The organism is Halovulum sp. GXIMD14794, assembly GCF_054457455.1.
On the sequence record NZ_JBTLNF010000007.1, the window covers coordinates 1 to 54,993 of the forward strand.

Genomic DNA, 54,993 nt, shown 5'->3' on the forward strand with positions numbered 1-54,993 from the left:
GTTCCCGACCCGCCTCAGCGCCCTTCCGAGCACCTCGTCGCCGCCGGTGAGGGGTTATCTACGGATACCCACTCCGACTCGCAAGACCAAAATTCGCATTTCCGTCATTTTTTTTGGCAAGCCAGCTTAGCTTGCCGTCCGGAGCCTTGTTTTATTGGGGTTTCGGGCCTTCCGGAGCCTTCGAAAAGGTCGATAAAGGACGAGCAAGACCGCTGCGGAGAGGTAAAGTACCGGTTCCGCGGGCCAGGATTTTACCGCCCAAAGGTAATGCACCCCCGCCAGGATGGCCGCCGGGTAGACCAGCATGTGGATACGGTGCCAGCTCTGTGCCTTGAGACGTCGAACCATCGCATTGTTAGAGGTCACGGCCACTGGAATCAGCAGCAGAACCGCCAGCGCGCCCACCACCATATAGGGGCGCTTCACCAGCTCGGCGCCGATCTTGCCCCAGGCGAACTGCAGATCCAGCGTCACCCAGACCGTCACGTGCAGCAGCATGTACCAGAACGCCATCAGCCCGATCATTCGGCGAAACCGGATCAGGCTGACGCGGGTCTGGTGCAGCAGCGGGGTGATCAGCAGGCTCGCCAGGAACAGCTGCAGGGCGAACTTGCCCAGCTCGTGCTCCAGCGCGCGAACCGGCTCGGCGCCCAGCCCGCCGGTCAGACCCAGGTACAGCCACCAGGCGGCCGGGATGAATCCCAACACGTAGCCGGGCCACACCGGAACCTTGCGGAGCCACTGGTTGATCCGCATCGCCGTCGTCATCAGAAGAACCGCCGCAGGTCCATGCCGTCATAAAGGTGTCCGACCTCGTCGGCGTAACCGTTCAGCATGTCCGTATCGCGCCGCTTCGCCAGAAGCCCGCCGCCGACGATCCGCTCTTCGGCCTGGCTCCAGCGCGGGTGGTCCACCTGAGGGTTCACGTTGGCATAGAAACCGTACTCGTTCGGCGCCTGCACGTTCCAGCTGGTCGGAGGCTCGTCCTCGGTCAGCGTGATCCGCACGATCGACTTGATCGACTTGAAACCGTACTTCCACGGCACGACCAGCCGCAGCGGCGCACCGTTCTGGTTCGGAAGCTCCTCGCCATAAAGCCCGGTCGCCAGAATCGTCAGCGGATGCATCGCCTCGTCCAGACGCAGCCCCTCGACATAGGGCCAGTCCAGAAGCTGGAAGAACCCGCGCTGGCCGCGCATCTCGTCGGGGCGCACGACAGTTTCGAAAGCGACGTATTTCGCGGACCCCAGCGGCTCGGCCTTCTTCAGCAGATCGCCCAGCGGGAACCCGACCCAGGGGATCACCATCGACCAGGCCTCGACGCAGCGCAGTCGGTAGATGCGTTCTTCCTGCGTGGCGGGCACGATATCCTCGAGCGCGTGCTGCCCGGGGTTCGCCACCAGCCCGTCGATGGTCACCGACCAGGGCGCCGTCTTCAGCACGTGCGCATATTTCTTGGGGTCGGTCTTATCGAGGCCGAACTCGTAGAAATTGTTGTAGCTGGTCACCAGCTCCTTCGGCGTCAGCTCTCCGGGCGCCTCGCCCTGGAACTTGGTGTAGTCCAGCGCCCGCGCCTGTGGTGCGATCCCGGCAAGGGCCAGTGCACCCGCGCCGGCCATCAGCTGACGGCGGTTCAGGTAGACGTCCTTCGGCGTGATCTCCGAGGACCGGATCTTGGGGGCGTGTCTGATCAGCATGTTTCGTCCGCTCGTTGTTGGGGGTCCGGCAATCCTTCACCCTAGAATACGGAGATGAAACGTCATGTGGCTCACGTTTGCTCCATCGTCCCGTGCGCGGGGCGTTACCGGGCAGGCGCAACTCCCTGTACGCACCACACAATATCCCGAGTGCTTGGCGGGTAAACTGTTTGTGAGCAACCGGCCAATATTCCCGACCCATTAGCGCGATGCACCCGCCGGTCAAGGGCAACTTTTCCCGCAAATTACATGATCCGGACAATCCGACGCGACGTAGGTCTCCCCGTTATCAGCGCGCATCGAGCGCTTGATACCGAACGGACAACGTAAGGGAGACTTTGATGATCCGTCGCATGATCCTTTCCACCGGCGCAGCCCTGGGTTTTGCCGCGATGAGCCTGGCACCGGCCCACGCCGACGGCCACATGGCCGATATCGTCGACACCGCCGTCGAGGCCGGGAGCTTCGAGACCCTCGTCGCCGCCGTTCAGGCCGCCGGCCTGGTCGACACGCTGAAGGGCGAAGGCCCGTTCACCGTGTTCGCGCCCACCGATGACGCGTTCGCCGCGCTGCCCGAGGGCACCGTGGACGATCTGCTGAAGCCCGAGAACAAGGACCAGCTGGTTGCCGTGCTCACCTACCACGTGGTGCCCGGCAAGGTGATGTCGGGCGACATCGCCGGCCAGACCACCGAGGCCGAGACCGTGCAGGGCTCGACCGTGAGCATCGACGCCACCGACGGCGTCAAGGTCGACGGCGCGAACGTCGTCCAGGCCGACATCGAGACTACCAACGGCGTGATCCACGTCATCGACGCGGTGATCCTGCCCGAGTGATCGGGCGTACCGCACCTTGCGACAAGGCGGGGCGGCACAACCGCCCCGTTTCATAACATAAGGAACACGATCCATGCACCGCAGAACCATGATCAAGACCGCGATCTTCGGCGCCGCCGCCTTCACCCTGGCCGCATGCGGCTCCGGCCGGACCGAGGGGCCCGGCACGATCGTCGAGGTCGCCCAGGGCGCCGGCACGTTCAACACGCTGGTCGCCGCCGTCGGCGCTGCCGACCTGGCCGACACGCTTTCGGGCCCCGGCCCGTTCACCGTCTTCGCGCCGACTGACGCGGCCTTCGCCGCGCTGCCCGCTGGCACGGTGGACAACCTGCTCAAGCCCGAGAACAAGAACCAGCTGGTTTCGGTGCTGACCTATCACGTGGTCGCCGGCCAGATCGACGCCGCGGACCTGCCCGCCAACACCCGTTCGCGCGTGGCCACGGTGCAGGGCGAGTACATTCACATCGACACCCGCAACGGGGTGAAGGTGAACAACGCCAACGTCATCACCCCCGACGTCGCCGCCTCCAACGGGGTAATCCACGTCATCGACACGGTGCTTCTGCCGTAACGGCGCTTTTTGGGCGAGGCCTTCGGGGCCTCGCCCTTTCTGTTTTAGGGAGAAAGAACAAATGCCCAGCATCCTTGACGCCGCCCTGGCCAGCCCGGATCTCGAGATCCTCGTCTCGGCAGTCACCTATCTCGACACTGAACTGGACGCCGGCCTCGCCGCCGCGCTCGACGACCCGGACGCCGACCTGACGGTCTTCGCCCCGACCGACGCCGCCTTCGCCCAGCTTGCGGTGGATTCGGGCTTCGAGGGCGACACGTCCGACGAAGCAGCCGTGACCGGCTTCCTGGTCGCGACCTACGACGCCACCACGCTGGCCTCGGTCGTCACCTATCACGTTTCGGCCGGTGCCAAGACGCTCGAGGATGTGGTCGCAGCCGGTGCGATCGACACGCTCAACGGCGCCGACATCATCGTCAACGCGCCGACGCTCGTCGACAAGGAACCCGACCTGCTCGACCCGTCGGTGGCGACCGCCGACGTGATCGCCGACAACGGCGTCGTGCACATCATCGACCGTGTGCTGCTGCCGCTCGACCTGCCGGGCAACGACGCACCGACGCTTGCGGGCCTGCTGACCGAGGCCAGCGGCGACGGGTTCGACGATGACGGCGAGAACTTCGACACCCTGCTCGCGGCGCTCGACGCGACCGGCCTGACCGATGCACTGGACGATCCGGCGGCGGACCTGACGGCCTTCGCGCCCGATGACAACGCCTTCGCCGCGACCGCTGCCGCGCTCGGCTTCGAGGGCGGCACCGAGGCCGAGACCTTCGGCTTCCTCGCCAAGGCGCTGACCCTGCTGGGCGGCGGAGACCTCGGCGGCATCCTGACCAACGTGCTGCTGCATCACGTCACGCCCGAGTCGCTGCAGTCGAGCCAGGTCCTCGCCTCCGACGAGATCGAGACGCTGCTCTCCTCTTCGACCCCGGGCGTTCCGCCGCTGGGCGTGAACGGCGCGGCGCTGGTCGACGCCGATCCGGACCTGCCCGACGCGAACATCATCGCTGTGGACTTCCAGGCCTCGAACGGCGTGGGCCACGTGATCGACGGCGTGCTGCTGCCGGTCGACATCCTGGCCTCGGACGGCTCGAACGATGTCGACTTCCTGCTGCTCGGCGACGATGACGACACGGTCGGCCTGCGTCTCGACAACGACTATGTCGACGGCGCCGGCGGCAACGACCTGCTGCGCCTGGGCCGTGGCGACGACGTGGCGCTCGGCGGCCGCGGGGCCGACACGATCCACGCCGGCCGCAACGCCGACCTGGTGCTCGGCCAGGGCGGCAACGACACGCTCGACGGCTTCGGCGGGCGCGACACGCTGATCGGCGGCACGGGCAACGACATGCTGATGGGCGGCCGCGGTGCCGACATGTTCGTCTTCGCTGCCGGTGACGGCACCGACATGGTGATGGACTACCAGGACACCCGCGACATGATCGACGTCTCGGGCCACGGCGTCACCGATTTCGACGACCTGATGATCAGCCAGCCCGGCGCCAACACGCGGATCGACTTCGACAGCGGCGACCGCGTGATCCTCGTCGGTGTCGACAGCGCCGACCTCGACGCCGGCGACTTCCTGTTCGCCAGCGCCTGATCGGCGTACGGCGTTCGGGCGGGCCGCCGCCACCTCCCCCGGAGGCGGCCCGCTCGGCACCGTTTGGCAGCAAACCCTGCTTGCGCTAGGATCGCTCCGCGGCCCAGTTGGCCGGACGTGAGTAGGGGGAGTTCGCCATGCACCGCAGAACCGTCTTGCGCGGAGCCGCCGCAGCGGCGGCTCTGACCCTCGCAGGCTGCGCCAACCGCCGCCGGAACAGACAGGGGCCCGGCACCATCGTCGACGTGGCCCGCGCAGATGGCCGTTTCGCCACCCTGCTGTCCGTGATGGACACTGCCGGCCTGACCGCGACACTGACCGCACCCGGCCCCTTCACCCTGTTCGCCCCTACCGACACCGCCTTCGCGCAGGCCCCGCCCAATGCCGTCGACAGGCTCATGCAGCAGCAGAACCGCGCGCAGCTGGGCACGCTGCTGGCCTATCACGTGATCGCCGGGCGGATCGGGACGGCGGACCTGCCGCAAGGCCGGTCACGCATCGTCACGCTCCAGGGCAGCCCGCTGTCGCTCGACTGGAACGGCGTCCTTTTGCGCGTGAACGGCGCGCTGGCCCCCTCGACCAATATCGAGGCGTCTAACGGCCTGATCCACGCCGTCGACCAGGTGCTGCTGCCGTAATCCCACGAGAAAGGCCGGCCCGAACCCGGACCGGCCTTCACTACTTATATGTGGGCGCTGTTCGCGATCAGTGCACCGTCGCTTCGCGCGGCGCCTCGCTCGAGGCCGAGTGATCCCCGACCACAAGCTCGCCAGCCACCGCCGTCACCGGCACCGTATCGCCGTCCAGCACCTCGCCGCCCAGCAGCATCTCGGCCAGCGGATCCTGCACGGCCTTCTGGATCACCCGCTTCAACGGACGCGCGCCATAGACCGGATCGTAGCCCTTGTCGGCCAGCCAGGTCTGCGCGGCCTCGTCCACCTCGAGGCTGATCTTCCGCCCCGCCAGACGCTTCTCCAGGATACCCAGCTGGATATCCACGATCCCGTCCATGTCGCCCCGGCTGAGCCGGTCGAACAGCACGATCTCGTCCAGGCGGTTCAGGAACTCGGGGCGGAAATGCGCCCGCACCGCGTTCATCACCTGCTCCCGCGCCGAGACGCTGGCCGCCCCTTCGGGCAATTCGCTCAACGCCTGGCTGCCGAGGTTCGAGGTCATGATGATCAGCGTGTTCTTGAAGTCCACCACATGGCCCTGCCCGTCGGTCAGCCGACCGTCGTCCAGAACCTGCAGCAACACGTTGAACACGTCCGAGTGCGCCTTCTCGACCTCGTCGAACAGGATCACCTGATACGGACGCCGCCGCACGGCCTCGGTCAGCACGCCGCCCTCGTCATAGCCGACATAGCCCGGAGGCGCGCCGATCAGGCGGGCGACCGCGTGCTTCTCCATGAACTCCGACATGTCGACACGGGTCATCGCGGTGTCGTCGTCGAACAGGAACTCGGCCAGGGCCTTGGTCAGCTCGGTCTTGCCGACGCCGGTCGGGCCCAGGAACAGGAAACTGCCCATCGGCCGGTTCGGATCGTTCAGCCCGGCGCGCGCCCGGCGGACGGCGTTCGACACGGCGGTCACGGCTTCCTTCTGGCCGATCACCCGCTTGCCGATCTCGTCCTCCATGCGCAGCAACTTGTCGCGCTCGCCTTCCAGCATCTTGTCGACCGGGATCCCGGTCCAGCGCTCGACCACGGCGGCGACATGCTCCGGCAGCACGGCCTCTTCGACCATGACATCCGACTCCTCCGCCGCCTCGGCCTCGGCCAGGCGCTTTTCCAAGCCCGGGATGATGCCGAACTGCAGCTCACCGGCCTTGGCGAGGTTGCCTTCGCGCTTGGCCTGGTCCAGCTCGGCGCGGCTGCGGTCCAGTTGCTCCTTGATGTCGCGCGCACCGGCCAGCTTGTCACGCTCGGCCTGCCACTGCGCGGTCATCTCGGCGGACTGCTCCTGCAGCGTCGCCAGTTCCTTCTCCAGCGTGGCCAGACGGTCCTTCGACGCCTCGTCGGTTTCCTTCTTCAGCGCCTCGGCCTCGATCTGCTTCTGCATGATGTCGCGGTCGAGCGCGTCCAGCTCCTCGGGTTTGCTGTCCACCTCCATCCGCAGGCGGCTGGCGGCCTCGTCCATCAGGTCGATGGCCTTGTCCGGCAGGAAGCGGTCGGTGATATAGCGATTTGACAGCGTCGCGGCAGACACCAGCGCCCGGTCACTGATCCGGATGCCGTGGTGCAGCTCGTACTTCTCCTTGATACCGCGCAGGATCGAGATCGTGTCCTCGACCGTCGGCTCCGAGACCAGCAACGGCTGGAACCGCCGCGCCAGCGCCGCGTCCTTCTCGACATGCTTGCGGTACTCGTCCAGCGTCGTCGCACCGATACAGTGCAACTCACCCCGCGCCAGCGCGGGCTTGAGCAGGTTCGAGGCATCCATCGCCCCGTCCGCCTTGCCGGCACCGACCAGCGTGTGCATCTCGTCGATGAACAGGATGATCTCCCCAGCGGCGTTGGTGACCTCGTTCAGAACCGCCTTCAGACGCTCCTCGAACTCGCCCCGGTACTTCGCACCGGCGATCAGCGCCCCCATGTCGAGCGCCATCAGCTTCTTGTTCTCAAGGCTCTCCGGCACGTCGCGGTTCACGATCCGCAGGGCCAGCCCCTCGGCGATCGCGGTCTTGCCGACGCCCGGCTCACCGATCAGCACCGGGTTGTTCTTGGTCCGGCGCGACAGGATCTGCATCGCGCGGCGGATTTCCTCGTCGCGGCCGATGATCGGGTCGATCTTGCCGTTCGCCGCGGCCTCGGTCAGGTCGCGCGCGTATTTCTTCAGCGCCTCGAACGTATCCTCGGCACTGGCGCTGTCTGCCGTGCGGCCCTTGCGCAGATCGTTGATCGCCTCGTTCAGGGACTGGGCAGAAACGCCGCCCTCGGTCAGCGCATCCTTCGCGCCCCCCTTCACGACCGCCAGCGAGGTCAGCAGACGCTCGACGGTGACATAGCTGTCGCCCGCCTTCTCGGCCAGTTTCTCGGCCTCGGCCAGCACCTTGCCGGTCTGCTGGTCCATGTAGATCTGCCCGCCTTCGACCTTGGGCTGCTTTTCAACAGCCTCGTCGACGGCGCCCTTCACCCGCGCCGGATCGCCGCCCGCGCGCTTGATGAGGTTCGCGGCCAAACCCTGATCGTCATCCATCAGGGCCTTCAGAAGATGTTCGGGAACGAAGCGCTGGTGGCTTTCGCGCATCGCAATGGTCTGGGCGGCCTGCACGAAACCACGCGACCGCTCGGTGAACTTCTCAAAGTTCATGTCACTCTCCGTTTCAGCGCCCCGGTTCCTGCGCCTTCAATGAAGCACGCGCTGCCGGGACCTCGGGTTGGTTCTGCTGAAGATATGGGCAGTGACAAACCCGTGAACAAGTCGCTGAGCGCCGGATTTCCCCGCTTTCAAGGATTTCCGTCCAGCCCTATCCTGACCGGACCGAGACCGGGGGAACATCATGACGAGGCTTGTGGAAATCCATAATCGCAGTACCTGGGGCGACATGCTCGAAGGTCAGCCGCAGCACCTATTGATGGCGCTTCTGATGGGCTACGGGGCCTGGTCGCTGCTGGTCTGGATGCCCGAAGAGCCCAAACGCCTCGGCCTCGACACGACCGGCTGGGCGCAGCTTTCCATCCTGCTGGCCCTGCTGCACCAGATCATGGTCGCCGCGGTGTTTCGGCTGCAATTGCACCGCAACGTAATGACGCGCCTCTTCGGCGCGCGGGACATGAAGATCTGGGGCCTGATGTTCTTCCCGCTGCTGATCGCCCGGCCGCTGACCGTCATCATGACCGGCTGGGCCGACACGGTTCCCATCGGCCTGCCGCGCCCGGTCGAACTGACGCTCGGACTTATCCTCGTCGCGGTCTCGCTCTGGGTGATGTACAGCGTCGCCGCCTACTTCACCTTCCCCCGCGCCCTGGGCGGAGACCACTTCCGCCAACGCTACGCCGAGATGCCACTGGTCGACCGCGGAGCCTTCCGCGTCACCGGCAACGCCATGTACGGCCTAGGCTTCCTCGGGTTCTGGGGGATCGCGCTGCTCTTCGGCTCGTGGAACGCGCTCGTCGTGGCGCTGTTCCAGCACGCCTACATCTGGGTGCACATGTACTGCACCGAACAGCCCGACATGGACTGGATCTACGGCAACCGCTGAGAAAAGGGGCGGCCCGAAGCCGCCCCGATCCATGTCACTGGGTCGCCGCCGGAGCGGTCTCTTCCGGCACGCCCTCGGTCGCCGGGGCGCCCGCTTCGGGAGCCTCCGCCGGGTTCGACGGCACCTCGGTCGGCGCGACGGCATCGCCCTCGAGCGGCGCTGCGTCCGGCTGCACGACCGGCGCGCCGTCCAGCGCCGGCTCGTTCACCGGGGCAACCATCTCGTCATCGCCTCCGGCAAATACCAGAAGCAGCGCGAGGATCACCACCACGGCGGCGATCGCGGCGATCATCACGCCGGACTTGCTGGACTTGGCGCCATAGGGCGCGGCGGGACGCCCGTCGGTGGTTTCGTACCCCGGGCGCGGATTGGTGTGCTGACGCACGATTTCGCGTTGGTCGACCATGTCGTCCTCCTCTCACATGCCCGAAAAACGCCGCCCCGGCACAGCCTGTTCCCGCACCCTTGCGCAGCCGCCTCCCTTGCGCGAAAACCCGCCCAAACCGCAGGAGAAGCCGCATGCCCAACGCCGATGATCGCCTGATCGTGGCCCTCGACCGCCCCGACGCCCTGTCGAACCTCGATCTTGTGCAGCAGCTCGGCGGCTCGGTCGGCTTCTACAAGATCGGCCTCGGCCTGCTGACCGGAGGCGGGCTGGCCCTTGCTGACGAACTCAAACAGGGTGGCAAGCGGATCTTCCTGGACCTCAAGCTCTTCGACATCCCGGCGACCATCGCCGCGGCGGTCCGGGGCGTGGCGCAATATGACCTCGACCTGCTGACCGTCCACGGAGACCCGTCCGTCGTCGCCGCCGCCGCCGAGGGGCGCGGCAGCCGCCCGACCCGGATCATGGCGGTCACCTTCCTGACCTCCGCCGACCGCGAAGACCTCGACGACATGCTGATCCAGGCCGGAGACATCGCCGAGCTGACCACCGAACGCGCCGCCCGCGCGCTCGACGCCGGGGCCGACGGCGTGATCGCCTCCCCGGCCGAGGCGGCGGCGATCCGCGCCCTGCCTCAGGCGAAGGGCAAGCTGATCGTCACCCCCGGCGTGCGGCCCACAGGCAGCGCGCAGGGTGACCAGAAACGCATCGCCACGCCCGCCGACGCGATCAACGCAGGCGCCGACCACATCGTCGTCGGCCGCCCGATCCACGCCGCGCCCGATCCCCGCGCGGCAGCCGAAGCGATCCTCACCGACCTGCCCAAACGCGGTTGACGCAACACCACGCGCCGTTAACCAAACTCTGCCCATGCTGCCGGTCCCGCCACCAAGGACCGGACCCATGACGCACGAGATCACCCTCCTCCCGCTCGCCCATATCGACGACCACATCCTGGTCCGCGACCGCCTCGCCCTCGACGAGGAAGAGATGCGCGAGCTCAAGCACTCCATCTTCACCGGCAGCCTGCGCCAGCCGATCGAGGTGTTCGAACTGACCGAACCGGGCCGCTACGGGCTGCTCTCGGGCTACCGCCGGATCACCGCCTTCCGCGAATTGCTGGCCGAGGGCTGGACCGAGGTCGACGCGATCCCCGCCTTCATCCGCAAACCCCGCGAGGTCGCGCAATTCTACCGCGAGATGGTCGAGGAGAACGAGATCCGCGCCCAGCTCACGCCCTGGGAACGCGCGATGATCGCCGTACAGGCGGTGGACCGGGGGCTCTTCGGCTCCATCGACGAGGCGGTGGACGCGCTCTACAAGGTCGCCAACCCCACCAAGCGCAGCCGGATCCGCGCGGTGGCGCAGGTGATCGAACACCTGGGCGAGCACATGCTGCACGGCCGCGAGCTGACGCTGACCCAGTGCCTGCGCCTCTCCACCGCGATCCGCCAGGGCTTCGCCGAGGTGATCGACGCCGCGCTCGAGACTCTGGCGCACCGCAACGCCGGCCGCGAATGGGAGGTGATGCGCCCCTACGTCGAAGAGGCCGAGGCGATGCTGCGCGAGCGCCCCGACGTCCCCGAAACCCGCCCCGGCCGCCCGCGCCGCGTGGTGCACCTGAAACACAACCTCGTGCTGCGGCGAGAGCGCTGCGCGGACGGCTTCATCCTGAAGTTCACCGGGCGCGGAGCGGACGCGCACCTCGTCGAACTGGCGATGGACCACATCGAGGGGCTGTTCGGGACGGGGTGAGTCGACTGCTCTCCTAAGCCCGCAAAAGCACACGCAGAGCACGAGTAGTGAAACCATCCACCCACCGACTCGGCAAACTGCCGATCCAACTTGAGATTGCACATGCGCAGCCCCATACTCCTAGGGCGTCAAGTTGCATTCACGTTTTGTTTAATGGGTTGACTTAAAAATCAATGCACACCATTTTGGATCAACGGGTCACTGAGGGTGAGCTTATCTTGTGGGAACCCACCTTGGAGGGAGACCCCCATGAGCGAACGCTTCTGATAACGGCGGAGGTAGACGCAGAGATGTGCCCGGATACATGGGAAGACCAGAGTTACGGCCATCGACTCGCGCAACTGGCGGCTGACTTCGACCGATTTGTAATCGGCGACATGATACCAGTTGGCATGACACCCTATGAAAAGGAGGACAATGCATTCCTCGCGAGAATAGATCCGCCGGAGTACGGGATATGGGCAATTCGGAGTGTGGCTCCAAAACCCAGCATTAGAGTGCTGGGCGCCTTCTGCGATACAGATACCTTCATCGCCCTCGCGATAAGAGACAGGGCATCATTAGGCGGAAGGAAGGATATCCGCTGGGCGAGGGCACGCGAGAACGCCATCGCTATCTGGTCCGCCCTCTTCCCCGGACACAACCCACATGCGGGAGCAGACCTCAATGACTTCATTTCGGAAAAAGCTATCGCCGTCTAAGCCAGTGAAGGGACAAGCAATCCCTCTCACCACCCTCTCATATGTAAAAACCCGAAATAAGAACAAGGCTCACAGCCACGTTTTGTCCCTATTTCAGGAAAGCGGGCTTACCAAGAGAGAGCTCGCAGCGATGCTGAATAAGAAACCCGAGCAGATTACTCGCTGGCTTGGCGGCCCAGGCAACATGACGCTGGATACTCTTAGTGAACTTATTTTCGCTTTGAGCGGAGAATTCATAAGGGTTTCTCAGAGTGACGATCTATCGAAACCAAAGAGCAATAGACAAGGGCCTGAGTGGTTAACCGTTCGCAGTCCTCGTCGCACAAAGATCGCAGAGAAGCAGGCGAATCCCTACACTCACTATGAAGTTCACAGAGAGGCTGATGATGACGAAAAAGTCCAGTTCGAGCTCCGAAGCACCTCAAGAGAAACGAAAGAGCTACTCTCGATCCCATGATTTCAAATACATCCCATCCGATGCTCTAAATGTTGGAATTTCAGATAGCGGCCTAAAGATAATATTTGGCATAGAAGAGGAAGGCGAAGAAGTTACTCAGCTTGTGGGTGTGCAGATGAATCACCAAATGGCGCTACTATTAAGCAATGCGCTGAAAAACGCGATACATCATTACGAAGAAAAGTCAGGAAACAAAATATCCTTACCGGACGCGGAGAATATTACACAAGACTGAAAAAGCATGTAATTGTTTCATTGTGGGGCTTTGCCCCACTTTTTTTGCTTCACCCTTTCCCATTTCGTATGTCTGCAATAAGATGAAGGGACTCGCAACAACAACCGAGGATGGCATGACGCGCCTGCAAAGCGCCATTACGACCCTTTGGGACTTTCTCAACCCTTCCGAACCTTCGACGCTCTACCTGGCCGGGTTCCTGGCCTTCGCCCTGGCGGCCTTTGGTGCCGGGCTTCTTATCGGGCAGATCTGACCCGTTTCCGCCTCGACCGCCCCGCCTGCGCACGCTGACAGGCCGCGCGGTCCCGGCGGCGCCCTTCACGACACAGGCCGCACCTGTCCCTGACGTAACGTCACGCGGTCACGGGGCTTCCGTACGCGTAAACCCTCCCCATCTATTTATCATGATAAATTTCAGGGAAGGGATCGACCGATGACTCGTATCACCGCTGCCACCGCGACCGTGTGGGACAAGCTGAACCCGTCCGAGCCGGACACCGCCTATCTGGTCAGGTTCATGGCCGTGGCCCTGACCGTCTTCGCGATCGGTCTGGGGATCGGTCATTTCTAGGCGATGCGGGCGCGCTCACGGTGCGTCCAGACCCCCGAAAATCGCCGTTTACGAAGTTTTCACCCTCTTTTCACGTTAAATATCATGCGCTTAAGGGGGTTTTCACGATGAAATCCCCGATTTTCACCGGATTTCAGCCCCTCTCGCGTCCGCCCCGCGACGAGCATAGAATGCCGCCATGGAAACGCTCTGCCGCGATTGCTGCACCCTGGTCACGCCTGCTCCCGGCAGCAGGCGCTGCCCCTCGTGCCGCTCTCCCCGGCTGACCTCGCACCCCGAGCTGACGCAGCTTTCCATCGCGCACATGGACTGCGACGCCTTCTACGCCACCGTGGAAAAGCGCGACGACCCCAGCCTGCGCGACAAGCCGGTCATCGTCGGCGGCGGCAAGCGCGGCGTCGTTTCGACCTGCTGCTACATCGCCCGGATCCGCGGCGTCCGCTCGGCCATGCCCATGTTCAAGGCCCTGCAACTCTGCCCCGAGGCTGTCGTCGTGAAACCCCGCGGTGCGGTCTACGTCGAGGTCTCCGGCCAGATCCGCCAGATGATGGAGGCCCTGACCCCGGTGATCGAGCCGCTCTCGCTGGATGAGGCGTTCCTGGACCTCTCCGGCACCGCCCGCCTGCACGGCGCCCCGCCCGCCGTCCTGATGGCAAGGCTGGCCAAGCGGGTCGAGACCGAGCTGGGCATCACCGCCTCGGTCGGGCTCAGCCACAACAAGTTCCTCGCCAAGATCGCCTCGGACCGCGACAAGCCCCGCGGTTTCACCGTGATCGGCAAGGCCGAGACCGAGGCTTTCCTCGCCACCCAGCCCGTCGGCGTGATCTGGGGCGTCGGCGCCGTCACCCGCGAGAAGCTGGCCGGCGACGGGATCCGCACCATCGCCGACCTGCTGACCCGCGACCGCAAGGCCCTTGCAGCCCGCTACGGCCAGATGGGTGACCGCCTCTGGCGCCTTGCACGGGGCCAGGACAGCCGCAGGGTTTCATCGCGCAACACCGTGAAGGGACTGTCGAACGAGACCACCTTTCACGAGGACACCACCGATCCAGACCTGCTGGACGGCCACCTCTGGCGGCTTGCGGACAAAGTTTCCTCGCGCCTGAAGGCCAAGGACCTCGCCGGACGCGTCGTCACGCTGAAACTCAAGCGCCACGACCACCGCCTGCTGACCCGCCGCCACGCCCTCGACCAGCCCACCCAGCTGGCCGGCGTGATCCACGCCACCGCCGCGCCCCTGCTGCGAAAATCCCTGCCCGAAGGCCCGTTCCGCCTGCTCGGCGTCGGCCTCTCGGACCTGACGTCGGGGGACCTCGCCGACCGCGAATCGGACCTGCTCGACCCAAGCGCCCGCAGCCGCACCGAAGCCGAGCGGGCGACGGACCGGATTCGGGCCAGATTCGGCGAGGATTCCATCGTGAAAGGGCGGGCGCTGAGCTGACTCTCAGACGTGAATTGTTCACCCGCTGGGCATCATGACTGTTTTTCGCGCAGCCGTGGCGGATTCGCACCGGGTTGCACGATTATCAGGCGACGCCCGTTGACTTTGCTGCGCTGCGACATAAATCTGAAGTCGTTGATGCGCTGCATCACGCGCCCATTCCCGGGCGTTTCCTCCCTAGACTTGGGCCGTGCTTCTGCACGGCCCTTTTTTCTTTCCCGCCCACCCGGTCGGATCCTTGACCTCGCTCAAATGCCCTTCACCCGCGGAGTGGTACGATTAACCCTGCCGGGCCAGCCGGTTGCGGCGTGGGGGCTGTTTTGGGGGAGGCCAAGATGAGAGTGTTGTTGCCGGGACTTTGTGGTGGGCTTTTGTGGGCGACGACCGCGCTTTCGCAGGGGTATGTCGGTGACCTTGCGATACAGGACGAAGATGTCGCGCTCGGAGAGGCCCAGTACTCGCCTTTCCTCGACCAGTCCTACCCGAGCCGGGTGTTCTGGGGCGACACGCATCTCCATACCTCCTATTCGACCGATGCGGGCATGGTCGGAAACACGCTCGGCCCGGACGAGGCGTTCAAGTTCGCACGCGGCGAGAAGGTACGCGCCTCGATCGGGCAGTACGCCCAGTTGGTCCGCCCTCTGGATTTCCTCGTCGTCGCCGATCATGCGGAGAACCTCGGCCTTGCACCGATGATCGCCGAATCCAATCCCGCGCTGCTTGCCAGCGCGTGGGGACGCAACGTTCATGACCTGGTGAAGTCGGGCAATCCGCTTGCGGCCTATGTCGAGTGGGGCACGGCGATGATGGCCCTTCAGGATCCGATCGACGACGACGACCTGACGCGCACGATCTGGAACCGGATCGTGAACAGCGCAGAGCAGTTCAACGAGGCGGGCGTGTTCACGGCGCTGCACGGCTTCGAGTGGACCTCCAGCTACGAGGCGAACAACCTGCACCGGATCGTCATGTTCCGGGACGATGCCGACAGGGTCGAAGGCCTTGTTCCATTTTCCAACTACGACAGCAGCGATCCGGAGGATCTCTGGGACTGGATGGAAGCCTATGAGGAGAATACCGGCGGACGGGTTATGGCGTTTCCGCATAACGGGAACCTCTCGAACGGCCTGATGTTCGACGACCAGCGCCTTAACGGCGAACCCATAGATGTCGACTATGCCGAACGCCGGATGCGGTGGGAGCCGCTCTACGAAGTCACCCAGATCAAGGGCGATGGCGAGACCCATCCGATGCTCAGCCCGAACGACGAGTTCGCGGACTACTACAATTGGGACCGCGGAAACTTCGGAATGGGCCTGAAGACGCCTGACATGCTACCGCGGGAGTATGCGCGGCAAGCCCTGGCCCGGGGATTGAAATTCGAGGCCGAGATCGGTGCCAATCCCTTCAAGTTCGGCATGATCGGATCGACCGACAGCCACACGTCGCTCGCCACCACGCGGGAGAACAATTATTTCGGCAAGGCCTCTCCGGCAGAGCCCGGGACCGGTGCGGAGCGCTACGAGGAATTCATCATCCAACCGGACTTCCTCGGGGAAGAAGTCGCGATCCGTCATTACGAGACGCTGGCAGCGGGGCTTGCCGCGGCCTGGGCGCGGGAGAACACGCGCGAGTCGATCTGGGACGCGTTCAAGCGGAAGGAAGTCTACGCGACCACCGGCTCGCGGATCACGGTGCGGGTGTTCGCCGGCTGGGATTTCGAACCGGAGGAAGTACACCGCCCGGACTTCGCCGAAACCGGCTATGACCGGGGCGTGCCGATGGGCGCCGACCTGTTCGCCGGTCCCGAGGGCGCCGCGCCCTCGTTCATGGTGCGCGCCCTGCGCGACCCGGACGGGGCGAACCTCGACCGGATCCAGATCGTGAAAGGCTGGGTCGATGCCGACGGAGAGCCTCGGACCAAGGTGTTCGACGTCGCATGGTCCGGCGACCGGGAGCCCGACGCGGACGGAAACCTGCCGCCCGTAGCGAGCACCGTGTCCGGCGCGGACTTCACCAACACGACCGGGGCCGCCGTTCTTGGCGGGCATTGGGTCGACCCGGAGTTCGATCCGGCGCAGCGGGCCTATTACTACGTGCGCGTGCTGGAGATCCCGACACCGTCGTGGCTGGCCTACGACGAGGCGTTCTACGGCCCGCTCGATCTGCCGGACAATGCAGTGATGGTGCAGCAGGACCGAGCGTACACGTCGCCGATCTGGTATTCGCCCGAAGCAGGCTGATCCGGCGCGAGGGCGCGGGTGGCGGTTATTCCGCGGCCAGCGGCGGCGCGGCGTCCTGAAGCCGGGCGAGACCCGCGACCACCGCGTCGATCCGGGCCGCGACATCGGCGTGCCCGGGCAGCAGCGTCATGCGGCGCTCGTCCATGTAGATCGCGCGGTCGATCTCAACCTGGAGCGCATGCACACCGCGGGCGGGGCGGCCGTACTGCTGGGTGATGTACCCGCCCGCGAACGGGGCGTTGCGGGCGACGACGAAGCCCTGCTCCTGGAACAGCGCCGCTGCCGAGTCGATCAGCCAGCGGCCGCAGGCGGCGCCGAAGCGGTCGCCCAGAATCACCTCGGGCCGCTGGCCGCGCACCAGCGGCGCGGCGTTCAGCGCGTCATGCGGCATGGAGTGGCAGTCGATCAGGATCGCGTAGCCGAAAGTCTCGCGCTGCTGGCGCAGGAGCGAATCCAGTTGGCTGTGGTAGGGGTGATATCCGTGTCGGAGCCGCCGGAACGCCTCGCGCAGGGGGATCTTGCCAGAGCGGATCGGCCGCCCCTCGGCCACCACGCGGGGAATCACCCCAAGGCCCGCTGCCACCCGCGGATTGGTGCCGCGCCGCTGCGCGCCGACGATCAGCGCGGGGTCCAGCTCGTCCGCGCCGCGGTTCAGGTCCACGTAGGCACGCGGCAGTGTCGCAGCCAGCAAGGGCGCGCCGTGATCCGGCGCGGTGGCGAACAGGCGGTCGACAAACGCATCCTCGGACGAGCGGATGCTCATTGGATCGAGATCGGTTGTCGCCAGAAATTCAGCCGGATACCGGTCGCCGGAATGGGGAGAGCTGAACACCGCCGGAGACGTCCATTCGACGGGCTCGCGCAGGATGAAGGCTCTCGACAACGGCTGCTCTCCGCTCTGTGTGTTGGCTGAGGAGAGTAGTGCAAACATCCGGATGGCAAAAGGGCTTGAACCCCCCGGCGCATGTTATTATACGAACGGCTCACACCGGGTCGCGAACGTGGCCGGGTCAGAAGTTTCGGGCGTATAGCTCAGCGGGAGAGCACTTCGTTGACATCGAAGGGGTCACTGGTTCAATCCCAGTTACGCCCACCATTATCCAAGACGCCGGTCCCGCGGCGCTGAACGTAACCAAGGCGCAGGCAAGTCCGCGCGCCGCATGACAGGAGAGAGGCCATGAAGGTCAGAAACTCGCTTCGCTCCCTCAAGCAGCGCCATCGCGATTGCCGCGTGGTGCGCCGCAAGGGCCGCGTATACGTGATCAACAAGACCCAGCGCCGGTTCAAAGCCCGCCAGGGCTGAACCCCGCAAGGGACGAGATTCGGAAAGGCCGCCTTCGGGCGGCCTTTTTCGTTTGCGCTAGCGGGCGTAGCGGTCCCGGATGTCCTCGGACAGCTCGTTGGAGCGATGCAGCCTGTAGCCTGCGAAAACCTTGCCGTCATCGACGGTCAGGCGCATCTCCTGACCGCCGACGAGCAGATCCTCGAGAATGCCGAGCGGTGGAATGGCGTCGAGCGGGACGCGGAAGGCGATGGAGCGGGGCGACTCGGAGGGCAGCAGAAATGGGATCGCGAGATCGCCGAACAGGCTCTGCGCCGGGCCTTTGGCGCCGGGAAGTTCGAGCCGGAGGTTGATGTCCTTGCCGCTTTCGAGACTCTCGTAGACTTCGTCGAACGAGTAGTACTCGTCGTACTGGCTGAGCACGATCAGCCCTTCGTCGCGGTCGAAGGTCACGCTGGCATGGCGGCTGTCGTCGATCCACATGTCCGCAAGGCCCTGCACCGGCACCGCAAGCAGCAGTGCCAGGAGAAGCGGAAACGTCGGTCTGTGCATGGTGTCGCGGATCGCTTTCCTGCGGAACGTGGATCGCCAGCGTAGGACCGGCCGCGCAGGCAGGCAACACGTTCTGAAGGCGCGGCGAATCGCCTTAGAACCGCTGGCGCACTCCGAGCACCACGGCGTTGGAACTGCCATCCGCCTCGAACGTGCCATAGGCGTTGGAGCGGTGGTGCAGCCGGAGGAACAGGTCCCGCTTCGGCCCCATCCCATCGAAAGCGGTTTCGAGGTACCAGTAGGCCAGAACCGTCTGTGTCTCGCCCTGGCGCTCGATCTCGAAGCTGGGATCGTCGCTGGCAATCGACACCCCCAGACCGCCCGCGAAACTGCGAATCGGGCCATATTCGCCATCCGGCGTGTAGCGTAGGTTCAGCGGAATGAAGTTCACCGCAAAATGGTTGTTGCTGCCGAAATGGCCGACGATCTGACCCTCGATCCCGTAAGAGACCTTGCGCCAGAGTTGCCAGTCGAGCGCACCCGCGACGCCCGCCAGCGCGGCGTCACCGAAATCGGTCGTCCACGGCTCGATGAGCACTTCATTGTAGTTGTTGTAGATCTGGATCCCGGCGAAGCCCGAAATGCTGGGCACCGGCTCGGCCGTCGCAGTCTGGGCGATGCTCAGAGGAAGGGAGGCGGCCGCAAGCCAAAGTCTAGCCAGTCGATGCATGGAGATCGTTCACCTTCGCAAGTACGCCCCGGCGCATAGGGTCGGGGCGTCAGTCTAATCAAGTTCTTTCCCGTGAGACTGTGGTCAATGGTCACGATAGCGCCGATCCGGCGCACGAGGTCATTCCTCGCGGATCGCGGCCTTCACCTTCTCAACGAGCTCCGGCGTCGCCTCGAGCCCGTGCGCCTCCTTGGCGTGGGCAGCGGCCGCCTGCAGGATCTCGTCCTCGGTTTCGGCCTTTGCCTGGAAGCTGCACCCGGGCATCAGGTCACCGCACTTCAGCACCTTGGTCATCGCGAACCCCTCCGATCGTTACCATGCGGGCGGGAGCATAGCACATCGGGGCCGAATCCGGATCATCCGCCGCCGGCGATGATCAGGCGCTGCACGGTGGCGGTGTTGAAATAGCCGGTCGGTGTCAGCCCCGAGCGGGCCTGGAAGGCAGCAACGGACTGCCGGGTCTGCCGGCTGATCACCCCGTCGGTCGCGCCCGGCGAGAAGCCCATCGCCATGAGGCGCTTCTGGAGTTCGGCCACGCTGGCGGTGGTCAGTTCCAGCCCGACCTCGATCTCGCGGTAACGGGCGACGCGCTCGGCAGTTTCGGCGGCGGTCTCCAGCGTTTCCACTCGGTCGCGGGCGCGCGACGCGAAGCGGCCATCCCCCCAACGGCGCAGAAAGGTGCGGTAGGCCTCGAGCGTGTCGACCTCGCGGGCGGCATCCCAGGCGACGCGCTCTTCATCGGCAGATGCGGCGGGGGTGGCCTGCGGCGCGCTGCCGCCAAGCCGCAGCAGGTCGGTAACGAGGCCGGCGAAGGCGACGCCCTCGTTTCCACCGATCTCGACCGCAGCGAGATTGCCGCCCAGCATCGGGCCGGTCAGCACCCGGTCCACATCCGCCGGCGCACCGCTCATCAGCAAGACACCTTGCGGAATGTCGATCCCGCTGCCGTCGGGCCCGTCGGGCAGGCCCAGCGCCAGCAGGCTGCGCCCGGGCCGCTGCCCCGCGAGCGCGGTGAAAAGCGGCATCGGCACGCCTTGGGTAAGCAGTTCTGCCGCGCTGTCCCCTGCGGCTCCAGCGGGCAGCAGCACCGTCAGCCCCGCCGCAGCCGCGACGCGTCCGGTCAGGTGCAGCACCAGACGGTCAGCCTCGGCGGCGGTCGGCTCGAAGCGAGTCAGCAGGTCGGCCAATTCGGCGCGGTCAGGGTCCAGCGCCTCGGTCACGTCGTATCCGGCGGCGCGGAAGGCCTCGACCACGGCGGTATGGCGGGCGGGTGCCCCGGCGGCGCTGTCGGAAAGGATCAGCGCAAGATCCGCCGCGTGCACGGGGCCGAGCAGGCCAAGCCACAGAGCCGCCGCGCGCCAGATCGTCCGAAACCGTGCCATGCCTGCCCTCGCCCTTGTTCTCATGCCGCACGAAACCCGCCGGGCCGCGGGGCTGTCAAGCTTTTGGGAAGGCTGGCAGATGTTCAATCGAGGTTGCGGGTCAGCAGAGGGACGGCTTCCAGAAGCTCGGGCGCGCGCCATACGATCAGCGCACCGCCGATGAAGATCGCCGGCAGGAACCACAGGCCGAACGCGTTCAGCCCCACCGCCAGGAACAGCGCCAGCGCGCCCCAGATCACCACCGGGTCGTTGCCCGTGCTCCGATCCATTCGCGGAAGCAACGCGCGCAGCAGAGCGTAAGTCAGTAGCGCAAGCGCCAGAACCATGACGGGGGCCAGCAGGAAATAGGCCCAACCCAGCCAGAAGCGCAGGAACAGGATCAGGTAGGCCAGCAGACCCGCCGTCACTATTGTGCGCGGGCTGAGGGTCTCGTCCTCGCGGAACAGCCAGTTGGCGATTTGGTCCATGTCTCAGCTCCGTGCTGCGCGGCGATAGCGCCAGATCCCCAGCCCCAGCGCGCAGAGCGCCGCGGCGATGGACAGGACCGGGCCGTTTCCGAAGTGAACGACGACGTAGTAGGTGTCGTGATAGGCATCGCGTGCGGGCGCGAGGGGACCGATCCCCGCGACCCACATGTGGTAGAGCAACAGCGCAGGCCAGCTGAGCGCCGCCAGGTACAGCGCCCATTGCAGTATGCCCAGGACTCGGTCCAGATTGGCCATGCGGCCGCAAGCTCCCCCATTGCCTGGGCCCGATATTAACCGGATGCGGCGGCCCCCGGGCAAGCCCGTTGGTGGCACCGGCGGGGTCATGCGAAACTTTTTTCGCACGCCCGCCAAGGATCGAGCGGCCGGGCCGCGTCGAAGGAACATGAGGATGGAGCCGAGCGACGCGGCATTGGTGAGAGAGGCGCTGGCCGGGGACGCCGGGGCCTTCGGTGTGCTCGTCGCCCGGCACTATGACCGCATCTACCGCGTCGCTTGGCGGGTGCTGGGCACCCAGGCGGATGCCGAGGACCTTGCGCAGGACGTCTGCGCGGCGCTGCCCGGCAAGCTGGAAGGTTTTCGGGCCGAGGCGCGGTTCACCACATGGCTGCACCGGGTCGTCGTGAACGCCGCGCGGGACCGGCTGCGTCGACACGCCTCGCACTCCCGCGCCGCCGAGGGATGGGGCGATGTCGAGGCGCTGCGCCGGGACGAAGCCCGGCAGGCCGCCGATCAGCAAGAGTGGCTGATCGAGGCGATGACCGCCCTGCCCCCCGAACTGCGCGAGACCGTCACGCTGGTGCTGGGCGAGGATATGACACATGCCGAGACCGCCGACGTTCTGGGCGTCTCGGAAGGAACCGTCAGCTGGCGCATGAGCGAGGTTCGCAAACGCCTGCGCAAGCTGGCCGAGGAGGAACGGGCATGACCGATCCGCTGGACGATCTGAAGAAGGCGCTGAAAGCACAGCAGCCGGCCCCGCGCGAGGAGGCCCGCGCCGCCGCCCTGCGCGCGGCCGCCGAGGCCTTTGCAGAAAAAAATGCATCCGCCGTCCAAGGAACGGCGGGCGTGGTGCGTCCCACTCAGGACCGACCCGAAAGGCGGGCCGGATTCTGGACGGGAGTTCGAACCATGTTTGCCAACCTGACGCAGCCGCGCATCCTGATGGGCACCAGCGCCCTTGCCACCGTCGCCATTGCCGTGGCGATTACTCAGAACCTGCCGCTGGGCGGATCGTCGATCTCGCCCGCGGACCTGACCGACGAGGTAAGCGAGGCTGCCCCGCGCCCGGTCGCCACCGAGCGGGCCGATGCGGATGGTGCGCGCCGCGCAACGGAGCAGCCTGCCCAAGTCGCCCGTGAAGAAGCCGTCGAGGAGCAGTTGGCGCCTTTGGCCGAGGCCGAGGCCGATTTCGCCGATGATGCGGCCGTTGCCGGGGCCGTCGCCGGTCTGGCCGAGAGCCGCTCGCGCGATATGGCTGTTGCACCTCTGCAGATGCCCGCCCCCGCCGCGCCTCCTGCCACCGCAGAGCGCCAGCTTGGCAAGATGCAGTCCGGCCCAGTCTTCAGCTTCGTGCCGATGGACGAACCCGCCCCGGTGATGGAGCGCGACACCGAGCGTTACCCCGAAGCCAGCCCGAACCCGCTGAAGCTGGTGGCGGACGAGCCGGTCTCGACCTTCTCGATCGACGTGGACACGGCCAGCTACGCGGTCGTGCGGTCCTCGCTGAACGCGGGGCAGATGCCGCCGCGCGATGCCGTGCGGGTCGAGGAGATGATCAACTATTTCGACTATGCCTACCCCGCGCCGGAAAGCCGCGAGGTGCCGTTTCAGACCTCGGTCTCGGTCGCGCCGACGCCGTGGAACGACGGCACGCAGCTGCTGCACATCGGCATTCAGGGCTATGACATCGCACCTGCCGAGCGGCCGCCGCTGAACCTGGTGTTTTTGATCGACACATCGGGGTCGATGGAAGATCCGCGCAAGCTGCCGCTGCTGGTGAAGTCCTTCGGGCTGCTGCTGGACACGCTGGACGAGCGGGACACGGTCGCCATCGTGACCTATGCCGGGTCCGCCGGGCTGGTGCTGGAGCCGACCGCCGCGTCGGACAAGGTGACGATCCTGAACAGCCTGGACAAGCTCGCCGCGGGCGGCTCGACCGCCGGGCAGGCCGGGTTGCAGCAGGCCTATCAGGTGGCCGAGCGGATGACGCAGGATGGCGAGGTCAGCCGGGTGATCCTGGCGACGGACGGCGATTTCAACGTCGGCCTGTCGGACCCCGAGGCGCTGAAGGACTTCGTGGCCGAAAGGCGCGACGACGGCACCTACCTGTCGGTGCTGGGCTTCGGGCGCGGCAACTATGACGACGCGATCATGCAGGCGCTGGCGCAGAACGGGAACGGCACGGCGGCCTATATCGACACGCTGGCCGAGGCGCAGAAGGTCCTGGTCGAGGACGTGACCGGCAGCCTGTTCCCCATCGCCGACGACGTGAAGATTCAGATCGAGTTCAATCCCGCCCAGATCAGCGAATACCGCCTGATCGGCTATGAAACCCGCGCGCTGAAGCGCGAGGACTTCAACGACGACACCGTCGACGCGGGCGAGATCGGCGCGGGCCACACGGTCACGGCGCTCTACGAGATCACGCCGGTCGGGTCCTCGGCCGAGCGGATCGGCGGGCTGCGCTACCAGTCCGAGCCGCAGCCGGTGGTGGACGAAAGTGCGGAGTATGCCTTCCTGAAGCTCCGGTACAAGCTGCCGGGCGAGGATACCTCGGCGTTGATCGAGACGCCGGTGCTGCCGGACCGGCAGGATATCGCGCCCGAAGAGACCCGCTTTGCCGCCGCCGTCGCGGGTTTCGGGCAGATGTTGCGGGGCGAGACACTGCCCGGCTGGACCTGGGACGACGCGCGGGAACTGGCGGCGGAGAACCGGGGCGAGGATGCTTATGGCTATCGTTCAGAATTGCTGAGCCTGATCCGCATAGCGGATGCGCTGAAGTAAGCCACCCGACCTGCCCGCCCGAACTGTGGCGGGCAGGTCACTTCTCACACTTCCGGCAAAGAATCATTTCCCGATTCGCGGATTCGCCTGTAAGCGGACCGCATCGCAACACCCGAAGAAGGAGGGGGCACATGACAACCATGCTTTTCCGCCCCCTTGGGTCGGATCTCACGGGCCGACACCGGCACACCTGCTGAATTGCCGGTGTGCCAGGCCAAGCGCCCGGCACCGAATTCCCGACATTCCGCTTTTTCGAGGACCGCACGCCTGAGCCGCGGCGGATGATTGCGATGAACAACTCCATTTCCCGGCCGCTGGCCGGTTCCGACCTGATCGATGCCGCCATCGCGCAAAACGGCGCGGGCCAGGTGCTCGTCGCCGCGCTGCGGGCGTTGCTGGCCAAGCCCTCTGCGCCCAAGCTGCGGGCCGAGACACTGCCGCCTTACCTGCAACGGGACATCGGGCTGGCCCCCGGCGGTCGCCCGAAACGGGGGCCGTAAGCAAAAAGGCCCGCCGAAACCGGCGGGCCTTCCATCATCTTCGGGCCATCATCTTCGGGACGCGATCAGTTCGCAGCGTTCTCGATCGCCGGAGCCTGACCGATCTCGATCTTCCGGGGCTTGAGCGCCTCGGGCACTTCGCGGACGAGGTCGACATGCAGCAAGCCGTTCTCGGTCACGGCGCCGGTGGCGCGGACGTGATCGGCAAGCTGGAACCGGCGCTCGAAGGCGCGGGTCGCGATGCCGCGGTGCAGGAAGTTACGCTCGCCGTCCTCGGCTTCCTTCTTGCCCGAGATCACGAGCTGGCCGTCACGGGCCTCGATGTTCAGATCCGCATCGGTGAAGCCGGCCACCGCGAGGGTGATGCGATAGGCGTTATCGCCGGTCTTCTCGATGTTGTAGGGCGGGTAGGTCTGGCCGCCGACGTCGTTCGTCAGAACGCTGTCGAGGACGTTGGCCAAGCGGTCGAAACCGACGGTCGACCGGTAAAGCGGGGTGAAATCGTAGGTGCGCATAAGTGCATCCTCCTTCAGAAGCGATACAAGTAACAGCGGGCCTTCCGATCTGGACAGACCCTTGTTTCTGCAGCCGAACCCGTCAGCGGCGTCCGGCTATCGCTTATGTGGGGAGGGGGATTTCGGGGGTCAAGACCCCCTGACGCCTAGCGTGTGATCTGTGGCAGGCGGCCCGGCTGACCGGTGCCGGAACGGCCCAGCTGGCTGGCGATCGAGGCACGCTCGCCCTCGGGCTTGACCTGCAGCGAGCGGAACACCGGGTCTGTCACCGCAAGCTGTTGCAGCAGCGAATCCAGCGGCGCGCCCAGCGAGGCGGCGAGCGAGACGTCCTGTTCGCGCCAGTTGGCCATTGCCGACATAACCGAGGCGATCTTTGGCCCGGTCGAGGATTGCACGAAAACCGGCGAGCCCGAGGCGCCGAAGGTCACGGCGCAGGACATCACCAGCACGTCGCCGCGCTCGTCCAGAACCTCGCAGGCATCCTGCAGCGAGGGCGCATCCTCGCGCCCGGCGGCATAGGAGACGACCATGTAGTTCGCATCCGTCGGCGGGCTGACATAGCGTTCGAACGGGATGACGGTGGCGTCGCGGATCGGACGCTCAAGCTCGATGATCGCGACATCCGATGCGACGCGCTTCATCTTGTCGTCATCGTCGTAGTTGTAATTCTCGTGCACGATGAACCGCCGCGCGCGGCGGCTGGCGGTGGCGCGGCCGTTGCGCAGGCCGGCGCGGAAGACGATGCGGCCCGGGTCGTACATCTCGCCCGAGCGGCGCGAGAACACGCAGTGCGCGGCGGTCAGCACGTGAAGCTCCGAGATCAGCGCGCCGGTGCAGAAGCCGGACTTGTCCAGATCGAGCCGCCCGACAGCCTGCCAGGCGCGCGCCTCGTCCGCGTCGCTGAGCGTCCTGAGACCCGACGGCTCCTCCGCCATCGCGCCCGCACCCAGCGTCCACGCGACCAAAGCCAGCGCCAGCCTTCCGATCATCTTGAGCCCTCGTCCGGTGTTCTTGTTTCGAGCATCACCTTTACCGGCAAATGTGGCAAGAATATCGACGAGACATGGTCAATTTTTCCGCATTTTGGCGGGCTGTGGCCCTCCGGTCGCCCAGTCCAGCAGTTCCGCGGTGTGAACGACGGGAACGCCGGTGCCCGAACCGATCTGCATCATGCAGCCGATGTTGCCCGCCGCGATCACCTGTGGCCGCGTTGCCTCGAGCGTTGCAACCTTACGCGATTTCAGCTGCCCCGAAATCTCGGGCTGCATCAGGTTGTAGGTCCCCGCGCTGCCGCAGCACAGGTGCGGGTCTGCAGGCTCGACCACCTCGAAACCTGCATCTCTCAACAGTTTCTTCGGATGCGTGGTAATCTTCTGCCCGTGTTGGAGCGAGCAGGCCGCGTGATAGGCGACCCGCAGGGTCGGCGCACCCTCGACCGGGGTCACGCCCAGGTCGGCCATCACCTCGGTCACGTCGCGAGCCAGGGCCGAGACGCGGGCGGCATCCTCGGCAAGCGCTTCGGTGCGGAACATGTGGCCGTAGTCCTTCACCGTCGTGCCGCAACCGCTGGTGTTGATGACGATGGCATCGAGCCCCTCGCCCTCGATCTCGGCCGTCCAGGCGCGAATGTTGGCGGCGGCGCTGGCATGGCTTTCGGCGGTCTTGCCCATGTGATGGGTCAGCGCCCCGCAGCAGCCAGCGCCCTTCGCCACGACGACCTCGCAGCCATGGCGGGTCAGCAGGCGGATCGTCGCGTCGTTGATGTCGGTGTCCAGGGCCTTCTGCGCGCAGCCGGTCATCAGCGCGACGCGCTTGCGCCGCTCGCCCTTGGCCGGGAAGACCTGCGGGCTATCGTTCGCGCTGACCGAGGGGATCCAGTCGGGCGCCATGTCCAGCATCGCCTTCAGCCGCGCGTCGGGTATCAGGCCGCGCAACGGCTTGCCCAGCTTCGCCGCCACCAGCGCCAGCCGGAAGCGCCCCGGATAGGGCAGGATCCGCGCCAGCAGCCAGCGCAGGGCGCGGTCGGTGGGTGGGCGCTTGTAGGTCTTCTCGATGTGCTCGCGGGCGTGATCGACAAGGTGCATGTAGTGCACGCCCGAGGGGCAGGTGGTCATGCAGGCAAGGCACGACAGGCAGCGGTCGATGTGCTTGACGGTCTTTTCGTCCGCCGGGCGCCCGCTTTCGAGCATGTCCTTGATCAGGTAGATCCGCCCGCGCGGGCTGTCGAGCTCGTCGCCCAGCACCTGATAGGTCGGGCAAGTCGCGGTGCAGAAGCCGCAATGCACGCAGGCGCGCAGCACCTGGTTGGAGCGGGCGATCTGCGGGTCGGTGAGCTGTTCCGGAGTGAAATTCGTCTGCATTCTCTATCCTGCGGCCCCCATCCGGCCCGGGTTCAGCACGCCCTTGGGGTCGAACTCGGCGCGAAGACCCGCGCTGATCTTCGCTAGCGGCGTGGGTTCGGGGTGAAACACGCCCAGCCGGGCCTTGGTGTCATCGTCGGCACGGACAAGTGTCGCGTGACCCGAGATGCCGTCGAGCACTGCGCGAATATTCTCGCCGGTCGGCACGCGCAGCCAGACCAGTCCTCCGCCCCAGTCGTAGAACGCCGGATGATCGAGCCCTACCCGGCGGCGCACCTCGGGCCCGTCCGATGGTTTGACCGACACGCGCCAGACATCGCCCGCGCCCTCGCCCAAGGGGCGGGCATCGCGGACCTGCGACCAGAGCGCGGGATCGTCGCTGTCGGCAATCTCGTCGGAAAAGCGGGCCAACAGCTCGCGCAACTGGCCGGCGCGATAGGCGACCGAAGCCTCGAACCCCTCGATACGGATCAGGGTCAGCGGTCCATCCTCGGTCCCCGGCATGTGCGCCGCCCCGGTTACATCGAAGGGCGAGCCCAGCGCCGCCGACATCGCCGCGACCGCCGCGGTGTCGGTCAGCCCGTAAAGACAAAGCGTCGCGCTGCGCTCGGGCGCGGGCAGCAGCTTGAAGGCAACCTCGGTCAGCACGCCCAGCGTGCCGTGGCTGCCCGCCATCAGCTTTACCAGGTCATAGCCGGTGACGTTCTTCATCACCCGCCCGCCGTTCTTGAGCACCGTGCCGCGTCCGTCCACGAAGCGCACGCCGATCAGGCTGTCGCGGCAGGCGCCGGCCTGGATCCGGCGCGGGCCCGAAATATTCGCCGCGACCACGCCGCCGATCGTCGGCGCCCCGTTGGTGCCGTAAAGCGCCCGGTGGTCCATCGGTTCGAACGGCAGGCGCTGGTTCTCGGCTGCCAGCGCGGCCTCGATCTCCTCCAGCGGGGTGCCCGCGCCCGCCACCAGCGTCAGCGCGCCCGGCTCGTAAAGGCGGATGCCGGACAGGCCGCCGGTCTCCAGCGGATCGCCAGTGACTGCATGGCCCAGTCCCACGCGCGTACCGCCGCCGCGGATCGCAAGCCCCCTGCCCTCGGCGGCGGCGGCAGCGACCGCTTCGGCCAGTTCCGCCTCGTCTGCCGGTCTCAAGCCCATGTCTTCTCTATTCTCCAAATACTCCGGGGGTGAATTGGCCCGCAGGGCCAGAAGGGGCAGCGCCCCCTACGCCGCGCGCCGCCTGTCGGTGGTCTCGAGCGGGAAGACCTTCGCCGGGTTCAGCAGCCATTTCGGGTCGAACACATCCTTGACCCGCAACTGCGCCTCGATGTCCTGCGCCGTGTACTGGGTGAGCATCAGGTCGCGCTTCTCTATACCGACGCCATGCTCGCCGGTCAGGCAGCCGCCGACCTCGACGCACAGCTTCAGGATTTCGGCGCCCAGCGCTTCGCAGGTTTCCAGCTGGCCGGGGGCATTGGCGTCGAACAGGATCAGCGGGTGCATGTTGCCGTCGCCCGCGTGAAAGACGTTCGCGACCTCCAGCCCGTATTCCTTGGACAACTCTCCGATCCGACCCAGCACATGCGGGAGTTGGCTGACCGGGATCGTCCCGTCGAGACACATGTAATCGTTGATCTGCCCCATCGCGCCGAAGGCGGACTTGCGGCCCAGCCAGATCGCGGCGGATTCCTCGGCGCTGCGGCTTTCACGCCATTCGCTCGGGTTGTGACGCTCGGCGATCTGCTTGATCTTGGCCAGCTGCTCGGCGATCTCGGCCTCGGAGCCCTCGACCTCGACGATCAGCAGCGCCTCGACGTCCGGGTATCCGGCGTGGGCGAAGGCCTCGCATGCGCGGATGCAGGGGCGGTCCATGAACTCGATAGCGACCGGCAGCACGCCTGCCTTGATGATGTCGCTGACGCAGGCGCCCGCGACTTCGTTCGTGTCGAAGCCCATCAGCACCGGGCGCGCGCCCTCGGGCTTGCGCAGGATGCGCAGCGTCGCCTCGGTGACCACGCCCAGCTGCCCCTCGGATCCGCAGAGCACGCCCAGCAGGTCATAGCCCGCCGCGTCCAGATGGGCGCCGCCCAGTTCGACGATCTCGCCTTCCATCGTGACCAAGGTGACGCCCAGCAGGTTGTTCGTCGTCACCCCGTATTTCAGGCAATGGGCCCCGCCCGAGTTCATCGCGATATTGCCCGCGATGGCACAGGCGAGCTGGCTGGAGGGATCGGGGGCGTAGAAGAAATCGTCCGCCTCGACAGCGCCAGTCACGCTGAGGTTGGTGCGGCCCGACTGCACGCGGATGATCCGGTTGTCATAGTCGGTTTCCAGCACACGGTTCATCTTGGCGACGCCCAAGATGATGCTGTCAGCGGTTGGCAGTGCGCCCCCGGCCAGCGAGGTACCGGAACCGCGCGGGACCACCGGAACCCCCTCGGCATGACACAGCTTCAGCACGGCGGCGACTTCCTCAGTCGAGGCGGGCAGCACCGCGGCCAGCGGCGGGCAGCGATAGGCGGTGAGCGCATCGCATTCGTAGGCACGCGTCTCGGCGGGGTCCGAGATCACGGCATCGGCCGGCAGGATCTGCCGCAGCTTCGCGATGATCTGGTCCTTGCGGTCGATAATGGCCTCGGAGGGCTTGGGCATCTGCATGGGGACCTCCCGGTTCTTTTCCCGATTTTTGCCCGCCGAGCGAAGGATTGCAAACGGCATCGGCACGGGCCACAACTCGGCGATGCTCGACGTGATGAACCCCGGCCCGCTTCTAAGCGCTTTCGCCCCCGCCGACTGGATCGCGGCGGCTCTGACGCTTGCCATGCTGTTCCTGTCGACGCGGCTGATCGAGCACCCGCCTGCGCGACGCCCCTCGACCCATGTGCTGATGCACCACTACCGCCGCACGTGGCTGGAAGAGATGGCCCGGCGCGACGTGCGAATCTTCGACGCGCAGCTTCTGGCGACACTGCGGCAGGGCACGTCCTTCTTCGCCTCGACCACGCTCATCGCCATCGGCGGCGGCGCGGCAGCGCTGGGCCAGACCGAACGGCTCGACTCCGTCGCCAGCGACCTCAACGAGTCGCTCTCCGCCCCCGTCGTCGTGTGGGAGGTGAAGATCCTCTTCGTGATCGCCTTCCTGACCTACGCCTTCCTGAAGTTCGTGTGGTCGATGCGCCTGTTCGGCTATTGCGCCGTCATCATGGCCGCGACACCCAGCGACCAGGACCCACAGGCCGCGCAGGCCATGGCGGCCCGTGCGGCACGAGTGAATATTCTGGCCGACCGCGCCTTCACCCGTGGGCTGCGCGGTCTCTACTTCGCGATCGCGGCGCTTGGCTGGTTCCTCGGCCCCTATGTGATGATCGGCGCCGTGCTGCTGACAGCGTCGATCCTGTGGCGGCGCGAGTTCAAGTCGCAGACCCGGGCGGCGCTGCTGGAAGGCGTGCCGCAACCCTGAGCGGCATCCTCGTCCAATGTATCCAAGAAAAACTGTTGGCGGCGCATCGCCGGCACTGTAGACCTCAATCTGAGCGCTCAGATAAGCGCTCTACCAAGAATGGGGGATGAAATGACCGGAATCATCATGTCGCGGAGGGGTTTCATGGCGACAACGACTGCGGCGGCCATGGTGCCGTCGGTAGCTATGAGCCAGGGCGGCGGCCTGATCGACGCGCATTGCCACGCCTGGAGTGCGGATCTCGACGCCTATCCATTGGCCGAGGGGCGCACAGCGGCAGACCTGAACCCGAAGGAATTTGCCGCGCAGCCGCTGCTCGATCGCTTGGGAACCCATGGGATCGACCGCGTCGTGCTGATCCAGCACATCTGGTACCACGGCTTCGACAGCAGCTATTTCACCGACATGATGGAGGCACATCCGGGCCGGTTCGGCGCGGTCGGTGCTGTGGGCGAGGATCGCGACGATGCGCCCGAGATGATGATCGACCGCAAGGCCAAGGGCATCCGGGGCTTCCGGGTGCGGGGCTTCGATACCGCTTCCTGGGTGGACTCAACCCAGATGAACGCGATGTTCGACACCGCCGCGCGCGAGGGTCTGGCGATCTGCCCGCTGATCCGCAACAACGCCAACATGGATGACGGCGCGCTGCGCCATATCGCGGCGCTCAGCGCAAAGCACCCGGATGCGCAGGTGGTGATCGACCACATGGGCACCGTCCGCCCGGACGAGCCGGAGCGGCTGGCCGAGCTGCTGGCGCTGGCCGAGCATGACGCGGTCTATGTGAAGGTCTCGGGGTTCAACAAGTTCGACACCCCGCCCTACGAGGCGATCGTGCCGCAGGTTCACCAGTTGATCGACGCTTTCGGGACCGAACGGCTGATGTGGGGCTCGGACCTGCCGGTGCTGGAAGAGGAGGCGCCCAACGATCTGGGCGCCGCCGTGGCGCTCGTGCGGGACGGGCTGGGCCTGTCCGAGGCAGAGCGCGACCAGCTGATGCGCGGCACCGCCGAGGCGGTGTTCTTCTGACCTAGCCGAACAGCGACTTGAAGAGGCCGACGTTCTGGCGGAACCCGGCCTCGAAGTCGCCATTGCCGGGGTGGTAGACGCTTTCGAAGGACACCGACCCCGCGTAGCCGTCGCGGTTCAGCGCCTCGGCGATGCGCGGGTAGGCGCCCGCAAGCTGCCCCTGCCCCATCGGCCGCACCTCGAGCGTCGCCTTTGGCGTGTCGACCTGAACGTCCTTGATGTGGATATGGCCGATGTAGCCGTCCTTCAGGGTTTCGTAGGCTTCCTCGGGGTCCTCGTGGCAGTAGCAGGCGTTGGCCGGATCCCAGAGCACCTTCAGCGTGTCCTTGGCCCCGAGGTCGTCGATCAGCTTGCGCGCCGTCCAGGCCGAGTGGACCATCGTGCCGTTGCCGGTCTCGACCACCAGCGTGACGCCTTCGGAGCGGGCCAGTTCCACCGCCGGGGCGATCAGGGGAAGCTGCGCCTCCCATGCGCCCTTGGCGACGTTCCAGACCTCGGCGCCGTGGCTGCCCCAGAGGATCATCTCTTTCTTGCCGGTCATGATCCGCACCAGCTTGCAGTCCAGCGCCTGCGCCATGCCGATGCAGCGCTTGAGCGCCTCCATGTGGCGGGTGTGCTCGGCGTCGCCGGGGCGCGCGTCGGACATGCGCATTCCCGCAAACAGGTGCCGCGAGATGCACGAGACCGGGGTGCCGTGGCGGCGGGTCACGTCGCCCACCGCCGCGATCTGCTCGGCGCTGAGATCGCCGACCTCGGTGTCGCCGATGAACTGAAGCTCGGCCTCGGCCAACCCCGCGTCGACCGCGACGCGCAGGGCGTGATCGAGGTCGCGGCTGATGCCGTCGGTTATGACGCCCAGCCTCACCGGTGCAGCTCCTTGCCGGTGATCTCTTCGGTGATGCGGGTGACGGACCAGTTGTCGCCGTTCGGGTACTTGGTCTTGCCCGCCTGGAACAGCTGCATGGCCGTCGAGGCCGTGAACTGCGGCACGCCCAGCGACCGGGCCATGTCCATGACGATGGTCAGGTCCTTGTACATGGTCGCGATATGGCTGCCGGTGCCCTCGAATTTGCGGTCGATGATGTTCTCCAGCGACGCGCGGACGGCTGGGCAGCCGGCCGAGGAGTTCACGAACACGTCGTGGATCACCTGCCCTTTCACCCCGGCGGCGGCGGCCAGCGCGGCGCTTTCGAACACGCCGGCGAAGATCGCGCCGTTGAGCGATTGCAGGCAGGCTTTCACCGTCTGGCCCATGCCGGGCTCGGTCCCGACGTGGTGGATGGTGCCGGACACCGCCTCCATCACCGGGCGGGCCTTGGCCATCGCCGCCTCGGAACCTGCGGCCATCATCACCAGCGTGCCGTTCTGCGCGCCGGGGAAGCCGCCGGAGACCGGGCTGTCGATCATCTCGATCCCCGTGCCCTCGAGCATCTTGCCAAGGGACTCGGTCTCGTCCCGGATGATCGTCGCGGTCAGGATGATGACCGCGCCGGGCTGCAAAACGGGGATGATCTGCTCGTAGACCGAATGGGCCTGCGCGCCATTCATCACCATGACGAAAACCGCGTCCGCGCCGGTCGCCGCCTCGGCCGCCGAGCCCGCCGGACTGCCGCCGAGCGCCTCGAAGGCTTTCATCCTGTCGGGGGAGAGATCGAAACCGGCGCAGTCGAAACCGGCCTTGATCACGTTCTTCGCCAGCCCGGAGCCCATGTCTCCGAGACCAATCACGCCTACACGCATCGCCAATACCTCCATCGCGTGCGTTCAGGCCTTCTTCCGTCACTGTCGTGACCAGGTGAGGCAATCCGTCAACCCGTCGGCAGACCGTGCCGATGGCCCGCTGATTTGTCTAGAGCGCGCCGCCGGTCGCGGCGCGGTACCAATGGACGATGAGGTCGCGTTCCGAGTCCTCCATCCACGACAGGTTCGCGGGCGGCATGGCGTGGGTGACGCCGGATTGCAGGTAGATCTGCCGGGCGTGGCGGGCGATCTCCTCGGGGCTGTCGAGGCGCACACCCTTGGGCGGCCAGAGGATGCCGTCCCAGCCCGGCTCGGCCGCGTGGCACATGGAGCAGCGGCCCATCACCACATCGGTCACCTGATCGAACCCCTCAGCCGCGGCGAAACGCTGTGCGGCGGGGGTCATCACCTGCTCCTCGGGCTGGCGGAGCGGTTGCGCGGACAGCCACATGATCAGGATGAAGATCACCGCCGTCGCCGCCCAGGTCCAGGTCGGGTTCCCCTTCCGCGCGTGGATGGTGTTGAAATAGTGCCGGATGGTGACGCCCATCAGGAACACGAGGCTGGCGATCGCCCAGTTCCACTGGCTGGCGAAGGCCAGCGGGTAGTGGTTCGACAGCATCAGGAACAGCACCGGCAGCGTCAGGTAGTTGTTGTGGGTGCTGCGCTGCTTGGCGATCTTGCCGTACTTGGCATCCGGCGTGCGGCCCGCCTTCAGATCCTCGACCACGATCTTCTGGTTCGGGATGATGATGAAGAACACGTTCGCGGACATGATCGTCGCGGTGAACGCGCCCAGGTGCAGCAGTGCCGCGCGGCCCGAGAATACCTGCGTATAACCCCAGGCCATCGCCACGAGGATCACGTAAAGGCCCAGCATCAGGCGCGTGTTGTCGTCGCCGAACCTGCTTTTGCAGATGAAGTCGTACGCGATCCAGCCGAACCCGATCGAGGCCAGCGAGATCAGGACCGCGCCCCAGATCGGCAGGTCCATGACCGACGGGTCAACGAGGTAGAGGTCCGCGCCAAGGTAGTAGACCAGCACCAGCATGGCGAAGCCGGTTAGCCAGGTAGAGTAGGCCTCCCATTTGAACCAGACGAGGTGCTCGGGCAGGTTCGCGGGCGCGACCAGGTATTTCTGCACGTGGTAGAAGCCGCCGCCGTGGACCTGCCATTCCTCGCCGTCCGCGCCGCTGGCCAGGTTGCGGTCGCGGTGCAGGCCCAGGTCCAGCGCAATGAAGTAGAAGGACGATCCGATCCAGGCGATCCCGGTGATGACATGCGCCCAGCGGACCGCAAACTCGATCCAGGCTTCGATGACGGCGGCGTCGTACATGGCTCAGCTGCCCCGGTAGGTGGAAAAGCCGTAGGGTGAGACCAGCAGCGGCACATGGTAGTGCGATGCCGCATCCGCGATGCCGAAGCGGATCGGCACGATATCGAGGAACGCCGGTTCGGGCAGGTCCTGGCCAGTGCGCAGGTGATAGGCGCCGACGTGGAACTCCAACTCGTAGGTGCCGGTGGCGAAGGTCTCGACCGGCAGGATCGGCGCATCGGTGCGCCCGTCGCTGTTAGTGACGCGGGTGGTCAGGTGAATCCGCTGGTTCCCGTCGATCCGGTAGAGCGAGACCTCGATCCCCTCGGCGGGCAGGCCGAGGGCCGTGTCCAGCACATGCGTGGTCAGGAAACCGCCCGCCGGTTCGTTCATCGCATCTCTCCGGATTGTCCTCGCCCGCGTGGGGCGTCTATTGTCGGCGCGATGTTGCGTCGCAACGCAGCCCGATACAAGACCCGAGGTTCCATGCCCGACCGCTATTCCCGCGACTTGCACGGCTACGGCCAGACGCCCCCCGACCCGAAATGGCCCGGCAACGCGAAGGTCGTTGTCCAGATCGTCATGAACTACGAAGAGGGCGGCGAGAATTCGATCCTGCACGGGGACGAGGCCTCGGAAGCGTTCCTGACAGAAGTCGTGGGCGCCCAACCCTGGCCCGGCAAGCGCCATTGGAACATCGAAACGATGTACGAATACGGCAGCCGCGTCGGATTCTGGCGGCTGCACCGGCTGTTCACCCAGATGAACGTGCCGATCACGGTCTATGGCGTGACCGCGGCGCTGGCCCGCGGCCCGGCGCAGGTCGCCGCCATGCAGGACGCCGGGTGGGAGATCGCCAGCCACGGGCTGCGCTGGATCGAGTACAAGGATTTCTCGGCGGACGAGGAACGCGCCCATCTGCAAGAGGCGATCCGCCTGCACACCGAGGTCACCGGCGAGCGGCCACGCGGCTGGTACACCGGTCGCTGCACCGAGCGGACGCTGGACCTGATCGCCGAGGAGGGCGGCTTTGCCTGGTGCGCCGACAGCTATTCGGACGAGTTGCCCTACTGGCACCACCACGAGGGCCGCGACCAGCTGGTGATCCCCTATTCGCTCGACGCCAACGACGCGCGTTTCGTCGGCGCACCCGGCTTCAGCCACGGGCAGGATTTCTACACCTACCTGCATGATGCGTTCGATACACTCTACGAGGAAGGCCACCACGGCCCGGCGCGGATCCTGTCGGTCGGCCTGCACTGCCGGCTGGCCGGGCGGCCGGGGCGGCTGGCGGGTCTGAAGAAGTTCCTGGAGCACGTGAAACGGCACGAGGGCGTCTGGATCGCCCGGCGCATCGACATCGCCGAACATTGGGCCAAGACGCATCCGCCCGTCGCGTGGGAGCGGCCCTCGCGCATGGACCGCGAGGCCTTCGTCGCCAAGTGGGGCGGGATCTTCGAGCATTCGCCGTGGATCGCCGAACGCGCCTATGAACTGGAGCTTGGCCCCGCGCATGACACCGCCGTCGGCCTGCATTCGGCGCTGGCGCGGGCGTTCCGCAGCGCTTCGGAGGACGAACGGCTGGGCGTGCTGCGCGCGCACCCCGACCTTGCGGGCAAGCTGGCCGCCGCCAAGCGCCTGACGCCCGAAAGCAGTGCCGAGCAGGCGAGCGCCGGGCTGGACATGCTGACCGACGCCGAGCGCGCACAGTTCACCGATCTGAACGCGCGTTACACGGCGAAATTCGGCTTTCCCTTCATCATCGCGGTGAAGGACCACGACAAGGCGGGCATCCTGCGCGCCTTCGAGACGCGGCTGGAGAACGACCGAGAAGCCGAGTTCGCCACCGCCTGCAAACAGGTCGAGCGCATCGCCGCCCTGCGCCTGAAGGACCTGCTGCCATGAGCACCTACGCCCTGCCCGAGACCGGCCTGCCCGGCCAGACCGAGGTGATGACCGACCGGGCGATCTTCACCGACGCCTACGCGGTGATCCCGCGCCGCGTGATGCGGGACATCGTCACCAGCTACCTGCCCGGCTGGACGGGCACCCGCGCCTGGATCATCGCGCGCCCGTTGACCGGATTCGCCGAGACGTTCGCGCAGTACATCATGGAGGTCGCCCCCGGCGGCGGCAGCAACGCGCCCGAGCCGGACCCCGAAGCACAAGGCGTGCTGTTCGTCGTCGGCGGCGCGCTGACCGTGACCGTCGAGGGCGAGACCGAAACGCTGGCCCCCGGCGGCTATGCCTACATCCCAAGCGGCGCGGCGTGGTCGGTGGCGAATGACGGCACCGATCCGGCGACATTCCACTGGGTCCGCAAACAGTGGGAACACGCCCCCGGCATCGACAAGCCCGAGGCGTTCTTTGCCGACGAGACGCAGATGGCCCCGATCCCGATGCCGGGCACCGACGCCTGGGCGACGACGCGCTTCGTCAAACCCTCGGACCTGCGCCATGACATGCACGTGAACGTCGTAACCTTCCTGCCGGGCGGCAACATCCCTTTCGCCGAGACCCACGTGATGGAACACGGGCTCTATGTGCTGGAAGGCAAGGCGGTCTACCGGCTGAATGGCGACTGGGTCGAAGTCGAGGCCGGGGACTTCATGTGGCTTCGGGCGTTCTGTCCGCAGGCCTGCGTCGCCGCTGGGCCGGGGCCGTTCCGCTACCTGCTCTACAAGGACGTGAACCGGCACCCGAAGCTTAAGGTCGGCGGATGATCCGCATCGAGCCGCTGACCGCCGAGGCTTTCGCCCCGTTCGGCGACGTGCTGGAGGTGTCGGGCGATCCCGACAAGATCATCAACCAGGGCAATTGCGGGCGCTGGCACGATCTGGCCGCGCTGGACATGGACGGCGGGCGCGCTGGCATCAGCCTGTTCAACGCCCGGCCACGTGCCCTGCCGTACACGCTAGACATGCTGGAGCGGCATCCGCTGGGCGCACAGGCCTTCCTGCCGATGACGCAGGAGCCGTTCCTGGTGATCGTCGCCCCAGATGCGGGCGGCAAGCCGGGCACGCCGCGCGCCTTCCTGACCGCACCGGGCCAGGGGGTGAACTATCACCGGGGCACCTGGCACGGGGTGCTGACACCGCTTTCCGAGCCGGGGCTGTTCGCCGTGGTCGACCGGATCGGTGAGGGAAACAACCTGGAAGAACACTGGCTGGAGGACCCGGTCACGATCACGCGCTAGGGGGAAGCGATGGCACTGACGGACACGGCTCGCGCGCGGATTCAGGCGCGGCGGGACTACCTGATGGAACACGGCTCCCGGCTGGTAATCGACGGCGATGTGCATCCGACCGATGCCGACGCCCTGCCGCCGGAGATGGCCGAGCGCATGGCGCGGGATCCGGACTATTTCCACGGCCGCGCGCTGCTCTCCGAGCGGCTGGTGCCGCAACTGGACCAGGCGGGCGTGGACATGGCGCTCTGCTGGCAGAACCCCGCGACGCTGCCCTATTCGGGGGACAAGGCCGACAACGCCCGGCGCTTGCGCGAGGCGAACGCCCGGATCTCGGCGCTGGCAGAGCGGCATCCGACGCGGGTGATCCCGGCGGGCTGGACCGATCCCAAGGCGCTGGGCACCGAGGCGGCGGTCGCGCTGGCCCGCACCTGCGTCGAGGAGTTCGCAATGCCGGTGGTCAAGATGAACCCGGCACAGAACGCCTATCCGATCGACGATCCGATGGTGATGGAGGTGGTGGACGAGATCGTCTCGCTGGGCGCGGTGCCCGCGTTCCATTTCGGCGCGGACACCGGGTTCACTCCGACCGAGGGGCTGGCGACGGTCGCCGCGCGGCACCCGGAGCATCCGGTGATCGGCGTCCACATGGGCGGTGGCGGCGGGCATTTCGTTGAAAGCGAAGAGACCTACCAGAGTGCCCGCAAGCTGGGGCTGGCGCAGCCGAACGTGTTCTATGTGCTCAGCGCCAAGCGGGACGCGCACATGGAAAGCGACCTGATCGCCTATGCCGACGCAGGTGCTGCGCGGCTGGCAGTGGCGAGCGACGCGCCTTACGGCGGGATCGCCTGGAACTTCGGCGGTTTCCGGACCCTCTTCGCGCGGCTTTCCGACGGCGCGGCGCATGGCGATCCGCGACTGGCGGCGCGCCCCGGCCTGTTTGACGAGGCGATGATCGCGGGCTTCATGGGCGGCAACCTCGCCGCGCTGATCGCCGAGGCGGATGCGCGGCTGCTGGGCTAGTCCCCGACCACGCCGACGTTCTGGCGGGTCACGGCCACGGACTTGATGACGCCATAGCAGGATACGCCGGGCACGATCCCAAGTGCACGAGCCGAGCGACGGGTGATGCGCGCCAGCAGCAGATCTTCGCCCGCTTTCAGCTGCACCATGACGCCCGGCCCTTCGCCCTCGCGGACGGCGGCGACCGTGGCTGGCAGGATGTTGAGGGCGGAGAGACCATCGGGGCGATTGCGGGACAGGATCACGTCGCGCGCCTCGATCCGGATACGGATCTGCGCGCCCGGCGCTGCGTCTATGGCCGGTAGTACCAACGTTCCGCCCGAAACGGAGATCTCGGTCAGGCCGTCCTCGTGGTGCTGCGCGACGCGGCCCGTGAGCACGGCGCCCGCGTCCGCCACGCCCAGCGCCGGGATCGCGGCGACGTCCGACAGCACCTCGGCGGCGGGGCCGATGCGCTGCACGCGCCCCTGGTCCAGCATGACGACCGTGGTGGCAAGCCGGGCGACCTCGGGGACCGAGTGGCTGACGTAGATCACCGGCACCTGAGTTTCGTCACGCAGGCGTTCGAGATAGGGCAGGATCTCGGCCTTGCGCGGGTCGTCGAGGGCGGCCAGCGGCTCGTCCATAAGCAGCAGTTGCGGGGCGGACAGCAGCGCGCGGCCGATGGCGACGCGCTGACGCTCGCCGCCCGAAAGCGCACCGATGCGGCGGTCCAGAAGCGCGCGGATGCCCAGCAGGTCGACGACATGGTCGAAGTCCTCGGACGGGTCGCGGGCGAACAGGCGGCCGTATTTCAGGTTTCGCGCGACCGAGAGGTGCGGAAACAGCCGGTCCTGCTGGAAGACATAGCCGACGCGGCGGCGATGCGGCGGCAGGAACCGCCCGGCGTCCGTGTCCATCAGCACCGTGCCGTTGACCGAAACCCGCCCCGCGTCCGGCCTCAGCAGTCCGGCGACCGCGTTCACGACCGATGTCTTGCCCGAGCCCGAGCGCCCGAACAGAACCGTCACGCCCGGCGGCGCGTCGAAAGCGACGTCCAGCGCGAAGCCGGGAAAGTCGTGGGCAAGGCGCACCGACAGGCTCATCGGCCTGCAATCCACTTGGCGACGCGGGTGGCGACCAGTTCCGACAGCAGCAGCGCGCCCATCGCCACGGCGACCGAGACCAGCACCAGCCTCAGCGCCGAGGATTCTCCGCCCGGAACCTGAAGGAAGGCGTAAATCGCCGAAGGCAGGGTCTGGGTCTGGCCGGGGATGTTCGACACGAAGGTGATCGTCGCGCCGAACTCGCCCATCGCCTTGGCAAAGGCGAGGATCGCGCCGACGATCACGCCGGGCAGGATGAGCGGCAGGGTGACGGTCAGGAATACCCAGATCCGCGAAGCCCCCAGTGTAGAAGCCGCCTGTTCCAGCCGCGGGTCCACGGCCTCGATCGCCAGCCGGATCGCGCGAACCATCAGCGGGAAGGCCATGATCCCGGCCGCGAGCGCCGCACCGGTCCAGCGGAAGGCGAAGACAATGCCGAAGGTCTCTTCGAGAAACTGGCCGGCAGGCGCGCGGCGGCCGAAAGTCGTCAGCAGCAGGTAGCCGGTCACGACGGGGGGCAGGATCAATGGCAGGTGAACAAGGCCGTTGAGCAGCTGCCGCCCCGGAAAGCGCCAGCGCGCCAGCGCATGTGCGACGAAGATGCCGGGCGGCAGGCTGACCAGCGTGGCCCAGAACGCGACGCGCAGAGACAGCGCAACGGCTTGCCATTCCTCGGGTGAGAGCCAGTCCGCCACGGTCAGTCGGGAACCATGAAGCCGTGGCGGCGGAACACCTCGGCCGCTTCTGGGCCGGAGAGCCATGAAAGCAGCTCGCGGGCCTCGGGGGTGGCGGCCGTGATGGCGGCCACCGGGTAGCGGATCGGCGGGTGACTGCCCGGCGGAAACTGCGCGGCGACGGTCACCTCGGGCTCGGCGGCGGCGTCGGTGGCGTAGACGACGCCGAAGGGGGCCTCGCCGCTGGCGACCAGCACCAGCGCGGCGCGCACGTTGTCGGCCTGCGCGGCCTTTGGGGCGAGATCCTCCCACAGGCCCAGCGCCTGAAGGGCCGCCTTGCCGTAGATTCCGGCCGGCACGGCCTCGATCAACGCCATCGCCAGCCGCTCGTCCCCCAGCGCTTGCGACAGCGCCCCGGGTGCAAGTGGGTCGGGCAGCGAGACGCCGGGAGCGGCGATCAGCACCAGCGTGTTGCCAAGCAGGTCCACCCGGCTGGCCTCGTCGATCAGACCATCTGCCTGGAGCACATCCATCCAGTCTTCGTTGGCCGAGAGGAACAGGTCCGCAGGGGCCCCCTGCTGGATCTGCCGCGCGAGCGCCGAACTGCCTGCGTAGGAAGTGACCACCTCGTGTCCGGTCTCTGCCTCCCAAAGCGCGGCGGCCTCGTCCAGCGCGTCGCGGGTGCTGGCGGCGGCGAACACGGTCACCGTTCCGGCCCCGGCGGGGGTGGCCAACGCAAGCAGGGCGGCAAGGATCAGGCGGTGGATCATCGAGGCGGCTCCTTCGCCCTGCAGCTAAGCGACCGCGTGGGGGCGGGGCAAGACCCTAGGCTGCGGCGCGTTGCCCGTAGAACCGGGTCAGCAGGATCGGCGTCAGGTACATGGGCACCTGATAGCAGCCGATGAAGATCAGCAGCGGATCTGTGATCTCGGGCGGCAAGGCGACCAGGAACAGCGCGATGTTCCGGTTGCCCGCAACGATCGAGACTGGCACCGCCGCTTCGCGCCCGCGCATGAAGGCATGGGTCGCAAGTTGCAGGCCGAAATTGGCGGCGACGGCCACGGCCAGCCACGCGGCGACGGTCAGCGGCTCGGTCCGCAGCGCGGGGCCGAGGGCGGACATCAGGCCAACGACCAGCACTCCCAGCAGGATCGCCGATAACCCATCGAGCGCCTCGCGGTTCCGGTCGGACAGCTCTTTCGCCACGGTCGCGCGCAAGGCAAATGCCGCGAGGACCGAGACCGCGATCACCGCGAAAAGACGCAGGGCGGCGACAACCACCGCCTGCGGCTCGCCCAATGCGGGGGAAAGCAGCAGAACCGGCATCACGGTCAGCGGCACCAGCGCCGTGCCGAGGATCAGCAGGCGCATCGCCGGGGCCGGGTCGCGACCCAGCATGACGGTGAAATTCGGGCTTCCGGTGATCGACGGCGCGGAGAGCATCAGGACCAGCGCCACGGCCAGCGGCGTCTGCGCCTGGCCGAGCGGCAGCAGGACCAGCACCAGCGCCACAGGCAACGCGCAATGCAACAGCAGGACCAGCCCGGCAGAACGACCCAGATCCCGCAAGCCCCCCACAGCCCGGCGCGGGCCGATGCGGAAGGCGTTGAGAAACAGCAGCAGCGCTACCAGCAGCGGCAGCCAGTCGCGCAGGAACCGCGCGACCGAGGGCAGCAGCAGCCCTGCCAGAAGCCCCGCGACAAGGCAGAACCGCCCGTTGCGGGCGGCAAGATGCAGCAGGGCAACCACCGTCTAGCTGCCCGGCGCCTGGCGAATATTGTCGGGCAGCCAGGTGGCAAGTTCCGGAAAGGCGATCAGGACGAAGACCATCACCACCATGATCGCGAACATCGGCAGCGCAGCGCGGGCGATGAAGCTCATTTCGTGGTTGGTCATGCCCTGCAGCACGAACAGGTTGAAACCGATGGGCGGGGTGATCTGCGCCATCTCCACGACGACGACGATGAAGATGCCGAACCACACCAGATCGATGCCTGCCTGGCGGATCATCGGCTCGACCACGGCCATGGTCAGCACCACGGACGAAATCCCGTCGAGGAAACAGCCCAGAATGATGTAGAACACCAGCAGCGCCATCAGCAGTTCGAACCGGCTGAGTTCGAGCGAGGCGATCAGGTTAGCCAGCCCACGTGGGATGCCGGTGAAGCCCATCGACAGCGACAGGAAGGCCGCGCCCGCCAGGATCAGCGCGATCATGGCGCTGGTGCGCACCGCGCCCATCAGGCTCTCGCCGAAACTGCTCCACGTCAGCGAGCCCTGCCCGGCCGCCAGTGCCAGCGAGCCGAGCACGCCGAAGGCCGCCGCCTCGGTCGCGGTGGCGAAGCCGAGGTACATCGAGCCGATCACCAGCAGGATCAGCAGGATCACAGGCACCAGAAAGCGGGAGTTCTTCAGCTTCTGGGCGAAGCTCATCACCGGCTCTGGCTTGGGATTGAAGTTCTTCGACAGCTGCGAGGTGACGGCGACATAGGCCATGAACATGCCCGCCAGCACGAGCCCCGGCAGGATGCCCGCCATGAACAGCTTGGAAATGCTCTCGCGCACCGTCACGCCGTAGACGATCAGCGTCAGCGAGGGCGGGATCATGAGGCCCAGCGTGGCGGCACCTGCCAGTGTGCCAATGATCATACGTTCCGGGTACTCGCGGGCGCGGAGTTCCGGCACCGACATCTTGCCCACGGTGGTCAGCGTCGCGGCGGAAGAGCCAGACACCGCCGCGAATACCGTGCAGCCGACGATGTTGGTATGAATCAGCCCGCCCGGCAGACGTGCCATCCAGGGGGAAAGGCCCCGGAACATGTCCTCGGACAATCGGGTGCGGTAGAGGATTTCGCCCATCCAGATGAACAGCGGCAACGCCGTGAGCGTCCACGAGGACGAGGCCGTCCAGACGATGGTCGCCATAGCATCACCGACGGGACGAGGGGTGAAAAGCTCCATCCCCACCCAGGCGACGCCCAGCAGGGCGAGCCCGACCCACACGCCGGTGCCCAGCAGCAGGAACAGAACGAAAAGGAAGATCGCGATCGCGCCTATTTCGCCCATGTCATTCCGCCCGGCTTTGCTGCGACGTGTCGGACTTGATGCCGTGATCGCCCGCGAAAATGATCTGGATCAGGTGGTCGGTCAGCGCCACGGCGAAGACGACCGAGCCAATGGCCATCGGCATCTGCGGGATCCACAGCGGCGTCGCGTCCTGCCCCTGGCTGACATCGCCAAGCTTGCGGGACCACAGCACCATGTTGATCGCGTAGCGCGCCAGGAACCAGGCGGCGACGGTACCGATGGCGAAGCACCAGAGCTCCAACCAGCGGCGGTGGCGACCAGCGGCGTTCAGCAGGATGCCGACGCGGATGTGCGCGCCCCGGTTCAACGCATGGGCGAAGGCGAAGAAACTGGCCCCGGCCATGCAGTAGCCCGCGTAGCTGGCCGCGCCGGGGAAAAGCAGGCCGGTCCAGCGGGCGACCATCTGCGCCACGATGATGACGAGCATTGCGATCAGGAACCCTGCGGCGATGACGCCGCAGCCATAGTAGATCGCGTCGAGCGTGCGTCGGATGAATCTCAGCATCGGCAATCCGCCGGGCGGGACGCCGAGGGCGCCCCGCCCGCGATGATCAGTTGCCGGCCAGGAAGGCGTCGACGATCGACTTGCCCTGCTCGCCCGCGGATTCGAGCCATTCGGCGGTCATCGTCTCACCGATCTCGGCCAGCCCGGCGCGCAACTCGTCGCTGGGCGGGGTCACACTCATGCCGCCTTCTTTCAGGCCGTTGAGGTAGAAAGTGGTCAGCTCGCGCGACTTGGCGAGCCCTTCCTCGGCGGCGGCGGCGGCACAGTCCTGCATGGCGGTCTGCTGTTCGGCGCTGAGCCCGTCCCAGGCGTCCTTGTTGGCGAAGACCGTGTTGCGCGGCAGCCAGGCGTCGGCCTCGTAGAAATGGGACAGGTGCTCCCACACCTTTTCGTCGTAGCCGGTCGAGCCCGAGGAGACGAAGGCTTCGGCCACACCGGTTGCAAGCGCCTGGCTCAGCTCGGCGGCCTCGATCTGCACCGGCTGCATGCCGGCGAGTTCCGCAAGGCGCGCGGTCGCGGCGTTGTAGGCGCGGAACTTCAGGCCCTTGAGGTCCTCGACGGTCGCGATCTCCTTGGGTGCATAGAGGCCCTGCGGCGGCCATGGCACCGAGTAGAGGTGCACCAGGTTCTGGCTTTCCAGCAGCTCGGACAGGGCAGGCTTTGCCGCCTCGGCCAGTTTCACCGACGCGTCGAACGAGGTCGCCAGGAACGGCACCGAGTCATAACCGAAAAGCGCATTCTCGTTGGCGTGGGCGGACAGCAGGCGCTCCCCGATCAGGGCTTGGCCGGTCTGCACGGCCCGCTTGATGTCGCCGCCCGAGAACAGCGACCCGTTCGGGTGGGCGACGATCTCGATCTCGCCGCCGGTTGCCTCGCCCACGCAGGTCGCGAAGCTGGCGGCGGTTTCCGAGTGGAAGTTCGTCGCCGGGTAGGCCAGCGGCATGTCCCAGGTCTCGGCGAAGGAAGGCGCGGCCAGCGCGGCGGTCAGCGCGGTCGCGGCGAGCAGATGCGTTGTCTTGGTCATCTTGTTTTTCCCTGTTGCTGAAGCGGGGCGTGTCATCCGCCCTTGCGGTGGAACCGTGAAGGAGAATACGGGGCAAGGTCAATATTCGGCTGCCGTCCCGAAACAAGTTGCGCCAGCAGCCGACCGGTGCGCGGCCCGCCGGTCAGGCCGACATGATGGTGGCCGAACCCCATGTATGCGCCGCCTACCGCCGGAACCGCGCCGATCACCGGGATCGAGTCGGCAGGCGCGGGTCGGTGGCCCATCCATTCCCTTTCCTCGGCCCAGCTGATGCCGGGCAGCGCGGCGCGTACCTGGCGGCGCAGCAGGTCGAACGGCGCGCGCGAGGGTGGCGCATCCAGGCCGCCGAACTCGACCACGCCCGCAAGGCGCAGTCGGCCCTCCATCGGCGTGGCGACGAACTTGCCCGAGGCGACCATGACCGGCGAGCGGGGCATGACCGACGGGTCCCATAGTTCGAGGTGATAACCGCGTTCGGATTCCAGCGGCACCTCGACCCCAAGGCTGCGGGCCAGCGGACCGGACCAGGCGCCCAGCGCCAGCACGGCAGCCTCGCAGGGCAGTGTTTCCGTGGAAGTGCGCACGCCGGTGACCTGCCCGTTCTCGCGGACGATATCGGTGACCTCGGCCTTGACCATCCGCCCGCCTTGCCGCTCGAAATGCGCGGCAAGTGCCTGGACATAGGCGCCGGGGTCCGAGATGCGACCGTGACCCTCCATCCGGACGGCGTAGTTCAGGTCGCGCGAGAAGGCCGGGTCGTAACCGTGGAACTCGTCGCCCTCCATCTCGTCCCAGTCGAAACCGAAGCGGCGGCGCAGGTCCCAGCCGAACGTGTCGCCGTGGAAGTGGTGCCGGTCGCGGTAGACGTAAAGGTAATCCGAGGGGACGATCCAACGCTCGGCGCCGGTGCCCTCGGCTAACGCGAGGTGATCGTTCAGGCTGTCGCCGATGATGTCGACCAGCGCGGCAGCGGCGCGGGTCGCGCCATCCTCGTTGGCGTTGCCTAGGTAGCGGCGCAGCCAGGGCAGCAACCGCGGCAGGTAGCCCCAGCGCAGGAACAACGGCTGGTTCGGGTCGAACAGCATCCGCGGCGCCTTGCGCACCAGCCCGGGCACCGTGACCGGCACGATCGAGCAGGAGGCCAGCACCCCGCCATTGCCGTAGCTCGCCCCGGCGGCGGGCCCCTCGCGGTCGATCAGCGTGACCTTGTGACCATCGCGCTGCAGCCAGATCGCGGTCGAGACGCCGACGATGCCCGCGCCGATGACGCAGACCTCGCGGGAAGTTTCCGATGAAAGAGGTGACGGCACGGGCGGCGCATCCTTGTGCCAAGCGGTTGACGGGCCGGGCATTCTTGGCGCTGGCCGCGGTTCGTGTCAACGTGCGCCCCGACCGGTTTTCGAAGGACCAAGACGATGCGCGTGACAGGTGGCCGCCCGATACAGGGCGCCTCGGTGGGAATCCTGATGCTGGAGTCGCGGTTTCCGCGTATTCCGGGCGACATGGGCAATGCGGCGACCTGGCCGTTCCCGGTGCTCTACCGCGTGGTCCGCGACGCCTCGCCCGGCCGCGTGGTACGCGAGCGGGCCGAAGGGCTGCTGCCCGCCTTCATCGAGGCCGGGCGGCAGTTGCAGGCGGACGGGGTGGACGGGATCACCACCAGTTGCGGGTTCCTGTCACTGTTCCAGCAAGAACTGCGGGAGGCGCTGGACGTGCCGGTGCTGGCCTCGTCGCTGATGCAGGTCGCGCAGATCGACCAGATGCTGCCACGCGGGCAGCGCTGCGGGGTGCTTACAGTGTCGGCCAGCGCGCTGACGGCGGACCACCTGCGCGGCGCGGGCGCGTCCGAGGACACGCCTATCGCCAGCACCGAAGGCGGGAGCGAGTTCACCCGCGTCTTCCTAAACGACGAGCCGGAGCTGGACCCGCAAGCAGCCGAAGCGGACAACGTTGCCGCCGCGCGCGACCTGCTGGCCCGTCACCCCGAGGTCGGCGCCATCGTGCTGGAGTGCACCAACATGACCCCCTATGCCGCCGCGATCCGGGCGGCGACGGGGGTGCCGGTCTATGCCATGCCGGGCTTCGTCGGCTGGTTCCAATCGGGGCTGCAACCCCGGCGCTGGCCCCTGCACGAGGGGCCAGCCTGAGGCCGGATCACGCCGGCTGAAGTGATGCCTGTTCGCGCCGTTCGTCCCCGGCGAAGAAGATCAGGTACAGGACCGGCGCGGCGATCAAGGTCAGCACCGACGCGAAGGCCAGACCGCCCATGATCGTCACCGCCATCGACACGAAGAACGCGTCGGTCAGCAGCGGCGCCATGCCCAGGATCGTCGTCGCGGCGGCCAGCACCACCGGGCGCAGACGCGAGGTCGACGCGGTGACGATGGCCTCGCGCAGCGGCACGCCCTCGGCCCTTACCAGGTCGATCTCTTCGACCAGCACGATACCGTTCTTGATCAGCATCCCCGAGAGGCTGAGGAGGCCCAGCAGCGCGGTGAAGGTGAACGGCAGCCCGCTGCCGAGCAGGCCCAGCGCGACGCCGTTTACCGACATCGGCACCAGAAGCCAGATGATGATCGGCTGTCGCAGTGCGTTGAACAGCAGGATCGAGATCAGCACCATCACCAGAAGGCTGATGGGCAGCTGCTGGCCAAGGCTCTCCTGCGCCTCGGAGGAACTTTCCAGCTCGCCGCCCCATTCCATTTTATAGCCCTCGGGGATCGGCATCGCCTCCATCACGTCCGTGATCTGGGCCTGCACCTCGGCGGCCGTGCGATAGGTCGGAATGTCCGCCCCCACGGTCAACGTCGGCACCCGGTCACGGCGATGGAAGAGCGTGTCCTGCACCTCGAAGGTGAAGCCGTCGATCACCTGGTCGATAGGCAGCAACTGGTTGCCGTTGGTGCTGTAGACCAGCTGGTCGTGCAGGGTCAGGCCGCTGTCATCGGGCTCCTTCACATAGATCGGGATCAGCCGCTCGTCCTCGCGGTAGACACCCGCCGAGACACCGTCGGTCGCCATCCGAAGCGTTTCAGCTATCGCGTCCCGCTCGACCCCTGCGCTCTGCGCGCGGTCGGTGGCGTAGATCGGACGCAGGACAAGCTCGGGCTCGCGCCAGTTGGTGCGCAGGTCGAGCAGCTCGTCCGTGGTCTCTTCGAGCAGCGCGATGGCCTGATCGCCAAGTTCGCGCAGCACGGCAGGGTCGCTGCCCGAGAAACGCACCTCGATCGGGTTGCCGCCGCCGGGACCGAAAACCAGCCGCTTGGTGCGGAACTCGGAGCCGGGCAGGTTCTGATGCGCGAACGCCTCCAAGTCGGCCTGAAGCGGCGGGATTTCCTCGATCGAGTTGGTGCGGATGATGAGGTGGCCGTAGCTGGGGTTCGGCTTTTCGGCCGAATAGGTCAGCATGAACCGGGTCGCACCCTGCCCGACAAAAGTGGTGTAGGACACCACGTCCTCGCGCTCGTCCAGCCAGGACTCGACCACCTTCAGATCTTCGGAGGTGGTGGCGATGTCCGTGCCTTGCGGCAGCTTGTAGTGCACGAAGAACAACGGCGTGTTCGAGTCCGGGAAGAACTGCTGCCGAACCTGACCGAACCCGGCGTAGCAGACGGCGGTGATCGCCACCAACCCGACGACGACCAGCCAGCGCACCCGCAGCGCGCCGCGCAGCAGCGCGCCATACGCCCGGAACAGCGGACCGCCATAGGCGTCGCCCTCGCTGCCGTCACCCTGTTTGAAGAAGTAATGACCCAGCAGCGGCGTGACGGTCAGCGCCAGCACCCAGGACAGCAGCAGCGAGATGCCGATGACCGCAAAGAGCGAAAACATGAACTCGCCCGTCGCGTCGGGGCTGAGCCCGATGCCCGCGAAGGCCATGATGCCGATCACGGTCGCGCCCAGCAGCGGGATCTGCGTCTTGCCCGCCGCCTCGTCCGCCGCTTCGCGGGAAGACTTGCCGCCGCGCATCGAGATCTGCATGCCCTCGGCGACGACGATGGCGTTGTCGACCAGCATCCCCATCGCGATGATCAGCGCGCCCAGCGAGATGCGCTCCATCTCGATCGAGAAGATCGCCATGAAGAAGAGCGTGCCGACCACGGTCAGCAGCAAGGTCGCGCCAACGACCACCGCCGCGCGCCATCCCATGAACAGCGCCAGCACCGCGACGACGATACCGACGGACATGGCGAGGTTCACGAGAAAGGCGTTCGACGCCTCGTCGACCACGACATGCTGCTGGTAGATCGGTTGCAGGTTCACGCCATAGGGGATCGAGGGCATCAGTTCGGCCAGCTTGGCGTCCACACGGTTGCCGACGTCGACGATGTTCTCGCTGGCAAGGCCCGCGACGCCCAAAGTGAACGCCTCGTGGCCATTGTAGCGCACGATGATGCTTGGATCCTCGACCCTGCCCCGGCGCACCGTGGCGACATCGGCGAGGTTCAGCACCTCGCCCGATACCCCGATGGTCAGCCCCGAGATCGCCGAGACCGTATCCGACCCCTCGGCGCCCTGGATCAGGGTCCGGTTGCGATCCCCGGTGATGGAACCCGCGTCCACGACCGAGTTCGCGGTGGCCAACGAGTTGCTGAACGCTGTCGGCGGCACGTTCTGGTTTGCCATCAGGTCCATGTAGGGCTCGACGAAGATCGCCTCGTCGGGCAGACCCGCTGTCTCCACGTCGGCGACGCCATCGACGGTCAGCAGCTCGCGCCGCAGCCAGTTGGAAAGCCGGTGCTTCTCGGCGTCGGTGAAGCCCTCGGCCGTGACTGCGTAGTAGAGGCCGAACACGTCGCCGAACCCGTCGTTCACGAAGGGCTGGCTGACGCCTTCCGGCAAGGACCGCGCCGCGTCGCGCATCTTGGCACGCAGCTTGGTCCAGAGGTCCGGCAGCTCGGTGCCGTCATAGGTCGACTTGATCTCGACTTCGATCAGCGACTCGCCGGGGCGGTTGACCGAGGTGATCGTGTCCACCTCGCCCATCTGCTGGATCGCCGATTCCAGCGGTTCCGAGACCTCGCGCGCCACCTGCGCCGCCGAGGCGCCGGGGTAGCTGGTCGAGATCACCGCGTTCTTGATGGTGAAGGCCGGGTCTTCCAGTCGGCCCAGCGTGTTGAATCCCCAGATGCCGCCGAACAGGCTGCCGAGGATGACAAGCCACGTCAGCAGCGGCTTCTCGATCGAGGCGCGCGCGATGTTCATGTTCTCGCTCCGTCGGTCAGATCAGTTGGGGAAGCCGTCGAAGCGGCGCACGGGCTGGCCCTCGTCCAGCATGGCACCGCCGGCGAGCACGATCTCCTCGCCCGGTTCGAGGCCGGAGAGGATCGCGACGACCTCGCCCTGCGCCGGGGCGATCTCGACCTGGCGCTGCTCGACCGTGCCCTCGTCCGCACCGGTCGGGGTGAACACCATGACATGGGCGCTGCCGTCCGCATTGGGCACGATGGCCGAGGGCGGCACGGTGATCTGGCTGTTACCCTCGTTGAGCGCGGCGGTCACGGTGGCGGACGAGCCCGGCAGAACCGCCAGATCGTCCGGCGGCGCGATGCCCAACGTCAGCGTGTAGGTCTGGCCGATCTCGGAGGCTTCGGCGTTGAACTCGCGGATCTGCATCGCGTAGCTCTTGTCCGCCGCCGGGAAGTTGACGGTGAAACTCACGTCCGGCTCCCGTCCGGCGCGCTGGAACAGGATTTCGGGCACGTCGATCTCGACCCTAAGGTCCGACATGTCGTGCAGGCGAACGACGGGCGTTCCGGCCTGGATGGTCGAGAAGTTCGCAACGTTGCGCGAGGCGACCAGCGCGTCGAACGGCGCGGTGAGGGTCGCGTTCTCGAGGTCGCGCTCGGCGGTGCGCAAGCTGATCCGCGCCGAACTGGCGGCGGTGCGCGCATCGTCGACGGCAACCTCGCTGACGGCGGCGCCGCTGAGCTTCGTCAGACGCTCCAGATCCCGGTCCGCCTGATCGAGCTGCAATTCGGCTTGGTCAACGGCGAGCTCGAACGGCTCGGTGTCGAGCCTCGCGATCAACCCGCCCTCGGGCACGCGCTGACCCTCGATCACCGGCAGCTCTACGATCTGGCCGCCCACCTGGAAAGCCAGGTCCACCGTCTCGCGCGCCTTGACGCGCCCGAAGAACACGCGGCTCACGGCCGAGGATTCCTCGGTCACGGTCATCAGCTTTACCGGGCGCGGATGCGCCGGCTCGGGTTGCGGCGCGTCCTGAGCCAGGGTCGCAGTGCCCAGGAAGAGCGACAGGATGGGCAGGATCAGTCTTTGCATAGCTTCAGGTCCTCGGGGAAACCGTTCTCAAGCAGCCGCTCCGAGGCTTTCCTCATCAGCGCGGCCAGTGTTTCGATGTCTTCGTCGGGAAGCCCGGTGGCCGCGCGCAGGGCGTTTCCGGCCTCCCGCAGCATCCGTGCCCGCAGCGCCGTGCCCTCGTCGGTCAGCTTCAGCAGCCAGGCGCGGCGATCGTCCGGATCGCGTTCGCGCACGGCGAGCCCCTTGACCTCCAGCCCGTCGGCGACGGCGGTCACGGTCGACGGCAGCGCCATAAGGTCACGCGCCAGATCGCCCATGCGGCGGGCACGGCCAAGACGGATCACGATATGCTTCTCGGACTTGCTCAGCTCGACGCCGAGGTCGATCAGCTCCATCCGCTCCGCCAGGTTCCGGTAGAGCAGGGTCACGCCCATGAAGACCTGAACCTCGGGGTCGAGTTCGAGAATGGCGGCATTGAAATGGCTGGACACGGGATACCTCGCAGGTCGAGATGCTTCATTTAATGAACCTTTCAAAAAGTCAACAAGGTTCCGAAGCGATAACGTAACCGTGTGCGTTGCTGTTCCCCCCGCCGTGCGCCGGGCCTATAAGCGGTGCAGCAGCGCGCCGCGCGATAAGGAGCAAAGGGGGGACGCATGACCATCGAGATGTTGTTCGGACGGGGCCATCTGCCCCTGAGCCTGCCGGAGGGCGCGGTGCCGCACGTGATCGAGAAACCGCCCTTCCCCACCGCCGCCCCGGCTGCCGAACAGATTGAACGGGCGCTTGGAAATCCGATTGGCGCGCAGCCGCTTAAGGCGCTGGCGCAGGGCCGAAGCTCGGCCTGCATTCTGATTTGCGACATCACCCGACCGGTGCCGAATCACCTGTTCCTGCGCCCGATGATCGAGACCATGATCGCCGAGGGCATCCCGGCCGAGAAGATCACCGTCCTCATCGCCACCGGCCTGCACCGCCCCAACGAGGGCCAGGAACTGGCCGAGCTGGTGGGCGATCCCTGGGTGCTGGAGACCGTCACCGTCGCCAACCATTTCGCGATGAACGATGCGGATCACGTGGACCTTGGGTTGACCTCCGGGCGCGGCGTGCCGGTCAAGATCGACAAGCGGCTGGTCGAGGCCGATCTGCGTATCGCCACCGGCCTCGTCGAGCCGCATTTCATGGCCGGTTACTCCGGCGGCCGGAAGGTCGTCGCGCCGGGCGTCGCGCATCACGAGACGATCCGCACCTTCCATTCGGCCCGCTTCATGGAAGACCCCAACGCCCGCGAGTGCAATCTGGACGCCAACCCGCTCCACGAAGAGCAGCTCGAGATCGTCCGCAAGGTGGGCGAGCTCTACGCGCTGAACACGGTCATCGACGACAAGCGCAACCTGGTCTTCGCCAGCTTCGGCGAGATCATCGAGAGCCACCTGGCCGCCGTCGACTTCGTCCGCGAGTTCACCGAGATCCCCGTGGGCCGGAAGTTCAGCACGGTGGTGACCTCCTCGGCCGGGTATCCGCTGGACCAGACCTATTACCAGACCGTGAAGGGCATGGTGACGCCGCTGGACATCCTGAAGCCGGGTGGCACGCTGATCATCGCCTCGCACTGCGGCGAAGGGATCGGCTCGAGCCATTTCCGCGAGGCGCAGAAACGGCTGGTCGCGATGGGGCCGGACGCGTTCCGGGAAAGCCTGCTGAAGAAGTCACTGGCCGACGTGGACGAGTGGCAGACCGAGATGCAGCTGAAACCTATGCGCGTGGGCAAGATCCAGCTGTTCTCCGAGGGGTTGGACGCCGACGACCTGGCGGTCACCGGAGTGGAGCCGATCACCGACCTGGCCGCCGCTATCGCCGAGAGCATCGCCGCGCATGGCGATCCGGACGTGGCCGTTATTCCCGAGGGGCCCTATGTGGTCCCCCTGTCGACCGCGAAAGCGGCCTGATCTCACGATTTTCGCGCGGACCGTTGAAGGATCCGCGCGCACACCTTTCGTTGAAGGTGGACACATACCGCGTCGCCATTACCCGGCGGCGCTTTGGATAAAACCAGGAGGAGTTTTCCCATGCCCGACGCAAGCACCTCGATGCCTGACCTGAACCTGAAGGACCCGAGCCTTCTGACCGACGCCAACATGATCGCGGGCGAGTGGGTCCGCGCGGGCGAGGACGGGATCGACGTGACCAACCCCGCCGACCGCTCGGTGATCGCGCGGGTGCCGAAAGTCTCGGTCGACCAGCTGAAGAAGGGCATCGCCGCGGCCAAGGCCGCCATGCCCGCCTGGGCCGCCCGCCCCGCCAAGGAGCGCGCGGCGCTGCTGCGCAAGTGGTACGAGTTGATCGTCGAGAACGCCGACGACCTGGCGAAGATCCTCACCGCCGAGCAGGGCAAGCCGCTGGCCGAGGCCAAGGGCGAGATCGTTTCGAACGCCGCATACCTGGAGTGGTTCGCCGAAGAGGCCAAGCGGCTCTATGGCGACGTCATCCCGACGCCCCTGACCGACCGCCGGATTATCACGCTCAAGCAGCCGGTCGGCGTCTGCGCCGCGATCACGCCCTGGAACTTCCCGAACGGCATGATCACCCGCAAGGCAGGTCCGGCATTGGCTGCGGGCTGTCCGATCATCGTCAAACCCGCCTCGCAGACGCCGCTGTCGGCGCTGTCTCTCGCGGTGCTGGCCGAGCGTGCGGGCATTCCGGGCGACATCTTCCAGGTGGTCACCGGCAAGGCGTCCGAGATCGGCGGCGAGTTCACCTCGAACCCGGACATCGCAAAGATCACCTTCACCGGCTCGACCGAGGTGGGCCGCAAGCTGCTGCGCGACAGCGCCGACCAGATCAAGAAACTGTCGCTGGAACTGGGCGGCAACGCGCCGTTCATCGTGTTCGAGGATGCCGACCTTGATGCGGCGGTCGAGGGCGCGGTGATGGCCAAGTTCCGCAACTCGGGCCAGACCTGCGTCTGCGCCAACCGCATCTACGTGCACGAGGATGTGGTCGAGGCGTTCACCGCCAAGCTGGCCGAGAAGGCAGGGCAGCTGAAGCTGGGCCGGGGCGAGGAAGAGGGCACCCAGCAGGGCCCGCTGATCGACGACGCCGCGGTCGAGAAGATGGAAGAGCACCTGAAGGACGCGCTCGACAAGGGCGCCAAGCTGCTG

57 protein-coding genes and 1 tRNA gene (1 of these 58 only partly in view) are annotated in these 54,993 nt (G+C 66.6%); 27 read left to right on the top strand and 31 right to left on the bottom strand.

Translation table 11 applies throughout. The annotated features are described in order from the left end of the window. Positions 1 to 126: 126 nt before the first annotated feature. Together msrQ and msrP are read right to left on the bottom strand one after the other, a co-directional pair. Complete coding sequence (msrQ, locus tag ACW9UR_RS17210; protein ID WP_458918287.1) at positions 127 to 768, bottom strand: protein-methionine-sulfoxide reductase heme-binding subunit MsrQ; 642 nt, start codon at positions 766 to 768, stop codon at positions 127 to 129. Next, entirely contained in the window at positions 768 to 1,697 is a 930-nt protein-coding gene (gene msrP / locus ACW9UR_RS17215) for a protein-methionine-sulfoxide reductase catalytic subunit MsrP (RefSeq protein WP_458918288.1), read from the bottom strand. The genes msrQ and msrP overlap by 1 nt, the downstream gene beginning before the upstream one ends. Positions 1,698 to 2,038: 341 nt before the next feature. Between msrP and ACW9UR_RS17220 the strand changes: the two genes are divergently transcribed. The 4 genes from ACW9UR_RS17220 (at position 2,039) to ACW9UR_RS17235 (ending at position 5,345) form a co-directional block, all read left to right on the top strand. Beyond that, complete coding sequence (locus tag ACW9UR_RS17220) at positions 2,039 to 2,533, top strand: fasciclin domain-containing protein (protein ID WP_458918289.1); 495 nt, start codon at positions 2,039 to 2,041, stop codon at positions 2,531 to 2,533. A 73-nt stretch (positions 2,534 to 2,606) separates the two neighbouring features. Beyond that, positions 2,607 to 3,104 (top strand): fasciclin domain-containing protein, encoded by a 498-nt coding sequence (locus ACW9UR_RS17225; protein ID WP_458918290.1) that lies wholly within the window; start codon positions 2,607 to 2,609, stop codon positions 3,102 to 3,104. A gap of 61 nt (positions 3,105 to 3,165) precedes the next feature. Continuing rightward, positions 3,166 to 4,707: a fasciclin domain-containing protein gene (locus tag ACW9UR_RS17230; protein ID WP_458918291.1), complete on the top strand. Its 1,542-nt coding sequence runs from the start codon at positions 3,166 to 3,168 to the stop codon at positions 4,705 to 4,707. 137 nt (positions 4,708 to 4,844) lie between these two features. After that, positions 4,845 to 5,345, top strand: a complete 501-nt coding sequence (locus ACW9UR_RS17235; RefSeq protein WP_458918292.1) for a fasciclin domain-containing protein — start codon at positions 4,845 to 4,847, stop codon at positions 5,343 to 5,345. A gap of 67 nt (positions 5,346 to 5,412) precedes the next feature. Here ACW9UR_RS17235 and clpB read toward each other — a convergent pair whose 3' ends face one another. Beyond that, on the bottom strand, positions 5,413 to 8,019 hold the full coding sequence (gene clpB, locus ACW9UR_RS17240) for an ATP-dependent chaperone ClpB (protein ID WP_458918293.1): 2,607 nt from the start codon (positions 8,017 to 8,019) through the stop codon (positions 5,413 to 5,415). Positions 8,020 to 8,209: 190 nt separating this feature from the next. On the opposite strand from clpB, the gene ACW9UR_RS17245 reads away from it, so the two are divergent. Beyond that, positions 8,210 to 8,911, top strand: a complete 702-nt coding sequence (locus ACW9UR_RS17245) for a PEMT/PEM2 family methyltransferase (protein ID WP_458918294.1) — start codon at positions 8,210 to 8,212, stop codon at positions 8,909 to 8,911. 34 nt (positions 8,912 to 8,945) lie between these two features. Here the strand turns inward: ACW9UR_RS17245 and ACW9UR_RS17250 are convergent, their stop codons facing one another. Beyond that, positions 8,946 to 9,317: a hypothetical protein gene (locus ACW9UR_RS17250; protein ID WP_458918295.1), complete on the bottom strand. Its 372-nt coding sequence runs from the start codon at positions 9,315 to 9,317 to the stop codon at positions 8,946 to 8,948. Positions 9,318 to 9,430: 113 nt separating this feature from the next. On the opposite strand from ACW9UR_RS17250, the gene pyrF reads away from it, so the two are divergent. The 8 genes from pyrF (at position 9,431) to ACW9UR_RS17290 (ending at position 16,699) form a co-directional block, all read left to right on the top strand. Further along, the gene (gene pyrF, locus ACW9UR_RS17255) at positions 9,431 to 10,132 is read left to right on the top strand and encodes an orotidine-5'-phosphate decarboxylase (protein ID WP_458918296.1); all 702 of its coding nucleotides are present in this window, start codon (positions 9,431 to 9,433) and stop codon (positions 10,130 to 10,132) included. A gap of 67 nt (positions 10,133 to 10,199) precedes the next feature. Then, positions 10,200 to 11,051 (top strand): ParB/RepB/Spo0J family partition protein, encoded by an 852-nt coding sequence (locus ACW9UR_RS17260; RefSeq protein ID WP_458918297.1) that lies wholly within the window; start codon positions 10,200 to 10,202, stop codon positions 11,049 to 11,051. A gap of 233 nt (positions 11,052 to 11,284) precedes the next feature. Then, positions 11,285 to 11,752 (top strand): hypothetical protein, encoded by a 468-nt coding sequence (locus ACW9UR_RS17265; RefSeq protein ID WP_458918298.1) that lies wholly within the window; start codon positions 11,285 to 11,287, stop codon positions 11,750 to 11,752. Between the two features lie 383 nt (positions 11,753 to 12,135). Beyond that, positions 12,136 to 12,444 (top strand): hypothetical protein, encoded by a 309-nt coding sequence (locus ACW9UR_RS17270; protein ID WP_458918299.1) that lies wholly within the window; start codon positions 12,136 to 12,138, stop codon positions 12,442 to 12,444. A 115-nt stretch (positions 12,445 to 12,559) separates the two neighbouring features. Further along, positions 12,560 to 12,697 (top strand): hypothetical protein, encoded by a 138-nt coding sequence (locus ACW9UR_RS17275; RefSeq protein WP_458918300.1) that lies wholly within the window; start codon positions 12,560 to 12,562, stop codon positions 12,695 to 12,697. Positions 12,698 to 12,877: 180 nt separating this feature from the next. Further along, positions 12,878 to 13,015 carry a hypothetical protein gene (locus tag ACW9UR_RS17280; protein ID WP_458918301.1) on the top strand — a complete coding sequence of 46 codons (138 nt, stop codon included), beginning with the start codon at positions 12,878 to 12,880 and terminating at the stop codon, positions 13,013 to 13,015. 178 nt (positions 13,016 to 13,193) lie between these two features. Beyond that, positions 13,194 to 14,456: a DNA polymerase IV gene (locus tag ACW9UR_RS17285; protein WP_458918302.1), complete on the top strand. Its 1,263-nt coding sequence runs from the start codon at positions 13,194 to 13,196 to the stop codon at positions 14,454 to 14,456. Positions 14,457 to 14,791: 335 nt separating this feature from the next. Continuing rightward, positions 14,792 to 16,699 (top strand): DUF3604 domain-containing protein, encoded by a 1,908-nt coding sequence (locus ACW9UR_RS17290; protein ID WP_458918303.1) that lies wholly within the window; start codon positions 14,792 to 14,794, stop codon positions 16,697 to 16,699. Between the two features lie 25 nt (positions 16,700 to 16,724). On the opposite strand, the gene ACW9UR_RS17295 is transcribed toward ACW9UR_RS17290, so the two are convergent. Continuing rightward, on the bottom strand, positions 16,725 to 17,582 hold the full coding sequence (locus ACW9UR_RS17295) for an N-formylglutamate amidohydrolase (protein WP_458918304.1): 858 nt from the start codon (positions 17,580 to 17,582) through the stop codon (positions 16,725 to 16,727). Positions 17,583 to 17,720: 138 nt separating this feature from the next. Between ACW9UR_RS17295 and ACW9UR_RS17300 the strand changes: the two genes are divergently transcribed. Together ACW9UR_RS17300 and ykgO are read left to right on the top strand one after the other, a co-directional pair. Beyond that, a tRNA-Val gene (locus ACW9UR_RS17300) sits at positions 17,721 to 17,795 on the top strand. Positions 17,796 to 17,876: 81 nt separating this feature from the next. Further along, complete coding sequence (gene ykgO / locus ACW9UR_RS17305) at positions 17,877 to 18,002, top strand: type B 50S ribosomal protein L36 (protein WP_010141322.1); 126 nt, start codon at positions 17,877 to 17,879, stop codon at positions 18,000 to 18,002. Between the two features lie 57 nt (positions 18,003 to 18,059). On the opposite strand, the gene ACW9UR_RS17310 is transcribed toward ykgO, so the two are convergent. The 6 genes from ACW9UR_RS17310 to ACW9UR_RS17335 form a co-directional block, all read right to left on the bottom strand. After that, positions 18,060 to 18,533, bottom strand: a complete 474-nt coding sequence (locus ACW9UR_RS17310) for a hypothetical protein (protein WP_458918305.1) — start codon at positions 18,531 to 18,533, stop codon at positions 18,060 to 18,062. A 94-nt stretch (positions 18,534 to 18,627) separates the two neighbouring features. After that, positions 18,628 to 19,203 carry a hypothetical protein gene (locus ACW9UR_RS17315; protein WP_458918306.1) on the bottom strand — a complete coding sequence of 192 codons (576 nt, stop codon included), beginning with the start codon at positions 19,201 to 19,203 and terminating at the stop codon, positions 18,628 to 18,630. Positions 19,204 to 19,323: 120 nt separating this feature from the next. Continuing rightward, positions 19,324 to 19,497: a DUF1059 domain-containing protein gene (locus ACW9UR_RS17320; protein ID WP_458918307.1), complete on the bottom strand. Its 174-nt coding sequence runs from the start codon at positions 19,495 to 19,497 to the stop codon at positions 19,324 to 19,326. A gap of 62 nt (positions 19,498 to 19,559) precedes the next feature. After that, on the bottom strand, positions 19,560 to 20,585 hold the full coding sequence (locus ACW9UR_RS17325) for a peptidoglycan-binding domain-containing protein (protein WP_458918308.1): 1,026 nt from the start codon (positions 20,583 to 20,585) through the stop codon (positions 19,560 to 19,562). Between the two features lie 83 nt (positions 20,586 to 20,668). Further along, the gene (locus ACW9UR_RS17330) at positions 20,669 to 21,052 is read right to left on the bottom strand and encodes a hypothetical protein (protein ID WP_458918309.1); all 384 of its coding nucleotides are present in this window, start codon (positions 21,050 to 21,052) and stop codon (positions 20,669 to 20,671) included. A gap of 3 nt (positions 21,053 to 21,055) precedes the next feature. Then, positions 21,056 to 21,307, bottom strand: a complete 252-nt coding sequence (locus tag ACW9UR_RS17335) for a hypothetical protein (protein WP_458918310.1) — start codon at positions 21,305 to 21,307, stop codon at positions 21,056 to 21,058. 154 nt (positions 21,308 to 21,461) lie between these two features. On the opposite strand from ACW9UR_RS17335, the gene ACW9UR_RS17340 reads away from it, so the two are divergent. The 3 genes from ACW9UR_RS17340 to ACW9UR_RS17350 all read left to right on the top strand — a co-directional run bounded on the left by ACW9UR_RS17340 (position 21,462) and on the right by ACW9UR_RS17350 (position 24,576). Then, the gene (locus ACW9UR_RS17340) at positions 21,462 to 21,998 is read left to right on the top strand and encodes an RNA polymerase sigma factor (RefSeq protein ID WP_458918311.1); all 537 of its coding nucleotides are present in this window, start codon (positions 21,462 to 21,464) and stop codon (positions 21,996 to 21,998) included. Beyond that, positions 21,995 to 24,076, top strand: a complete 2,082-nt coding sequence (locus ACW9UR_RS17345; RefSeq protein WP_458918312.1) for a vWA domain-containing protein — start codon at positions 21,995 to 21,997, stop codon at positions 24,074 to 24,076. Before ACW9UR_RS17340 ends, ACW9UR_RS17345 begins: the two co-directional genes overlap by 4 nt. Positions 24,077 to 24,366: 290 nt before the next feature. Beyond that, on the top strand, positions 24,367 to 24,576 hold the full coding sequence (locus tag ACW9UR_RS17350) for a hypothetical protein (RefSeq protein ID WP_458918313.1): 210 nt from the start codon (positions 24,367 to 24,369) through the stop codon (positions 24,574 to 24,576). A gap of 65 nt (positions 24,577 to 24,641) precedes the next feature. Here the strand turns inward: ACW9UR_RS17350 and ACW9UR_RS17355 are convergent, their stop codons facing one another. From ACW9UR_RS17355 to ACW9UR_RS17375, 5 genes are all read right to left on the bottom strand, one after another. Next, positions 24,642 to 25,091 carry an Hsp20 family protein gene (locus ACW9UR_RS17355; protein WP_458918314.1) on the bottom strand — a complete coding sequence of 150 codons (450 nt, stop codon included), beginning with the start codon at positions 25,089 to 25,091 and terminating at the stop codon, positions 24,642 to 24,644. A 146-nt stretch (positions 25,092 to 25,237) separates the two neighbouring features. Further along, positions 25,238 to 26,080, bottom strand: a complete 843-nt coding sequence (locus ACW9UR_RS17360) for a trypsin-like serine peptidase (RefSeq protein WP_458918315.1) — start codon at positions 26,078 to 26,080, stop codon at positions 25,238 to 25,240. A gap of 78 nt (positions 26,081 to 26,158) precedes the next feature. Continuing rightward, the gene (gene glcF, locus ACW9UR_RS17365) at positions 26,159 to 27,451 is read right to left on the bottom strand and encodes a glycolate oxidase subunit GlcF (RefSeq protein WP_458918316.1); all 1,293 of its coding nucleotides are present in this window, start codon (positions 27,449 to 27,451) and stop codon (positions 26,159 to 26,161) included. Between the two features lie 3 nt (positions 27,452 to 27,454). Beyond that, the gene (glcE, locus tag ACW9UR_RS17370; RefSeq protein WP_458918647.1) at positions 27,455 to 28,594 is read right to left on the bottom strand and encodes a glycolate oxidase subunit GlcE; all 1,140 of its coding nucleotides are present in this window, start codon (positions 28,592 to 28,594) and stop codon (positions 27,455 to 27,457) included. A gap of 72 nt (positions 28,595 to 28,666) precedes the next feature. Then, on the bottom strand, positions 28,667 to 30,100 hold the full coding sequence (locus ACW9UR_RS17375) for an FAD-linked oxidase C-terminal domain-containing protein (protein ID WP_458918317.1): 1,434 nt from the start codon (positions 30,098 to 30,100) through the stop codon (positions 28,667 to 28,669). Here ACW9UR_RS17375 and ACW9UR_RS17380 point away from each other — a divergent pair. After that, a complete protein-coding gene (locus tag ACW9UR_RS17380; protein ID WP_458918318.1) occupies positions 30,099 to 30,902 on the top strand; it encodes a DUF599 domain-containing protein in 804 nt (267 codons plus the stop codon). The genes ACW9UR_RS17375 and ACW9UR_RS17380 overlap by 2 nt on opposite strands. Before the next feature lie 144 nt (positions 30,903 to 31,046). Next, on the top strand, positions 31,047 to 31,931 hold the full coding sequence (locus ACW9UR_RS17385; RefSeq protein WP_458918319.1) for an amidohydrolase family protein: 885 nt from the start codon (positions 31,047 to 31,049) through the stop codon (positions 31,929 to 31,931). Position 31,932: 1 nt separating this feature from the next. Here ACW9UR_RS17385 and ACW9UR_RS17390 read toward each other — a convergent pair whose 3' ends face one another. The 4 genes from ACW9UR_RS17390 to uraH all read right to left on the bottom strand — a co-directional run bounded on the left by ACW9UR_RS17390 (position 31,933) and on the right by uraH (position 35,379). Next, positions 31,933 to 32,796, bottom strand: a complete 864-nt coding sequence (locus ACW9UR_RS17390; RefSeq protein ID WP_458918320.1) for a sugar phosphate isomerase/epimerase family protein — start codon at positions 32,794 to 32,796, stop codon at positions 31,933 to 31,935. Continuing rightward, the gene (locus ACW9UR_RS17395) at positions 32,793 to 33,671 is read right to left on the bottom strand and encodes an NAD(P)-dependent oxidoreductase (protein ID WP_458918321.1); all 879 of its coding nucleotides are present in this window, start codon (positions 33,669 to 33,671) and stop codon (positions 32,793 to 32,795) included. Before ACW9UR_RS17395 ends, ACW9UR_RS17390 begins: the two co-directional genes overlap by 4 nt. 109 nt (positions 33,672 to 33,780) lie before the next feature. Beyond that, the gene (locus ACW9UR_RS17400; RefSeq protein WP_458918322.1) at positions 33,781 to 35,007 is read right to left on the bottom strand and encodes a urate hydroxylase PuuD; all 1,227 of its coding nucleotides are present in this window, start codon (positions 35,005 to 35,007) and stop codon (positions 33,781 to 33,783) included. A gap of 3 nt (positions 35,008 to 35,010) precedes the next feature. Next, entirely contained in the window at positions 35,011 to 35,379 is a 369-nt protein-coding gene (gene uraH, locus ACW9UR_RS17405) for a hydroxyisourate hydrolase (RefSeq protein ID WP_458918323.1), read from the bottom strand. Positions 35,380 to 35,472: 93 nt separating this feature from the next. On the opposite strand from uraH, the gene puuE reads away from it, so the two are divergent. Genes puuE through ACW9UR_RS17425 form a run of 4 tightly spaced genes read left to right on the top strand, consistent with a single transcriptional unit; the run spans position 35,473 to position 39,196 of the window. Further along, complete coding sequence (gene puuE / locus ACW9UR_RS17410) at positions 35,473 to 36,891, top strand: allantoinase PuuE (RefSeq protein ID WP_458918324.1); 1,419 nt, start codon at positions 35,473 to 35,475, stop codon at positions 36,889 to 36,891. After that, positions 36,888 to 37,709, top strand: coding sequence for a bifunctional allantoicase/(S)-ureidoglycine aminohydrolase (locus ACW9UR_RS17415; RefSeq protein WP_458918325.1), 822 nt, complete (start codon positions 36,888 to 36,890; stop codon positions 37,707 to 37,709). The genes puuE and ACW9UR_RS17415 overlap by 4 nt, the downstream gene beginning before the upstream one ends. Next, positions 37,706 to 38,182, top strand: coding sequence for an ureidoglycolate lyase (locus tag ACW9UR_RS17420; protein WP_458918326.1), 477 nt, complete (start codon positions 37,706 to 37,708; stop codon positions 38,180 to 38,182). The genes ACW9UR_RS17415 and ACW9UR_RS17420 overlap by 4 nt, the downstream gene beginning before the upstream one ends. A 9-nt stretch (positions 38,183 to 38,191) precedes the next feature. Further along, positions 38,192 to 39,196 (top strand): amidohydrolase family protein, encoded by a 1,005-nt coding sequence (locus ACW9UR_RS17425; RefSeq protein ID WP_458918327.1) that lies wholly within the window; start codon positions 38,192 to 38,194, stop codon positions 39,194 to 39,196. Here the strand turns inward: ACW9UR_RS17425 and modC are convergent. The 8 genes from modC to ACW9UR_RS17465 are packed head-to-tail and all read right to left on the bottom strand — an operon-like array spanning position 39,193 to position 46,881. After that, the gene (gene modC, locus ACW9UR_RS17430; protein ID WP_458918328.1) at positions 39,193 to 40,281 is read right to left on the bottom strand and encodes a molybdenum ABC transporter ATP-binding protein; all 1,089 of its coding nucleotides are present in this window, start codon (positions 40,279 to 40,281) and stop codon (positions 39,193 to 39,195) included. The genes ACW9UR_RS17425 and modC overlap by 4 nt on opposite strands. After that, positions 40,278 to 40,976, bottom strand: a complete 699-nt coding sequence (modB, locus tag ACW9UR_RS17435) for a molybdate ABC transporter permease subunit (protein ID WP_458918329.1) — start codon at positions 40,974 to 40,976, stop codon at positions 40,278 to 40,280. Before modB ends, modC begins: the two co-directional genes overlap by 4 nt. A gap of 2 nt (positions 40,977 to 40,978) precedes the next feature. Continuing rightward, on the bottom strand, positions 40,979 to 41,725 hold the full coding sequence (gene modA, locus ACW9UR_RS17440) for a molybdate ABC transporter substrate-binding protein (protein WP_458918330.1): 747 nt from the start codon (positions 41,723 to 41,725) through the stop codon (positions 40,979 to 40,981). 55 nt (positions 41,726 to 41,780) lie between these two features. Continuing rightward, a complete protein-coding gene (locus tag ACW9UR_RS17445; protein ID WP_458918331.1) occupies positions 41,781 to 42,704 on the bottom strand; it encodes a hypothetical protein in 924 nt (307 codons plus the stop codon). Positions 42,705 to 42,707: 3 nt separating this feature from the next. Next, the gene (locus ACW9UR_RS17450) at positions 42,708 to 44,021 is read right to left on the bottom strand and encodes a TRAP transporter large permease (RefSeq protein ID WP_458918332.1); all 1,314 of its coding nucleotides are present in this window, start codon (positions 44,019 to 44,021) and stop codon (positions 42,708 to 42,710) included. Between the two features lies 1 nt (position 44,022). Next, positions 44,023 to 44,547: a TRAP transporter small permease gene (locus ACW9UR_RS17455; protein ID WP_458918333.1), complete on the bottom strand. Its 525-nt coding sequence runs from the start codon at positions 44,545 to 44,547 to the stop codon at positions 44,023 to 44,025. 46 nt (positions 44,548 to 44,593) lie between these two features. After that, positions 44,594 to 45,571 carry a TRAP transporter substrate-binding protein gene (locus ACW9UR_RS17460; protein WP_458918334.1) on the bottom strand — a complete coding sequence of 326 codons (978 nt, stop codon included), beginning with the start codon at positions 45,569 to 45,571 and terminating at the stop codon, positions 44,594 to 44,596. Between the two features lie 32 nt (positions 45,572 to 45,603). Next, positions 45,604 to 46,881, bottom strand: a complete 1,278-nt coding sequence (locus ACW9UR_RS17465; RefSeq protein ID WP_458918335.1) for an NAD(P)/FAD-dependent oxidoreductase — start codon at positions 46,879 to 46,881, stop codon at positions 45,604 to 45,606. Positions 46,882 to 46,986: 105 nt separating this feature from the next. Here ACW9UR_RS17465 and ACW9UR_RS17470 point away from each other — a divergent pair, with 105 nt between their 5' ends. Next, on the top strand, positions 46,987 to 47,718 hold the full coding sequence (locus ACW9UR_RS17470) for an aspartate/glutamate racemase family protein (RefSeq protein WP_458918336.1): 732 nt from the start codon (positions 46,987 to 46,989) through the stop codon (positions 47,716 to 47,718). 7 nt (positions 47,719 to 47,725) lie between these two features. Here ACW9UR_RS17470 and ACW9UR_RS17475 read toward each other — a convergent pair whose 3' ends face one another. The 3 genes from ACW9UR_RS17475 to ACW9UR_RS17485 are packed head-to-tail and all read right to left on the bottom strand — an operon-like array spanning position 47,726 to position 52,323. Next, positions 47,726 to 50,776, bottom strand: coding sequence for an efflux RND transporter permease subunit (locus ACW9UR_RS17475; RefSeq protein ID WP_458918337.1), 3,051 nt, complete (start codon positions 50,774 to 50,776; stop codon positions 47,726 to 47,728). A gap of 21 nt (positions 50,777 to 50,797) precedes the next feature. Further along, on the bottom strand, positions 50,798 to 51,853 hold the full coding sequence (locus ACW9UR_RS17480) for an efflux RND transporter periplasmic adaptor subunit (RefSeq protein ID WP_458918338.1): 1,056 nt from the start codon (positions 51,851 to 51,853) through the stop codon (positions 50,798 to 50,800). Next, entirely contained in the window at positions 51,841 to 52,323 is a 483-nt protein-coding gene (locus ACW9UR_RS17485; RefSeq protein ID WP_458918339.1) for a MarR family winged helix-turn-helix transcriptional regulator, read from the bottom strand. Before ACW9UR_RS17485 ends, ACW9UR_RS17480 begins: the two co-directional genes overlap by 13 nt. A 165-nt stretch (positions 52,324 to 52,488) precedes the next feature. On the opposite strand from ACW9UR_RS17485, the gene ACW9UR_RS17490 reads away from it, so the two are divergent. Continuing rightward, the gene (locus ACW9UR_RS17490; protein WP_458918340.1) at positions 52,489 to 53,781 is read left to right on the top strand and encodes a nickel-dependent lactate racemase family protein; all 1,293 of its coding nucleotides are present in this window, start codon (positions 52,489 to 52,491) and stop codon (positions 53,779 to 53,781) included. 120 nt (positions 53,782 to 53,901) lie between these two features. Beyond that, positions 53,902 to 54,993: the 5' portion of an NAD-dependent succinate-semialdehyde dehydrogenase gene (locus ACW9UR_RS17495; protein WP_458918341.1), read on the top strand. The gene runs 387 nt beyond the window's last position; 1,092 of the gene's 1,479 nt are visible here — the first part of the coding sequence; the start codon lies at positions 53,902 to 53,904; the stop codon falls past the right edge of the window.

Coding starts and splice junctions, on each gene's coding strand:
- ACW9UR_RS17290 (WP_458918303.1), top strand. CDS start 14,792: ATGAGAGTGTTGTTGCCGGGACTTTGTGGTGGGCTTTTGTGGGCGACG.
- ACW9UR_RS17340 (WP_458918311.1), top strand. CDS start 21,462: ATGGAGCCGAGCGACGCGGCATTGGTGAGAGAGGCGCTGGCCGGGGAC.
- ACW9UR_RS17400 (WP_458918322.1), bottom strand. CDS start 35,007: ATGTACGACGCCGCCGTCATCGAAGCCTGGATCGAGTTTGCGGTCCGC.
- ACW9UR_RS17420 (WP_458918326.1), top strand. CDS start 37,706: ATGATCCGCATCGAGCCGCTGACCGCCGAGGCTTTCGCCCCGTTCGGC.
- ACW9UR_RS17350 (WP_458918313.1), top strand. CDS start 24,367: ATGAACAACTCCATTTCCCGGCCGCTGGCCGGTTCCGACCTGATCGAT.
- ACW9UR_RS17275 (WP_458918300.1), top strand. CDS start 12,560: ATGACGCGCCTGCAAAGCGCCATTACGACCCTTTGGGACTTTCTCAAC.
- glcF (WP_458918316.1), bottom strand. CDS start 27,451: ATGCAGACGAATTTCACTCCGGAACAGCTCACCGACCCGCAGATCGCC.
- modA (WP_458918330.1), bottom strand. CDS start 41,725: ATGATCCACCGCCTGATCCTTGCCGCCCTGCTTGCGTTGGCCACCCCC.
- ACW9UR_RS17385 (WP_458918319.1), top strand. CDS start 31,047: ATGGCGACAACGACTGCGGCGGCCATGGTGCCGTCGGTAGCTATGAGC.
- ACW9UR_RS17245 (WP_458918294.1), top strand. CDS start 8,210: ATGACGAGGCTTGTGGAAATCCATAATCGCAGTACCTGGGGCGACATG.
- ACW9UR_RS17470 (WP_458918336.1), top strand. CDS start 46,987: ATGCGCGTGACAGGTGGCCGCCCGATACAGGGCGCCTCGGTGGGAATC.
- ACW9UR_RS17415 (WP_458918325.1), top strand. CDS start 36,888: ATGAGCACCTACGCCCTGCCCGAGACCGGCCTGCCCGGCCAGACCGAG.
- ACW9UR_RS17455 (WP_458918333.1), bottom strand. CDS start 44,547: ATGCTGAGATTCATCCGACGCACGCTCGACGCGATCTACTATGGCTGC.
- ACW9UR_RS17235 (WP_458918292.1), top strand. CDS start 4,845: ATGCACCGCAGAACCGTCTTGCGCGGAGCCGCCGCAGCGGCGGCTCTG.
- ACW9UR_RS17220 (WP_458918289.1), top strand. CDS start 2,039: ATGATCCGTCGCATGATCCTTTCCACCGGCGCAGCCCTGGGTTTTGCC.
- msrQ (WP_458918287.1), bottom strand. CDS start 768: ATGACGACGGCGATGCGGATCAACCAGTGGCTCCGCAAGGTTCCGGTG.
- ACW9UR_RS17225 (WP_458918290.1), top strand. CDS start 2,607: ATGCACCGCAGAACCATGATCAAGACCGCGATCTTCGGCGCCGCCGCC.
- ACW9UR_RS17280 (WP_458918301.1), top strand. CDS start 12,878: ATGACTCGTATCACCGCTGCCACCGCGACCGTGTGGGACAAGCTGAAC.
- ACW9UR_RS17490 (WP_458918340.1), top strand. CDS start 52,489: ATGACCATCGAGATGTTGTTCGGACGGGGCCATCTGCCCCTGAGCCTG.
- ACW9UR_RS17270 (WP_458918299.1), top strand. CDS start 12,136: ATGATGACGAAAAAGTCCAGTTCGAGCTCCGAAGCACCTCAAGAGAAA.
- ACW9UR_RS17285 (WP_458918302.1), top strand. CDS start 13,194: ATGGAAACGCTCTGCCGCGATTGCTGCACCCTGGTCACGCCTGCTCCC.
- modC (WP_458918328.1), bottom strand. CDS start 40,281: ATGAGCCTGTCGGTGCGCCTTGCCCACGACTTTCCCGGCTTCGCGCTG.
- ACW9UR_RS17260 (WP_458918297.1), top strand. CDS start 10,200: ATGACGCACGAGATCACCCTCCTCCCGCTCGCCCATATCGACGACCAC.
- ACW9UR_RS17375 (WP_458918317.1), bottom strand. CDS start 30,100: ATGCAGATGCCCAAGCCCTCCGAGGCCATTATCGACCGCAAGGACCAG.
- msrP (WP_458918288.1), bottom strand. CDS start 1,697: ATGCTGATCAGACACGCCCCCAAGATCCGGTCCTCGGAGATCACGCCG.
- ACW9UR_RS17450 (WP_458918332.1), bottom strand. CDS start 44,021: ATGGGCGAAATAGGCGCGATCGCGATCTTCCTTTTCGTTCTGTTCCTG.
- ACW9UR_RS17380 (WP_458918318.1), top strand. CDS start 30,099: ATGGGGACCTCCCGGTTCTTTTCCCGATTTTTGCCCGCCGAGCGAAGG.
- ACW9UR_RS17320 (WP_458918307.1), bottom strand. CDS start 19,497: ATGACCAAGGTGCTGAAGTGCGGTGACCTGATGCCCGGGTGCAGCTTC.
- ACW9UR_RS17315 (WP_458918306.1), bottom strand. CDS start 19,203: ATGCATCGACTGGCTAGACTTTGGCTTGCGGCCGCCTCCCTTCCTCTG.
- ykgO (WP_010141322.1), top strand. CDS start 17,877: ATGAAGGTCAGAAACTCGCTTCGCTCCCTCAAGCAGCGCCATCGCGAT.
- ACW9UR_RS17250 (WP_458918295.1), bottom strand. CDS start 9,317: ATGGTCGACCAACGCGAAATCGTGCGTCAGCACACCAATCCGCGCCCG.
- ACW9UR_RS17230 (WP_458918291.1), top strand. CDS start 3,166: ATGCCCAGCATCCTTGACGCCGCCCTGGCCAGCCCGGATCTCGAGATC.
- puuE (WP_458918324.1), top strand. CDS start 35,473: ATGCCCGACCGCTATTCCCGCGACTTGCACGGCTACGGCCAGACGCCC.
- uraH (WP_458918323.1), bottom strand. CDS start 35,379: ATGAACGAACCGGCGGGCGGTTTCCTGACCACGCATGTGCTGGACACG.
- pyrF (WP_458918296.1), top strand. CDS start 9,431: ATGCCCAACGCCGATGATCGCCTGATCGTGGCCCTCGACCGCCCCGAC.
- ACW9UR_RS17475 (WP_458918337.1), bottom strand. CDS start 50,776: ATGAACATCGCGCGCGCCTCGATCGAGAAGCCGCTGCTGACGTGGCTT.
- ACW9UR_RS17360 (WP_458918315.1), bottom strand. CDS start 26,080: ATGATCGGAAGGCTGGCGCTGGCTTTGGTCGCGTGGACGCTGGGTGCG.
- ACW9UR_RS17345 (WP_458918312.1), top strand. CDS start 21,995: ATGACCGATCCGCTGGACGATCTGAAGAAGGCGCTGAAAGCACAGCAG.
- clpB (WP_458918293.1), bottom strand. CDS start 8,019: ATGAACTTTGAGAAGTTCACCGAGCGGTCGCGTGGTTTCGTGCAGGCC.
- ACW9UR_RS17335 (WP_458918310.1), bottom strand. CDS start 21,307: ATGGCCAATCTGGACCGAGTCCTGGGCATACTGCAATGGGCGCTGTAC.
- ACW9UR_RS17310 (WP_458918305.1), bottom strand. CDS start 18,533: ATGCACAGACCGACGTTTCCGCTTCTCCTGGCACTGCTGCTTGCGGTG.
- ACW9UR_RS17355 (WP_458918314.1), bottom strand. CDS start 25,091: ATGCGCACCTACGATTTCACCCCGCTTTACCGGTCGACCGTCGGTTTC.
- ACW9UR_RS17480 (WP_458918338.1), bottom strand. CDS start 51,853: ATGCAAAGACTGATCCTGCCCATCCTGTCGCTCTTCCTGGGCACTGCG.
- ACW9UR_RS17330 (WP_458918309.1), bottom strand. CDS start 21,052: ATGGACCAAATCGCCAACTGGCTGTTCCGCGAGGACGAGACCCTCAGC.
- ACW9UR_RS17325 (WP_458918308.1), bottom strand. CDS start 20,585: ATGGCACGGTTTCGGACGATCTGGCGCGCGGCGGCTCTGTGGCTTGGC.
- ACW9UR_RS17395 (WP_458918321.1), bottom strand. CDS start 33,671: ATGCGTGTAGGCGTGATTGGTCTCGGAGACATGGGCTCCGGGCTGGCG.
- ACW9UR_RS17460 (WP_458918334.1), bottom strand. CDS start 45,571: ATGACCAAGACAACGCATCTGCTCGCCGCGACCGCGCTGACCGCCGCG.
- ACW9UR_RS17425 (WP_458918327.1), top strand. CDS start 38,192: ATGGCACTGACGGACACGGCTCGCGCGCGGATTCAGGCGCGGCGGGAC.